The 53226-nt window shown below is 63.6% G+C and carries 63 protein-coding genes, 2 tRNA genes and 2 pseudogenes (2 of these 67 only partly in view); 25 read left to right on the forward strand and 42 right to left on the reverse strand.

Annotated features, from left to right (window positions below):
- The 3 genes and pseudogenes from JG746_RS23770 to JG746_RS23780 form a co-directional block, all read left to right on the forward strand.
- Positions 1-800, forward strand: partial view of an FAD-dependent monooxygenase gene (locus JG746_RS23770; protein WP_202354939.1) — the 3' portion only. The gene continues 439 nt to the left of window position 1, outside the view; the window shows 800 of its 1239 coding nt (coding positions 440-1239); its start codon lies beyond the left edge, outside the window; it ends in the stop codon at positions 798-800.
- Between the two features lie 63 nt (positions 801-863).
- Positions 864-1139 (forward strand): annotated as a pseudogene (locus tag JG746_RS23775) (BrnT family toxin); the annotation flags it as partial.
- Positions 1117-1440 (forward strand): BrnA antitoxin family protein, encoded by a 324-nt coding sequence (locus JG746_RS23780; RefSeq protein WP_202354940.1) that lies wholly within the window; start codon positions 1117-1119, stop codon positions 1438-1440. The pseudogene JG746_RS23775 and the gene JG746_RS23780, both read left to right, overlap by 23 nt.
- Here JG746_RS23780 and JG746_RS23785 read toward each other — a convergent pair whose 3' ends face one another.
- The 7 genes from JG746_RS23785 to JG746_RS23815 all read right to left on the reverse strand — a co-directional run bounded on the left by JG746_RS23785 (position 1441) and on the right by JG746_RS23815 (position 8452).
- On the reverse strand, positions 1441-2106 hold the full coding sequence (locus tag JG746_RS23785; protein ID WP_202354941.1) for a TIGR02117 family protein: 666 nt from the start codon (positions 2104-2106) through the stop codon (positions 1441-1443).
- A 100-nt stretch (positions 2107-2206) separates the two neighbouring features.
- A complete protein-coding gene (locus tag JG746_RS23790) occupies positions 2207-2956 on the reverse strand; it encodes an amino acid ABC transporter ATP-binding protein (RefSeq protein WP_031240865.1) in 750 nt (249 codons plus the stop codon).
- Positions 2957-3093: 137 nt separating this feature from the next.
- Positions 3094-4251 (reverse strand): amino acid ABC transporter permease, encoded by a 1158-nt coding sequence (locus JG746_RS23795; RefSeq protein ID WP_202354942.1) that lies wholly within the window; start codon positions 4249-4251, stop codon positions 3094-3096.
- Positions 4252-4255: 4 nt separating this feature from the next.
- Complete coding sequence (locus JG746_RS23800) at positions 4256-5443, reverse strand: amino acid ABC transporter permease (protein WP_202354943.1); 1188 nt, start codon at positions 5441-5443, stop codon at positions 4256-4258.
- Between the two features lie 62 nt (positions 5444-5505).
- A complete protein-coding gene (locus JG746_RS23805; RefSeq protein ID WP_202354944.1) occupies positions 5506-6534 on the reverse strand; it encodes an amino acid ABC transporter substrate-binding protein in 1029 nt (342 codons plus the stop codon).
- 382 nt (positions 6535-6916) lie between these two features.
- Positions 6917-7807, reverse strand: a complete 891-nt coding sequence (locus tag JG746_RS23810; RefSeq protein WP_202354945.1) for a DUF2182 domain-containing protein — start codon at positions 7805-7807, stop codon at positions 6917-6919.
- Between the two features lie 9 nt (positions 7808-7816).
- Positions 7817-8452, reverse strand: coding sequence for a DUF1326 domain-containing protein (locus JG746_RS23815; protein WP_202354946.1), 636 nt, complete (start codon positions 8450-8452; stop codon positions 7817-7819).
- Between the two features lie 337 nt (positions 8453-8789).
- Here JG746_RS23815 and JG746_RS23820 point away from each other — a divergent pair, with 337 nt between their 5' ends.
- The 5 genes from JG746_RS23820 (at position 8790) to JG746_RS23840 (ending at position 13132) form a co-directional block, all read left to right on the forward strand.
- Positions 8790-9968: a cystathionine beta-lyase gene (locus JG746_RS23820; RefSeq protein ID WP_202354947.1), complete on the forward strand. Its 1179-nt coding sequence runs from the start codon at positions 8790-8792 to the stop codon at positions 9966-9968.
- A 225-nt stretch (positions 9969-10193) separates the two neighbouring features.
- A complete protein-coding gene (locus JG746_RS23825) occupies positions 10194-11270 on the forward strand; it encodes an HPP family protein (protein ID WP_202354948.1) in 1077 nt (358 codons plus the stop codon).
- 230 nt (positions 11271-11500) lie between these two features.
- The gene (locus tag JG746_RS23830; RefSeq protein WP_202354949.1) at positions 11501-12187 is read left to right on the forward strand and encodes an RNA polymerase sigma factor; all 687 of its coding nucleotides are present in this window, start codon (positions 11501-11503) and stop codon (positions 12185-12187) included.
- 106 nt (positions 12188-12293) lie between these two features.
- A complete protein-coding gene (locus JG746_RS23835; protein ID WP_202354950.1) occupies positions 12294-12818 on the forward strand; it encodes a DUF4142 domain-containing protein in 525 nt (174 codons plus the stop codon).
- The gene (locus JG746_RS23840) at positions 12815-13132 is read left to right on the forward strand and encodes a cupredoxin domain-containing protein (protein ID WP_202354951.1); all 318 of its coding nucleotides are present in this window, start codon (positions 12815-12817) and stop codon (positions 13130-13132) included. The genes JG746_RS23835 and JG746_RS23840 overlap by 4 nt, the downstream gene beginning before the upstream one ends.
- Positions 13133-13225: 93 nt before the next feature.
- Here the strand turns inward: JG746_RS23840 and JG746_RS23845 are convergent, their stop codons facing one another.
- Entirely contained in the window at positions 13226-14002 is a 777-nt protein-coding gene (locus tag JG746_RS23845; RefSeq protein WP_202354952.1) for a class I SAM-dependent DNA methyltransferase, read from the reverse strand.
- A 135-nt stretch (positions 14003-14137) separates the two neighbouring features.
- Here JG746_RS23845 and JG746_RS23850 point away from each other — a divergent pair.
- Positions 14138-14353: pseudogene (locus JG746_RS23850) on the forward strand (alpha/beta hydrolase); the annotation flags it as partial.
- 76 nt (positions 14354-14429) lie between these two features.
- On the opposite strand, the gene JG746_RS23855 reads toward JG746_RS23850, so the two are convergent.
- A complete protein-coding gene (locus JG746_RS23855; protein ID WP_202354953.1) occupies positions 14430-15305 on the reverse strand; it encodes a crotonase/enoyl-CoA hydratase family protein in 876 nt (291 codons plus the stop codon).
- 79 nt (positions 15306-15384) lie between these two features.
- Between JG746_RS23855 and JG746_RS23860 the strand changes: the two genes are divergently transcribed.
- Together JG746_RS23860 and JG746_RS23865 are read left to right on the forward strand one after the other, a co-directional pair.
- Positions 15385-15969, forward strand: a complete 585-nt coding sequence (locus tag JG746_RS23860; protein ID WP_202354954.1) for a TetR/AcrR family transcriptional regulator — start codon at positions 15385-15387, stop codon at positions 15967-15969.
- A 58-nt stretch (positions 15970-16027) separates the two neighbouring features.
- Entirely contained in the window at positions 16028-16744 is a 717-nt protein-coding gene (locus tag JG746_RS23865; protein ID WP_202354955.1) for a hypothetical protein, read from the forward strand.
- On the opposite strand, the gene JG746_RS23870 is transcribed toward JG746_RS23865, so the two are convergent.
- The 6 genes from JG746_RS23870 to JG746_RS23895 all read right to left on the reverse strand — a co-directional run bounded on the left by JG746_RS23870 (position 16682) and on the right by JG746_RS23895 (position 23099).
- The gene (locus JG746_RS23870; RefSeq protein ID WP_202354956.1) at positions 16682-17551 is read right to left on the reverse strand and encodes a tetratricopeptide repeat protein; all 870 of its coding nucleotides are present in this window, start codon (positions 17549-17551) and stop codon (positions 16682-16684) included. The genes JG746_RS23865 and JG746_RS23870 overlap by 63 nt on opposite strands.
- A 16-nt stretch (positions 17552-17567) precedes the next feature.
- Entirely contained in the window at positions 17568-18794 is a 1227-nt protein-coding gene (locus JG746_RS23875) for an anion transporter (protein WP_202354957.1), read from the reverse strand.
- 130 nt (positions 18795-18924) lie between these two features.
- Complete coding sequence (locus JG746_RS23880; protein ID WP_202354958.1) at positions 18925-19887, reverse strand: glycosyltransferase family 4 protein; 963 nt, start codon at positions 19885-19887, stop codon at positions 18925-18927.
- Between the two features lie 218 nt (positions 19888-20105).
- Positions 20106-20894, reverse strand: a complete 789-nt coding sequence (locus JG746_RS23885; protein WP_202354959.1) for a GGDEF domain-containing protein — start codon at positions 20892-20894, stop codon at positions 20106-20108.
- A 124-nt stretch (positions 20895-21018) separates the two neighbouring features.
- Positions 21019-22437: a sensor histidine kinase gene (locus tag JG746_RS23890; protein ID WP_202354960.1), complete on the reverse strand. Its 1419-nt coding sequence runs from the start codon at positions 22435-22437 to the stop codon at positions 21019-21021.
- The gene (locus tag JG746_RS23895; RefSeq protein ID WP_202354961.1) at positions 22434-23099 is read right to left on the reverse strand and encodes a response regulator transcription factor; all 666 of its coding nucleotides are present in this window, start codon (positions 23097-23099) and stop codon (positions 22434-22436) included. Before JG746_RS23895 ends, JG746_RS23890 begins: the two co-directional genes overlap by 4 nt.
- Before the next feature lie 105 nt (positions 23100-23204).
- Here JG746_RS23895 and JG746_RS23900 point away from each other — a divergent pair, with 105 nt between their 5' ends.
- Positions 23205-23705 carry a hypothetical protein gene (locus JG746_RS23900; RefSeq protein ID WP_244730423.1) on the forward strand — a complete coding sequence of 167 codons (501 nt, stop codon included), beginning with the start codon at positions 23205-23207 and terminating at the stop codon, positions 23703-23705.
- Between the two features lie 31 nt (positions 23706-23736).
- The gene (locus JG746_RS23905) at positions 23737-24087 is read left to right on the forward strand and encodes a hypothetical protein (protein WP_202354962.1); all 351 of its coding nucleotides are present in this window, start codon (positions 23737-23739) and stop codon (positions 24085-24087) included.
- Positions 24088-24185: 98 nt separating this feature from the next.
- Here JG746_RS23905 and JG746_RS23910 read toward each other — a convergent pair whose 3' ends face one another.
- From JG746_RS23910 to JG746_RS23925, 4 genes are all read right to left on the reverse strand, one after another.
- Complete coding sequence (locus JG746_RS23910; protein WP_202354963.1) at positions 24186-24401, reverse strand: hypothetical protein; 216 nt, start codon at positions 24399-24401, stop codon at positions 24186-24188.
- 173 nt (positions 24402-24574) lie between these two features.
- A complete protein-coding gene (locus JG746_RS23915; RefSeq protein WP_202354964.1) occupies positions 24575-24820 on the reverse strand; it encodes a hypothetical protein in 246 nt (81 codons plus the stop codon).
- A gap of 136 nt (positions 24821-24956) precedes the next feature.
- Positions 24957-25033: transfer RNA gene (locus JG746_RS23920), tRNA-Arg, on the reverse strand.
- Positions 25034-25079: 46 nt separating this feature from the next.
- Positions 25080-25385, reverse strand: a complete 306-nt coding sequence (locus JG746_RS23925; protein WP_202354965.1) for an ETC complex I subunit — start codon at positions 25383-25385, stop codon at positions 25080-25082.
- Positions 25386-25510: 125 nt separating this feature from the next.
- Here JG746_RS23925 and JG746_RS23930 point away from each other — a divergent pair.
- A tRNA-Pro gene (locus JG746_RS23930) sits at positions 25511-25587 on the forward strand.
- A gap of 22 nt (positions 25588-25609) precedes the next feature.
- Here JG746_RS23930 and JG746_RS23935 read toward each other — a convergent pair.
- Positions 25610-26476, reverse strand: a complete 867-nt coding sequence (locus tag JG746_RS23935; RefSeq protein WP_202354966.1) for an NmrA family NAD(P)-binding protein — start codon at positions 26474-26476, stop codon at positions 25610-25612.
- 129 nt (positions 26477-26605) lie between these two features.
- Between JG746_RS23935 and JG746_RS23940 the strand changes: the two genes are divergently transcribed.
- Both JG746_RS23940 and JG746_RS23945 read left to right on the forward strand, forming a co-directional pair.
- Positions 26606-27508: a LysR family transcriptional regulator gene (locus tag JG746_RS23940; RefSeq protein ID WP_202354967.1), complete on the forward strand. Its 903-nt coding sequence runs from the start codon at positions 26606-26608 to the stop codon at positions 27506-27508.
- 147 nt (positions 27509-27655) lie between these two features.
- Entirely contained in the window at positions 27656-27937 is a 282-nt protein-coding gene (locus tag JG746_RS23945; RefSeq protein WP_202354968.1) for a hypothetical protein, read from the forward strand.
- 33 nt (positions 27938-27970) lie between these two features.
- Here the strand turns inward: JG746_RS23945 and JG746_RS23950 are convergent, their stop codons facing one another.
- From JG746_RS23950 to JG746_RS23970, 5 genes are all read right to left on the reverse strand, one after another.
- Positions 27971-28354, reverse strand: a complete 384-nt coding sequence (locus tag JG746_RS23950) for a type II toxin-antitoxin system VapC family toxin (RefSeq protein WP_202354969.1) — start codon at positions 28352-28354, stop codon at positions 27971-27973.
- Complete coding sequence (locus tag JG746_RS23955; protein WP_202354970.1) at positions 28351-28608, reverse strand: type II toxin-antitoxin system Phd/YefM family antitoxin; 258 nt, start codon at positions 28606-28608, stop codon at positions 28351-28353. Before JG746_RS23955 ends, JG746_RS23950 begins: the two co-directional genes overlap by 4 nt.
- 294 nt (positions 28609-28902) lie before the next feature.
- A complete protein-coding gene (gene hdaA, locus JG746_RS23960; protein WP_202354971.1) occupies positions 28903-29607 on the reverse strand; it encodes a DnaA regulatory inactivator HdaA in 705 nt (234 codons plus the stop codon).
- Positions 29604-30812, reverse strand: coding sequence for an AI-2E family transporter (locus tag JG746_RS23965; RefSeq protein ID WP_202354972.1), 1209 nt, complete (start codon positions 30810-30812; stop codon positions 29604-29606). Before JG746_RS23965 ends, hdaA begins: the two co-directional genes overlap by 4 nt.
- Positions 30784-31341, reverse strand: a complete 558-nt coding sequence (locus JG746_RS23970) for a CDP-alcohol phosphatidyltransferase family protein (RefSeq protein ID WP_202354973.1) — start codon at positions 31339-31341, stop codon at positions 30784-30786. The genes JG746_RS23965 and JG746_RS23970 overlap by 29 nt, the downstream gene beginning before the upstream one ends.
- Positions 31342-31546: 205 nt before the next feature.
- Here JG746_RS23970 and purM point away from each other — a divergent pair, with 205 nt between their 5' ends.
- From purM to JG746_RS23990, 4 genes are read left to right on the forward strand one after another with little or no spacing between them, the layout of a single operon-like run.
- Positions 31547-32671, forward strand: coding sequence for a phosphoribosylformylglycinamidine cyclo-ligase (gene purM, locus JG746_RS23975; protein ID WP_202354974.1), 1125 nt, complete (start codon positions 31547-31549; stop codon positions 32669-32671).
- Positions 32668-33375 (forward strand): phosphoribosylglycinamide formyltransferase, encoded by a 708-nt coding sequence (purN, locus tag JG746_RS23980; protein ID WP_202354975.1) that lies wholly within the window; start codon positions 32668-32670, stop codon positions 33373-33375. The genes purM and purN overlap by 4 nt, the downstream gene beginning before the upstream one ends.
- A gap of 12 nt (positions 33376-33387) precedes the next feature.
- Positions 33388-33732, forward strand: a complete 345-nt coding sequence (locus tag JG746_RS23985) for a hypothetical protein (RefSeq protein WP_202354976.1) — start codon at positions 33388-33390, stop codon at positions 33730-33732.
- On the forward strand, positions 33729-34238 hold the full coding sequence (locus JG746_RS23990; protein ID WP_202354977.1) for a SixA phosphatase family protein: 510 nt from the start codon (positions 33729-33731) through the stop codon (positions 34236-34238). The genes JG746_RS23985 and JG746_RS23990 overlap by 4 nt, the downstream gene beginning before the upstream one ends.
- A gap of 46 nt (positions 34239-34284) precedes the next feature.
- Here JG746_RS23990 and JG746_RS23995 read toward each other — a convergent pair whose 3' ends face one another.
- The 5 genes from JG746_RS23995 to JG746_RS24015 form a co-directional block, all read right to left on the reverse strand.
- On the reverse strand, positions 34285-34524 hold the full coding sequence (locus JG746_RS23995) for a DUF680 domain-containing protein (protein WP_202354978.1): 240 nt from the start codon (positions 34522-34524) through the stop codon (positions 34285-34287).
- Between the two features lie 228 nt (positions 34525-34752).
- Positions 34753-34986, reverse strand: coding sequence for a DUF680 domain-containing protein (locus JG746_RS24000; protein WP_202354979.1), 234 nt, complete (start codon positions 34984-34986; stop codon positions 34753-34755).
- A gap of 387 nt (positions 34987-35373) precedes the next feature.
- On the reverse strand, positions 35374-35601 hold the full coding sequence (locus JG746_RS24005) for a DUF680 domain-containing protein (RefSeq protein WP_202354980.1): 228 nt from the start codon (positions 35599-35601) through the stop codon (positions 35374-35376).
- A gap of 48 nt (positions 35602-35649) precedes the next feature.
- The gene (locus JG746_RS24010) at positions 35650-35853 is read right to left on the reverse strand and encodes a DUF680 domain-containing protein (protein WP_202354981.1); all 204 of its coding nucleotides are present in this window, start codon (positions 35851-35853) and stop codon (positions 35650-35652) included.
- Positions 35854-35901: 48 nt separating this feature from the next.
- Positions 35902-36105 (reverse strand): DUF680 domain-containing protein, encoded by a 204-nt coding sequence (locus JG746_RS24015; protein ID WP_202354982.1) that lies wholly within the window; start codon positions 36103-36105, stop codon positions 35902-35904.
- Between the two features lie 478 nt (positions 36106-36583).
- Between JG746_RS24015 and JG746_RS24020 the strand changes: the two genes are divergently transcribed.
- Both JG746_RS24020 and JG746_RS24025 read left to right on the forward strand, forming a co-directional pair.
- Entirely contained in the window at positions 36584-37261 is a 678-nt protein-coding gene (locus tag JG746_RS24020; RefSeq protein ID WP_202354983.1) for a response regulator, read from the forward strand.
- Positions 37258-38616, forward strand: coding sequence for a sensor histidine kinase (locus tag JG746_RS24025; RefSeq protein ID WP_202354984.1), 1359 nt, complete (start codon positions 37258-37260; stop codon positions 38614-38616). Before JG746_RS24020 ends, JG746_RS24025 begins: the two co-directional genes overlap by 4 nt.
- A 13-nt stretch (positions 38617-38629) precedes the next feature.
- Here JG746_RS24025 and JG746_RS24030 read toward each other — a convergent pair whose 3' ends face one another.
- The 6 genes from JG746_RS24030 to JG746_RS24055 all read right to left on the reverse strand — a co-directional run bounded on the left by JG746_RS24030 (position 38630) and on the right by JG746_RS24055 (position 44759).
- Positions 38630-39508, reverse strand: a complete 879-nt coding sequence (locus tag JG746_RS24030) for an ABC transporter permease (RefSeq protein WP_202354985.1) — start codon at positions 39506-39508, stop codon at positions 38630-38632.
- 11 nt (positions 39509-39519) lie between these two features.
- On the reverse strand, positions 39520-40329 hold the full coding sequence (locus JG746_RS24035) for an ABC transporter ATP-binding protein (RefSeq protein WP_202354986.1): 810 nt from the start codon (positions 40327-40329) through the stop codon (positions 39520-39522).
- 105 nt (positions 40330-40434) lie between these two features.
- A complete protein-coding gene (locus JG746_RS24040) occupies positions 40435-41391 on the reverse strand; it encodes an ABC transporter substrate-binding protein (RefSeq protein WP_446721217.1) in 957 nt (318 codons plus the stop codon).
- 261 nt (positions 41392-41652) lie between these two features.
- Positions 41653-42429, reverse strand: a complete 777-nt coding sequence (gene dapB / locus JG746_RS24045; RefSeq protein ID WP_202354988.1) for a 4-hydroxy-tetrahydrodipicolinate reductase — start codon at positions 42427-42429, stop codon at positions 41653-41655.
- An 8-nt stretch (positions 42430-42437) separates the two neighbouring features.
- Positions 42438-44531: an ATP-dependent helicase gene (locus tag JG746_RS24050; protein ID WP_202354989.1), complete on the reverse strand. Its 2094-nt coding sequence runs from the start codon at positions 44529-44531 to the stop codon at positions 42438-42440.
- A gap of 54 nt (positions 44532-44585) precedes the next feature.
- The gene (locus JG746_RS24055; RefSeq protein WP_202354990.1) at positions 44586-44759 is read right to left on the reverse strand and encodes a hypothetical protein; all 174 of its coding nucleotides are present in this window, start codon (positions 44757-44759) and stop codon (positions 44586-44588) included.
- Between the two features lie 131 nt (positions 44760-44890).
- Between JG746_RS24055 and JG746_RS24060 the strand changes: the two genes are divergently transcribed.
- On the forward strand, positions 44891-45040 hold the full coding sequence (locus tag JG746_RS24060; RefSeq protein WP_202354991.1) for a hypothetical protein: 150 nt from the start codon (positions 44891-44893) through the stop codon (positions 45038-45040).
- A 28-nt stretch (positions 45041-45068) separates the two neighbouring features.
- Here JG746_RS24060 and JG746_RS24065 read toward each other — a convergent pair whose 3' ends face one another.
- The 4 genes from JG746_RS24065 to JG746_RS24080 all read right to left on the reverse strand — a co-directional run bounded on the left by JG746_RS24065 (position 45069) and on the right by JG746_RS24080 (position 49164).
- A complete protein-coding gene (locus JG746_RS24065; RefSeq protein WP_202354992.1) occupies positions 45069-45269 on the reverse strand; it encodes a hypothetical protein in 201 nt (66 codons plus the stop codon).
- Positions 45270-45561: 292 nt separating this feature from the next.
- Positions 45562-46722, reverse strand: a complete 1161-nt coding sequence (locus JG746_RS24070; RefSeq protein ID WP_202354993.1) for an amidohydrolase — start codon at positions 46720-46722, stop codon at positions 45562-45564.
- Between the two features lie 4 nt (positions 46723-46726).
- Positions 46727-47959 (reverse strand): Zn-dependent hydrolase, encoded by a 1233-nt coding sequence (locus JG746_RS24075; protein WP_202354994.1) that lies wholly within the window; start codon positions 47957-47959, stop codon positions 46727-46729.
- Positions 47956-49164, reverse strand: a complete 1209-nt coding sequence (locus JG746_RS24080; protein WP_202354995.1) for a diaminopropionate ammonia-lyase — start codon at positions 49162-49164, stop codon at positions 47956-47958. Before JG746_RS24080 ends, JG746_RS24075 begins: the two co-directional genes overlap by 4 nt.
- Before the next feature lie 104 nt (positions 49165-49268).
- Between JG746_RS24080 and JG746_RS24085 the strand changes: the two genes are divergently transcribed.
- A complete protein-coding gene (locus JG746_RS24085) occupies positions 49269-49748 on the forward strand; it encodes an Lrp/AsnC family transcriptional regulator (protein ID WP_202354996.1) in 480 nt (159 codons plus the stop codon).
- 35 nt (positions 49749-49783) lie between these two features.
- Complete coding sequence (locus JG746_RS24090) at positions 49784-50971, forward strand: flavin-containing monooxygenase (protein ID WP_202359454.1); 1188 nt, start codon at positions 49784-49786, stop codon at positions 50969-50971.
- A 14-nt stretch (positions 50972-50985) separates the two neighbouring features.
- On the opposite strand, the gene speB is transcribed toward JG746_RS24090, so the two are convergent.
- Both speB and JG746_RS24100 read right to left on the reverse strand, forming a co-directional pair.
- Positions 50986-51789 carry an agmatinase gene (speB, locus tag JG746_RS24095; protein ID WP_202354997.1) on the reverse strand — a complete coding sequence of 268 codons (804 nt, stop codon included), beginning with the start codon at positions 51787-51789 and terminating at the stop codon, positions 50986-50988.
- A gap of 101 nt (positions 51790-51890) precedes the next feature.
- Positions 51891-53226, reverse strand: the 3' portion of a protein-coding gene (locus JG746_RS24100; RefSeq protein WP_202354998.1) for a molybdopterin-containing oxidoreductase family protein. 785 nt of this gene lie beyond the right edge of the window; only the last 1336 of its 2121 coding nucleotides appear in the window; the start codon falls outside the window, past its right edge; it ends in the stop codon at positions 51891-51893.

The following is a 53226-nucleotide window of genomic DNA, read 5'->3' on the forward strand; positions in this document are numbered from 1 at the left end:
CGACCGTCGAGCTCGGCGGCAAGACGGCAGAGGAACAAGGCTCCTTGCTGGTCGGCGCCGATGGCGTCTGGTCGTCGGTGCGCGGGCTTGTCGATGCGAAAAGGATGGCGTCGCCAAGAAGCCGTTTTTCGGGAGAGTTGGCCTGGCGCACCACCGTCGCGGCCGACAGCAGCGCCGGGCAAGCCTTTGTCGCGATCGGCGCGGCCGATTGCGTCACGACTTTCCTGCATCCAGGTTTCCACATGGTCGCCTATCCCGTCAGCAAGGGCGACGCCTTCAACCTCGTCGCCTTCACCAAAGGCGAGCGGATCGCCGAGGGCTGGTCCGGCCATGCCGATCCCGGCATCCTCGCAGCCGCTATGCGCGGCACCGCGCCAGGACTCGTGAGGCTGGTGGAAATGGCCGGCCCTTGGCTGACATGGCCGCTGCATACCGTCGAACAGAAACAGCCCTGGACAACGCCAGCCGGCATCGCGCTGATCGGCGATGCCGCCCATGCGATGACGCCATTCGCGGCGCAGGGCGCGGCGATGGCGATCGAGGATGCGGCGACGCTTGCCACTCTGGTCGCCGACTTCCCCGGCGATCCGCGGCAGAGCCTCAGCATCTGGGAAAATCTGCGACGGCCCCGCGTGGAAAAGGTGCTTAAGCGCGGTGCGCTCAACCGGCTTGCCTGGCACGCCCGAGGCCCGGTGGCGCTGGCCCGCAACCTGGTGCTGGCGACACGACCGGCGGAGAAGCTCGCGGCCGACCTCGACTGGCTCTATGGCTGGCAGCTGCAGAAGATCGTTCGGCGGTAGGGCATCGAGGCCAGCTACCTTGACGTAATGGTTACATCATATGGAAGAATTGCGATTTGAACGGATCCGGAAAAGGCCAAATCGAATCTGCGAAAACATGGGGTGAGTTTCGAGACCGCAGTTCGCGTTTTCTCCGACCCCTTCGCGCTGGTGGAACAGGACAGAGTTGAGGACGGTGAGTACCGCTGGCAAACGACACGCATGGTTGACGGCGCGCTTGTATTGCTGGTTGCCCATGCCGACCGCGAAGAAGACGGCATAGAGGTGATCCGGATCATTTCAGCGCGGCGGGCCGCGCCGATAGAAAGAAAACGTTATGCGCAAAGTCATTCGATATAAGTTTGACCCGGCAAATCCACCTCCGCTGACGGAAGCCCAGAAGGCGGAAATTGCGGCTTTGAAGGCGCGCCCCGAAGATGATGTCGATACCAGTGATATCCCTGAATTGACTGAAGATTTCTGGCAGAACGCTGTTCGAAATCCGTATTTCAGACCGATTAAGCAGCAGCTGACCCTTCGTCTCGATTCTGACCTCGTCGCGTGGTTCAAGGGGCGTACGCCCGACGGTCGCGGTTATCAAAGCGCGATCAACAAGGCATTGCGCGAATACGTGACGAAGCAGGACCGCAAAGCCGGTTAGCTAATTATACAGCCGCAACGACCATCCCAGCGACACAGGCAACGGGTTCCACCAGCCGGTGCGCAGGCCGGCGGTGCGCAACGCCGCCGCCGTCCAGGTGTTGCAGCCGACCAGCGCGTTGAAATGGCCGTTGGCTTCGTAGAAGCGGTCGTAGCTGGAGTAAGCCGCATTCTCGACGACGATCGGGCCACCAGGCCCCCGCTGAAAACTGGCCTCGATGAAATCGAGCAGGGCCGCGAATTGGTCATCCCCAATGTCGAAGCCGGCGACATCGGGATGCGGTTCGACGATATCGCCGGCGACATCGACATGCATGACCGACGCGTCGAGGGTCAGCGCCTTCATGACCGGTACGGCCTTGAGCTCAGACCAGGTCGGTGTTTCCAGATAGAAGGCGCGGCCGCCCCAACCGACGACGATGTAGCGCACTTCCGGAGCATCGGCAGGCAGCCCGGCGTCCACCAGGAAGTGGAAGCGCTTGCGTACGGCATCGTCCACCGGAATGGCGATGTCGGTATGGATCGGGTTCTTCAGCACCAGTATGTGCCGCGTGCCCTCGCTCGCGGACGCCGCCGGCCAGAGCGGGCGCGGCACCAGCGTGCCGAGGACCGCCGCAAGCACGATCGCGGCCAGTACCATAGTGAGGAAACGCAGGACTTTTCTCATCGATGCCCCCTGCTGCCCTGCCGCCAATCGCATGAGGCCATCCATAAGCAAAGAGCCCGGCCGCATTGCGGCCGGGCTCTTGCGCTTGATGTGGAGCCGCTCAGTGCAGGATCTGGCTGAGGAACAGTTTGGTGCGCTCATGGCGCGGGTGGTCGAAGAACTCGGCCGGCGTGTTCTGCTCGACGATCTGGCCCTGATCCATGAAGATCACCCGGTTGGCGACCTTGCGGGCAAAGCCCATTTCGTGGGTGACGCACAGCATGGTCATGCCTTCTTCGGCGAGACCCACCATGGTCTCCAGCACTTCCTTGATCATTTCAGGGTCGAGCGCCGAGGTCGGCTCATCGAACAGCATGATGCGCGGGTTCATGCACAGCGAGCGCGCGATCGCCACGCGCTGCTGCTGGCCGCCGGACAGCTGGCCCGGATATTTGTTGGCCTGCTCCGGGATTTTCACGCGCTTGAGGAAATGCATGGCGATTTCCTCGGCCTGCTTCTTCGGCGTCTTGCGCACCCAGATCGGCGCCAGCGTGCAGTTCTCCAGGATGGTCAGGTGCGGGAACAGGTTGAAGTGCTGGAACACCATGCCGACCTCGCGGCGCACCTCGTCGATCTTCTTCAGATCGTTGGTCAGTTCCTTGCCGTCGACGATGATCTTGCCCTTCTGGTGCTCTTCCAGCCGGTTGATGCAGCGGATCATCGTCGATTTGCCCGAGCCGGACGGCCCGCAGATGACGATGCGTTCGCCGCGCATCACCTTCAGGTTGATGTCCTTCAGCACATGGAACTCGCCGTACCATTTGTGCATGGCGATGATGTCGATGGCGACATCGGTGGTCGAGATGTGCATCTTGGCGGCGTTGACCTTGATCTCTTCCGCGCTGACGGCGTTTTCGGTGGCCATGACAGGGTCCCCTTGTTCTTTTATCTTTGGTTATGATGCATGTCGTCGTCCCAAAACCGCAACACAGTTTTGGGCGACATGCATCAGCGTTTGTGGCCGGTGTCGAGCCGGCGTTCGGTGTACATTGAATAGCGCGACATGCCGAAGCAGAACAGCCAAAAGACGAAGGCGGCGAACACCAGGCCGGACCTGGCCGTCTGCGGCGTCGCCCAATTGGCGTCCGAGAAGTTCTGCTTGACGACGCCGAGCAGGTCGAACATTGAGATGATGAGGACCAGGCTGGTGTCCTTGAACATGCCGATGAACGTGTTGACGATGCCGGGAATGACCAGCTTCAGCGCCTGTGGCAGCACGATCAGCCCCATCTTCTGCCAATAGCCGAGCCCGAGCGAATCGGCGCCTTCATATTGGCCTTTGGGGATCGCCTGCAGGCCGCCGCGTACGACTTCAGCCATATAGGCGGCGGCAAACAGCGACACGCCGATCAGCGCCCGCAGGAACTTGTCGAAGGTGACGCCGGCGGGCAGGAACAGCGGCAGCATGACGCTGACGAAGAACAGGACGGTGATCAGTGGGATGCCACGCACCGTTTCGATGAAGATCACGCACAGCGTCTTGACGATCGGCATTTTCGAGCGCCGGCCGAGCGCCAGCACGGTGCCCAGCGGCAGCGACACGGCAATGCCGACGAAGGACAGGCTGAGCGTGACCAGCAGGCCGCCCCAGCGCGATGTCTCGACATGCGGCAGGCCGAGCACGCCGCCGATCAGCAGGAAGAACGAGACGATCGGCAACACCAGGAAGAGCAGGATGGCGTTCAGGCCCTTGCGCGGCACACGGGGGATCAGCATCGGCACCAAAAGCGCCACGAACAGGATGGCGACCAGGATCGGCCGCCAGCGTTCCTCGATCGGATAGGTGCCGAACATGAACTGGCCAAACTTGGCATTGACGAAGGCCCAGCAGGCGCCGGTCCAGCCATCCGGCTGAATGCCGCCTTGTGCGACGGTCGCGCAGACCGTGCGGTCCGGCCCGGTCCACACGGCATTGATGAACGCCCAGTTGATGACCTGCGGCAGGACCCAGGCAACGATGGCGATGCCAAGGATGGTCATGATGACGTCGCCGACCGTGCCGACCAGGTTCTTGCGCACCCAGGCGACAGGGCCGCTGACGCTGGCTGGCGCGGGCTGCGCCAGGGCCATTTCGGTGCGCACCCAGGACATATCGTGTTCCTGCATGGCTCTACCTTTCCACCAGCGCCATTCTGGCGTTGACCACGTTCATGACGGCCGAGGTCACCAGGCTGAGTATGAGATAGGCGATCATCATGATCAGCACGCCTTCGACCGCCTGTCCGGTCTGGTTCAGCACCGTGCCGGCCGTCGCCGTCAGGTCCGGATAGCCGATGGCGATCGCCAGCGACGAGTTCTTGGTCAGGTTGAGATACTGGCTGGTCAGCGGCGGGATGACGATGCGCATGGCCTGCGGCACGACAACCAGCCGCAAGATCGACCCGGATCGCAGGCCAAGGGCCGCTGCCGCCTCGGTCTGGCCCTTGCTGACCCCCCGGATGCCGGCGCGCACGATCTCGGCGATGAAGGCCGCGGTGTAGCAGGACAGCGCCAGATAGAGCGACAGGAACTCCGGCTTGACCTGAAAACCGCCGGTCAGGTTGAAGGTCGATTGTTTGGGAAGATCGAAGCTCAGCGGAAAGCCGCTCAGCACATAAGCGAGCAATGGCAGTCCGGCGATCAGCGCCACGGCTGTCCAAAACACCGGAAATTGCTGGCCCGTCGCCATCTGCCGCTGGCGCGCCGTGCGGGCGACGAACCACGCCATGGCGATGCCGACAAGCAAGGCGACGAAGATCAGCCAGGAGCCCTCGCCCCAGACCGGGCGGGGAAAGTAGAAGCCACGCTGGTTGAGGAAGGAGCCGAAGGGCAGATGATAGCTGTCACGCGGCGCCGGCAGAACGGCCAGCACGCCGGAATACCAGAAGAAGATGACCAGCAGCGGCGGGATGTTGCGGAAGACCTCGACATACACCGTGCAGATCTTCTGGATCAGCCAGTTCTGCGACAGGCGGCCGATGCCGATGACGAAACCGATGATCGTGGCGGTGATGATGCCGGCCACGGCGACGATGACGGTGTTGATCAGGCCGACGACGATGGCGCGGCCATAGGTCGAGTCCGACGTATAGGCGATCGGCGTGTCCGAAATGTCGAAACCGGCGCGTCCCCTGAGGAAACCGAAGCCCGACGCTATGTGCAGGCGCTGCAGATTGTCGATGACGTTCTGCACGATCCACCAGACGGAGCCGAACAGGACGATGACGACCAGCGTCTGGAAGAAGAGACTGCGGACTTTCGGATCATTGATGAAGGAAGCCCTGCTGGACTCCTCGCGAAGAACTTCCTGCGATGCCATGCGACCGTCCCCTGGAAAGAGAAACCGGAAGGCAGATGTCTGCCTTCCGGATCACATTTCGGTCAGCGGATCGGCGGAGCGTATTGCAGGCCGCCCTTGGTCCACAGCGCATTGATGCCGCGCGCGATCTTGAGCGGGCTGCCCGAACCGACATTGCGATCGAACATTTCGCCGTAGTTGCCGACGGCCTTGACGATGTTGACGACCCAGTCATTGGAGACGCCGAGATCGGTGCCGATCTTGGTGTCGGCTTCCTGGCCGAGAACACGCTTGATCTCCGGGCTGGCCGAGTTCTTCATCTCATCGACATTGGCCTTGGTGATGCCGAGCTCCTCGGCGTCAAGCAGCGCGAAATAGGTCCACTTGACGATATGGTACCACTGGTCGTCGCCCTGGCGCACGGCCGGTCCGAGCGGCTCCTTGGAGATGATCTCGGGCAGCACGACGTGATCGGCCGGCGCGCCCAGCGTCAGGCGGATGCCGTAAAGGCCCGACTGGTCGGTGGTGTAGACGTCGCAGCGGCCGGCATCATAGGCGGCGTTGACCTCTTCGAGCTTTTCGAAGACGACCGGATTGTATTCCATCTTGTTCGCCTTGAAGTAGTCGGCGAGGTTGAGCTCGGTGGTGGTGCCGCTCTGCACGCAGACGGCGGCGCCGGAGAGCTGGAGCGCCGAATTAACGCCCGGCAGCTTCTTGGCGTTGATCATGAAGCCCTGGCCGTCATAGTAGGTGGTGCCGACGAAATTCAGGCCAAGTGCGGTGTCGCGATTGATCGTCCAGGTGGTGTTGCGCGACAGGATGTCGACCTCGCCGGACTGCAGCGCGGTGAAACGCTCCTTGGCGCTGAGCGGCGTGAACTTGACCTTGGTGCCGTCACCGAAGACGGCGGCCGCGACAGCGCGGCAGAAATCCGCGTCGATGCCTTGCCAGTCGCCCTTGTCGTCCGGCGCCGAGAACCCGGCCAGACCCGTCGAGACACCGCACTGGATGAAGCCCTTCGCCTTGACGGTGTCGAGCGTCGTCGCCGACGCGGCCGACGCCATAAATCCGAGCGTAGCGGCCCCAAGGATGCCGATAGCAATATGTTTCATGACCCACAGACCCTTTTCTGTTTTCAGGCAAAACCTGATCTTTTTTCCCGTGTGAACGCAGCTTCCCATTCCAGCCCATTCCCGGAATCCCGCATCGTAACCGACGCGCCGCCTCCCATTCACGAACAGCATCGAAGGCGATAATTCCCGTGAGGTCAAGGGAAATGACCGAATCCGAACGTCTTTGAAAATCGATTGCCCGAAATGCCCGAATTGCAGACAAACGCGCCCGCATTTTAGTCACGGCGCGAATAAAGTCGGCAAAGCGCATTCAACGCAAAGGCGGGCCAGCGGCGTAATCCATCCCTGGCACCAGCCTGACGTCGCTGATCTGGACACCGGATGTATTGGCACGTCCGAAGACTGTCATCGGACCTGGGAGTCAAAGCGCACGAGACATCAACCACACGCCGGCCGCCACCATCAGCGCACCCGAAATGCGCGAGATCAACGGCCCGCTCGTGGCCGTCTTTTCCAGGAGAACGAGGATGGCGATACCGGCAATCCACAGGATATTCATGACGCCGCCGACGAACAGCAGGGCCATCAGCGCCCAGCAGCAGCCCAGACAATAGAGGCCGTGATCGATGCCCAGCCGAATCGCGCCTGATGGCGCGGAACGGAAGCCGCCATGGCTCATCAGGAACCCGATCGGCCCCTGGCATTGGCGCAGGCACGCGCCCTTGATCGGGGTCCATTGATAGAGGCCGGCGGCGATCAGGACGAGGCCTCCGAGGATCGTGCTGTCGGTCGCCATCGAGGGATCGAGCAGGGCCAGGCGGACGAGCAGCCATTGCGCGCCGGTCGCGGCGATGCTGAAGACGATCCAGACGGTGAGATAGCCGGTGAAAAACCATCCGGTCGACGCGATGGGGCGGCCATCCGCCTGCGCCTTGCGGCCGATGCCGGCATAGAGCAGCAACAGCGGCGCGACCGAAGGCGTCATCATGCCGACCATCATCACCGCCCACATGGTGAAGATGAAAGCGAAGTCGGCGGGTGCCCAGGCCCGGAAGCCTGGCGCCACGGCGCCGCCCACATCCATGCCGCTCATGTCCGTGCCACCCATGTCCGTGCCACCCATGTCCGTGGTCGACATGTTCATTCCGGCCATATTGCCGCTCGCTCCGGCCGTCATCGGGGACGCGGGCATGGCCATGTCGATGGCGAGCCACAACACATAGGCCCAGGCGAACACCGCAATCACGACAAGCGCGGCCATCACGACCATACGGTCGCGCCGCAGCACCGCCTCCAGCGCCGTGTCGCCCATCGGATCAGGTCAATGCACGACGCCGCTCTGCGTGAGATGCAGATTGGCGAAATGGCTGTGGGTGTCGGCCAGCTCGAACTTGATCGGGCCGGTCGCCTTGGTCCAGCCGCGACCGATCTCGGCCATTGCGTATTCGAAGCCGTGCGGCAGGTCGATGCGAGCCCGATGCTCCGCGCCGGTGACCGGATTCTTGATCGGCTCGCCGCGACCGTCGGTCACGCCCTTGACATGCAGCCGTCCGGTTCGCGCGTCGACGTCGACCTCGAATTCGATCGGGGCAAAGATCGGGTCATGGAATTTCTCCAGCGTGGTCGAAAACACCTGGAATATCGTCGCGCCGGGTTCGGTGTCCTGTCCGCCCAGTATGCGAAGCAGCGCTTCACGCTGGGCCTCGCTTGCCCTTTCATCGACCACCACCGCTGCTTCGCCCCTGCCCTCATGGATGGCGCCGGGCCAGCGGAAAATCCCGACGAACCGCAATCCATCGAGTTTGGTGGCCCCGTGATGGCCGCTCTCGATTTCCATGCCGGCAACCGCCTGGCAGAAGCCGTGCGTGGGCGCGGCATTGAACTGGCATGGACAGCCATAGGCACAATTGCAGTTGATGAATTCGCGCGCCTTCATCGTCCATTTGACGTCGGGCATGGCATTCCTCCCCTTGCCGCGCTCCTTGAGCGCGATGGCCGGATCGGGGGATCAGGAGGTAACCGGCCAAAAACCATCCGGCAGCATCTGAGGCAACCCGGCGATTAATATTAGGAATTGATTATATATGTTTCACAGCCGCCCACAATAGGTTGACCGGGGGACGGATCGGCTGCGCCGACGATCACTGCCGCACCTTGGGGGGGCTCCCGCCGCAAAGCCGTTCAGGTGGAGAATTGGCATATTCGAAGTCCATCGCTGGCGGACGGCGAGCTGTTGCGCCGCCCATGGCACCGCACTATGGCTAGCGCCTTGTCAAACAAGGCGAAGACGAAGCATGGCTAAGGACGGCAACGAGGTTTCCGGCAAGATGGGCATCAACACGCGATTGGCCCATTCGGGCAACAACCCGCACGACTATTTCGGCTTCGTCAATCCGCCTGTCGTGCACGCCTCGACCGTGCTGTTCCGCAACGCCGCCGCAATGGCGGGCCGCAACCAGAAATACACCTACGGCACGCGCGGCACGCCGACGACGGACGCCCTTGCCCAGGCCATCGACGAGTTGGAGGGATCCGCGGGCACGATCGTGGTGCCGTCGGGCCTCGCGGCGGTGACCATTCCCCTGCTCGCCTTCGTATCGGCCGGCGATCATCTGCTGATCGTCGATAGCGTCTATCATCCGACCCGTAATTTCGCCGACACGATGCTGAAGCGGCTCGGCGTCGAGGTGGAGTACTACGCCCCGGATGTCGGTGCCGGCATCGCGGCGCTGATCAAGCCCAACACCAAAGTGGTGTTCACGGAATCGCCAGCCTCCAATACATTCGAGGTGCAGGACATCCCGGCGATCGCCAAGGCAGCGCATGCGGCTGGCGCCATCGTGATGATGGACAACACCTGGGCGACGCCGCTCTATTTCCGGCCGCTCGACCACGGCGTGGACATTTCCATCCACGCGGCGACGAAGTATCCGGCCGGTCATTCCGACGTGCTGCTCGGCACGGTCTCGGCCAATGAGAGCCACTGGAAGCAGCTCTATGAGAGTTTTTGCACGCTTGGCTGCTGCGCAGGACCCGACGATGTCTACCAGGTGCTGCGCGGCCTGCGCACGATGGGCGTGCGCCTGGAGCATCACCAGCGCAGCGCGCTCGCCATCGCGTCGTGGCTCGAAGGCCAGAAGGGCGTGGCGCGCGTGCTCCACCCTGCCCTTCCCAGCCATCGGGACCACGATTTGTGGAAGCGCGACTTCTGCGGCTCGAGCGGCATCTTTTCCATCGTGCTCGCCGGCGGCGGCCAGAAGGAGCAGCACGCTTTCCTCGACGCGCTGCGGATTTTCGGCCTCGGCTATTCCTGGGGCGGCTATGAAAGCCTTGCGGTGCCGGTCTGGCTCGGCGACCGCGTCGTTGCAAAAGCCCCCTATGAAGGTCCGCTGATCCGCCTGCAGATCGGCCTCGAGGATGTCGACGACCTGAAAGCCGACATTTTGCGCGGGCTGGCCGCGGCGACGGCCTAACCGGCGCGCGCGGGCTGACGGCCGGACAGAATCAGCGGCAGCCGCAAGGCCTTGGCGCTGATGACAAAGCGCGAGCCGCTCACGGCATCCCATCGGGGTGTGGCGCGCAATATTATTCTCCCGAGCCATGACTTCGCGGATTTGTTTGACTTTCAAATCCGCGGGTTCGGCCGCATTGCCTGCTGCACGGCATTTCCGACCAATCCATTTCCAACAAAGCTTGCCATGGCCTTTCGTCTTTTTGTCCCCATCCTTGCCGGCGCAACGCTGCGCGAGCGGCTGCTGGCCTGCATCGGCGCCACGATCGGCATCGCGCTGACCGGCGTGATCAGCGGACTGGCGATGGGCGGCGGCCCGCATGTGGCCCTGCTGGTGGCGCCGATGGGCGCGTCCGCCGTGCTTCTGTTCGCCGTACCAGCGAGCCCGTTGGCGCAGCCCTGGTCGATCATCGGCGGCAATTCCATATCGGCGCTGGTGGGTGTGACCGTGGCGCATTTCATCCATGATCCGGTCATGGCCTCTGGCCTCGCCGTGGCGCTCGCCATCGCTGCCATGTCGTTCACACGCTGCCTGCATCCGCCGGGCGGCGCGGCGGCGCTGACGGCGGTGCTCGGCGGACCGGCCGTGGTCAGCGCCGGATTCCTGTTTCCATTCGTGCCGGTGGCCCTGAATTCGATTATCCTGGTCACGCTCGGCTTGCTTTTCCACAAGCTGGCGCGGCGCAACTACCCGCATGTCGCCGCACCCATAGCCAACAGCCATGGGACCGCCGATCCGCCGGCGCGGCAGCGCGTCGGTTTTCGGCCCGAGGACATCGACGCGGCGCTGACCACGCTCGACGAAACTTTCGACATCGGCCGCGAAGACCTCGAACGGCTTTTGAGACAAGTCGAACTGCAAGCCATGGTGCGCTCGCACCGGACGCTGCTTTGCCAGGACATCATGTCCCGCGACGTGGTTTCGGTGCCCGAGCAGGCCACCGCCGACGAGGCGCGCCGGCAACTGCTCGATCACAACATCCGCACCTTGCCGGTGGTCGACGCGGATGCCAGGCTGGTCGGGGCCGTCGGCCTGCGCGAACTGACCAGGGCCACCGACACGGTGAAGGGCGTGATGTCGAGGGCCGGCACCGCTTCGCCCGACACCCCGGCGATGAGCCTGCTTCCGGTACTGACCGACGGCCGCAGCCACGCCGTGGTCATCGTCGACGGCGAACGGCGTATTCTCGGCCTGATCACCCAGACCGACCTTCTGGCGGCGGCCGCACGCGTGCAGGCCGCAGACAAGGGATTGGCGGCTTAGAGCGTTTCGCCGTTTCACGGAAACAGCGAACCGCTCTAACTGTTTGTTTTGACGCAATTCCCAAGGGAAGCGCTACGCGCTTTTCCCGGGAAACCCGCCCACACTTTTCCTGGAATTGCTTTAATATAGCTGCGCCAGGTTGCCGAAATCCGGGAACCTTTTTCCGGCGGGCGCATCCAACGTGCAGTCAAGCGTCTATTCGGGCGTCTGTTCGGGGAGATCCGATCGCGATGAGCAAGCTCGTAATGCCCGCCACGATGCCCGGAGTGGCCGAGGCCTTCTCCAGCGACCTGCTGCTCGTGCAGCGATCCCTGGCGCGCGACGCGGGCGCCTTCCGCACGATCATCAAGACATACAACCAGCGGCTCTACCGCATCGCGCGCGGCATATTGCGCAATGACGCCGAAGCCGAGGACGTCGTCCAGGAGGCCTATGTCCGCGCCTTCGCCAGCCTGGCGGCATTTCGCGGCGATGCCTCGCTCGCCACCTGGCTGTCGCGCATCGTCATCAACGAGGCGCTCGGCCGCCTGCGCAAGAGGCGCCGCATTGTGGCGATGGCCGAAAACCCGGAAGCGCAAGTCATCCGCTTTCCCCTCAACCCCAGCGACGATCCGGAGCGGACAATGGCGCAGCGGCAGATTCTCGCACTTGTCGAACGGGCGACCGACAGCCTGCCCGACATCTACCGCATGGTCTTCGTGGCGCGCGTCATCGAGGGGCTGAGCATGGAGGAAACCGCCGATCTGCTCGGCGTGCGGCCGGAGACCATCAAGACGAGGCTGCACCGGGCACGTAGCCTGTTGCGCAAGGCGCTGGATGACGAGATCGGCCCGGTGCTGCTCGACGCCTTCCCCTTCGCCGGCCGCCGCTGCGAACGGCTGACCAAGGCCGTGATGGGTCGGCTGGGCTTCGAATGATCCCCTCGCGATTTCCCGGGAACGTTTCTCCCGGCAGCGCATCCAATCAGCGTCAACTGGAAATGTAAGCCCGGCGCTTCCTCGCGGCCGGGCGAAGGAGGATGCCATGTTCACCCGATATACCGCCGCCCTTGCCGCCCTGCTCCTCGTCAGCGCTGCCCCGTTCGCGCAAGCCGCCGACAAGCCGACCGACCCGCAGATCGCCCATATCGCCTACACAGCCGGCGTCCTCGACATCGAGGCGGCCAAGCAGGCGATCAAGACATCGAAGAACAAGGAGGTCGTCGCCTTCGCCAAGGACATGGAGCGCGACCACGAGGCGGTGAACAAACAGGCGCTCGACCTGGTCAAGAAGCTCAAGGTGAAGCCCGAGGACAACGCCACCAGCCAGGCGCTGACCAAGGCGGCGGAAGAAGAACGCGCCAAGCTCGCCAAGCTGAAGGGCGCGGCTTTCGACAAGGCCTATATCGAGAATGAAGTCGCCTACCACAAGCAGGTCAACGGCGCGCTCGAAACGCTGCTCATTCCTTCGGCCAGCAATACCGAGTTGAAGAGCCTGCTCGAGACCGGCCTCAAGATCTTCCAGGGGCATGAGCAGCACGCCGAACATGTCGCCGGCATGCTGAAATGAAATCGGGCGCCTTGATCCGCCTGTCCTGGCTGGCCGTGCTGGCGCTTACCGCGGCGCCGGCGCAGGCCGCAACCATAGAGGTCACCATCGACAAGCTCGTCTTCTCGCCGGCGACCATCGAGGCGAAGGTCGGCGACACGATAGAGTGGGTGAACAAGGACGTGATTGCCCACACGGCCACCGTGAAAGGCGGCTGGGAGGTGATGATCCCGCCGAAGAAGTCGGCAAGCCTGACGTTGAAGACGGCGGGGGCGGTCGACTATTTCTGCCGCTTCCATCCCAACATGAAGGGTCGCGTGAACGTCGCGCCGTGATGCGCGCGGGGTAGCTGCCATAAGCCGGCATCACAAAAAGCCCCTTCCATTGAGGGTCTTTGCGTTACCGCTCTGGTTGGAGCGGATCTGCGTCTATCGCTTTCTGGCGACCACTAAGAAATTCTGAGCAAAGCGCGCTGGGACACCAGCGCGCCTGCATATCGTCTCAACAGGCCCGACCAACATCTCGCAAAGCCTCGGTAGCAGCCACCCGGGTCGCGGCAAAAACCCATAGCCGATGACCCGTTCGACCACAAACCCGTTGGAAACGAGCATCTGGCGATATGCGTGGATGCTTAACGTACTGCGCACGACGCGCCCCTGCAATCGGTTGAGAAAGCGGTAGACCAGACCCATTGGCGAGGTTGCGTTCATGTGGATGTTCGAAACCAGCAACCCACCATCGTTCAAGTGCTCATGAATGGCCGACAGTGCGTCCCGCCTAAGAGTGTCTTCAGCGTTCAGGAAGAACCGAAAAGCTGTGACCACGTCGAATCTTCTGGAAAGGGGGGCAACCGTCAGATCGGCTTCCACCAGTTGGACGTTGCCCGGAACCCGCGCGCAAGCGAGCATGGATTGAGAGACGTCGACGCCGACGACCTCACCAAACAATGGGCCTGCAACAGTTGTGACGCGGCCTGTGCCGCAGGCGAAGTCAAGGCAGCTGCGACCCGGCCCGCCAAGAGGCCTAAGAATGTTTTCAACCAGGGAGCGTTCGATACGCAACCACAAGGCAGCATAGTAGCCGGAACGGTAGGTTTTCGTGTAGTCGGCGCCGTAGCCTGGAGTCTGATGGCTCGATCGGTAATCGCTATAAGCGCTCGCCTCGAATGACCGCTCGGTCAATACATCACCACGAGAACCGTCCATCACAACCACCTCCATTCTGGGGCCGCTAATAGATTTCACTCGTCCTGCTCAATCGTCATGCGTTCACATGACGCGGACCTTACAAAGATGTAAGGAAGGGAGCAGAATTCCGTCTATGTCGGGAGGCCGGGATCCGAGGCGATTGCCTGGCAGTACACGCATGGCGCGCCGGCGTATCCGGTCTCGCCCGACGGCTACTCGCTGGACAGCTTCTATTTCGGACGACCGGGCGCAGAGAAAGTGCAGATCGACCTGCTCGGCGACTACAAGAGCAATGTCGCCCCCTATCCTGCCTTCCACGCCTATTTCCGCACCCACAAGCCGCCGTTCCTTGCGGTGTGCGGTGAAAGTGCTGGGGCAATTGGGGTTCACCGTCGGGGCGAAGTGACGGTGGCCGGCCGGCGGTCTCCCGCCCCGGTATGACGCATCACCTCAACGCTTTGCCCTGACCGGCCGCCTGGTCGAGTCGCAGCGAGGCGCGCCTTGCCTCGTCCGGCCTGGTGACGTGCGTCCAGGAGCCGTCATAGCTGGGCTTGCGCCGCTCGATCCAGGCGGCAAGCCCTTCCCTGAGATCGGCGGTCGGGGCCATGCGGGCGAATTGTTCGGCCTCGACAAGCAGTCCTTCCGCGATGCCGAGGTTGATACCGCGCGCCACCGCGGTGAGAATGCTGGCGAGCGCTGCCGGCGAATGCGTGATGATGCGGCGGGCAAGATCGTGCGCCGCCGGCATAAGCTCGGCATGCGGCACGACCTGATTGACCAGCCCAAGTTCGAGTGCCCGCGGCGGCGGAAACCAGTCGCCCGTCAACAGCAATTCCAGTGCGCGCTTGCGCCCGGCAAGCCGCGGCAGGCGCTGCGTGCCGCCGAAGGTCGGCGGCATTGCAAGGTTGATCTCCGGTTTGGAGAACAGGGCGCGGTCGCTGGCGATCGCCAGCGGCACGGCCTCGGTGATCTCGCAGCCACCGCCGAAGGCAATCCCGTTGACGGCGGCGATGATGGGTTTGCGGAAGGCTTCAAGCCTTGCCGTCAGCCTCTGGCCGCGCAGGACGAAATCGCGCAGCGCCACATCCGTGCCGGCCGCGACGCTCAGTGAGAATTCGTGGATATCGCCACCCGCCGAAAACGCCCGGTCCCCTGCTCCAGTGAGGATGACAGCCCGGATGCTGCCATTGACTTCAATGTCGTCGAGGATCGCGAGCAGGCGATCGATGAGGGCGTAGTTCAGCGCATTGAGCTTTTCCGGACGGTTGAGGGTGAGGATGCTCACCCCGTCGCGGGTCTCGTTCAGGACAAGATCTGCCATTGCTCTTCCTTTCCAGATACGACGGAAAGGGATCACGCTTTCGATTGCGTGTATATTCACTAGTCGGTATACATGACCGATGCCTGAAGCCGCCAGCCCAACCCGCAAACGCATCGTCGATGCCGCGACGAGGCTGTTCTATGCCGAGGGAATCGGCCGGGTCAGCGTCGACGCCATTGCCGAAAAGGCGGGCCTCACCAAGCGCACGCTCTACTACCACTTCAAGAGCAAGGACGACCTGATCGCCGCCTATCTCGACGGGCGCGACCAGCCCAATTTGCGGCAGATGGCCGGCTGGTTCGATGCCGCGGAAGGCGGTGCGGACCGCAAGGTCGAGGCGATCTTCAGCAATCTGGCGCGGGCTGCGCGCCACCCGAAGTGGAAGGGATGCGGTTTCCTGCGCACGGCAGCGGAACTCGCTTCGATGCCCGGCCATCCGGCGGTGAAGGTCGGATCACGCCACAAGTCGAATTTCGAGGCATGGCTGGCCGGCGCGTTGTCCCACCGCGGCGTCAAGGAACCGCAGGCGGTGGCACGCGAGATCGTGCTTTTGATCGATGGTTCGTTTTCGATCATGCTGGTCCACCGCAATCCCGAATATATCGAGGCGGCAGGACGAGCCGCGGCGGCGCTTGTCCGGGCGAGATCGCAGAACAAGGAATGACCAACCGTGGCTTGGAACGCGGCCGGCAAGCATGGTATCGCAATGCCAGGAGGCGTTGATGCGTATCATCTTCCGATGTGATCCGACGTTGATTGAGCATTTGCCGCGCCCGATCCCGGCGCGGGGCGCTCTGCCGGAATGGCTGCGCGCGATGCCCGCCACCGCCTATTCGGCGATCCACGGCCGTGACATTCGGACGCTCAAGCAGTGTCCGCCCGTTGTCGATGCGATGACCTATGGCTTCATGGTCCTGCTGCCATGCGACGTCGTCGTCGACAAGGGCACCTTTTCCTGGGACTGGCAAATTCCAGAACCGCTCACGCAGAACCACCCCAGAGCGCCATTGAGCTTCCACACGCCGGGGCAGCTCGCCGGCAGCCCGTTTGCTACGCCTGGCCAAGCCGCCCTCAAATTCAACAGCTTCTGGACCATCGAGCTCGAGAATGGCTGGTCGCTGTTCGCGACGCATCCGGTCAATCGCGAGGATCTTCCGTTCCGGCTGGTGACCGGCTTGGTGGATTCCGACCGGTTCAGCGATGGCGGCATCAATTTCCCGGCGGTCTGGACGGAACCTGGGTTCTCCGGCGTGCTCCCGAAAGGAACTCCCGTCGCACAATGCTTTGCGGTTCCGCGCGCCGCGCCGCAGCTGGAATACGAGGTGTTCGACGAAGAACGGCAGGCGTCTTATGCGCAGACGGTCGCTAGTGTCCTGTCAACGCCCGGCGTCTACCGCAAGCGGTTTCGCGCCAGGCGGGGGCGCGCCGCCGGCGAGTGAGCGACGCAGCGCTTCCTCATCGAGCCATAACCTGCCGCTCGGCGCCGATGTGAGCGCCATGGCGATGACGCCGAACGTGGATGGGCGCAGACGATAGGCCATCGAATACGCCGCCATGGCCCCGTCGAGGTCGCCGGTTTCCTGCAAGACGACGCCCAGATTGACGGCAGCCTCCGGTGCGTCCGGGTTCATCTCAAGCACACGTCGGTAGGCTTCGGCGGCGCTGCCGAACTTGCGCATGTCCTGACGCACCAGTCCGAGATCGAACCAGGCAGCCGGATGCCCACCGCCGGCGACGGCGCGTTCGAGGAGGGCTTCCGCCTCCAGGGACTCGCCGCGTTCCCACGCAAGGTGCCCCAGGCGTGCCATTGCCTCCTTTGATTTCGGATCCCGTTGCAAGACAAGCGTCCAGCATTCGCGCGCGGCCGAAGCATTGCCTGCCTGGTCGAGGGTACGTGCCCGCTCGACCAGTATCTCCGCCTGTGATGACAGCTTTGCCGCGCGATCCAGCTGTTGCAACGCCGCGTCAAACCGGCCATCGGCCCTGGCAATCCTGCATGCGAGAATCAAGGCGGGCACATTATCCGCACGAGCGGCCAGACTCGTCTCGATGCGCGTGCGGGCCCCCGACAAATCGGCCCTGGCGAACAGGACCGCCGCCAGAAGATGGCAAAGTGCTGGATCGTCCGGGTGCTGCTTCAGGCCCAACTCGCACAGCTGCATTGCCTGGCCGTGATTGCCGGAATTGAAAGCGGCCACCGCACGTCGGATCAGATCGCCGCTTTCGACTTGATTCGTATTCGTCACCGCTTTGCGGCTCCCTCTAGAATCCGAATGCCAGCCATGCCGTGCCGGCGACGAGCGTGATCAGCGTCAGCGGCAGGCCGACCTTGAAGAAGGCACCGAACGACAAGGGTGTGCCGGCGGCCTTGGACTGCTCGGCGACGATCAGGTTGGCGACCGAGCCGAGCAGCGTGAAATTGCCGGCGAGCGTGGAACTCATTGCCACCACCAGCCAGGCCCGCTCCGGGTTTTCCAGCCCGGGTATGAACGGCCGCAGCGCCAGCACCGCCGGCACATTGCTCATGATGTTGGAGAGCACCGCGGTGAAGCCGGACAGGCGCCAGACATCGTCCAGGCCGAGATTCTTGGCCGAGGCGATGAGATCGGGCGTCAGCAGCGTCCTTTCGGCGCCGGCAACCACCACGAACAGGCCGGCGAACATGAACAGCAGCGGGCCGTCGATCTCGCGGTAGATGCGTTCGGGCTTGATGGCGCGGGTGAGCAGGAGAATGGCGCCGCCGATCAAGGCTGCCTTGGCAACGGGGACGCCGGCGAAGAAGGCGAAGGCCAGCCCGATGCAGACGATCACCGCCTTCAGCACCTGGCCGCGATGCATGCGGCCGCGCGAAACATGCGGCGTCAATTCAGCGGTGCGGGTGAATTCGGCGCGATAGACGATGCGCACGATAACGATGACCGCGACGAGGCCGAACAGGGCGACCGGCGCCAGCGCCGCCGAAAAGGCGGGGTAGGAAATGCCTGACAGCGCACCGATGACCATGTTCTGCGGATTGCCGGTAATGGTGGCGACGCTGCCGCAGTTCGACGCGGTGGCGGTGGCGATCAGATAGGGGACCGGGTTGCGGTTGATGACGCGGGTGACGTGGACGACGATCGGCGCCATGACCAGGCAGATGGCGTCGTTGACCAGGAAGGCCGACAGCACGCCGGTGAGCAGCGTCACCATCACCAGCAACATGAACGGTGCGTGCGCGTGTTCGATGGCGATGGCGCCCAGGCCGCGAAAGGCGCCGGAGACCTTCAGATGCGCCACCACGATCATCATGCCGAGCAGAAGCGTGATCGTGTCGAAATTGATGGCGCGGTAGGCGTCCTCCATGCTGATCGCGCCAATGGCGATCATCGCGGCGCCGCCAAGCAGCGCGATGCCAGCCCGGTCGAGACGCAGGCCGGGGATGCGGCCGATGGCGACGCCGGCATAGGTCAGGACCAGGATCAGCAGTGCCGCCGCACCCATCGATGTCATTGGTAAGAAGCTCCGCGCGATCCGGTGGCGCCGATGCGGTCCGCCGATTGATTCTTTTGCATGTCAGCTTTGGCGATGTCGAGATTGATGACGAACGGAGTGGGCAAGCCGTGGTTCCTGCCCGGTATCGCTAACGCCGATAGAAATCCAGCCGCTGTTGCAATTCCTGCGGCGAAAACAGCCTCTCGACGGTCTGCCGCGCTTTCTGGCCCACGTCGGCCCGCAGCGCCGGATCGGCCTTGAGTTCGGTCAGGATTTGCGCCGCCTGCTGCGTCGTCTCGAAGAGAAAACCGTTTTTGCCGTGGCTGATATGGTCGGCATAACCGCCATACGAATGGCAGACCACGGGCAGGCCGCAAGCCATCGCCTCGAACACCACGCGGCCGAACGTCTCCACATGCGAGCCGGTGCGATAGTAGAACACGTCGAGCGTCGGCAGGAACTGTTCGGCGGCGAACTGGCCCTGCGGCAGGAGTTCGAGGTGCGGATGCGGCGCGAGCCTGTCCCTGAGCGGCATGCCGCCCTGGATCCGCACCGCAACGCCATCGGCCAGCAAGGCCTCGTAGAGCGCGACATCGTCGGCATGATGCTTGTCCGCCGTGTCGCGGCTGAGCCGCCCCACCGTGAACGGACCATCCGGCCTTGCCGGTCGTGGTGAAAAACGCCCGATATCGATCGGCGACGGATGCACGACGCCTTCGACCTGCAGCATGCGCTTCTGAAAGTCGGAGATCAGCACCAGCTCGGCGTCGGGCCAGCCCAGCAGGCGCGGCATGCCGGTCGTCAGGCCGATGATCTTCGGGTGAAAGGTGTTGAAGACATAGATCAGCCGGCGTGGCCGGCGGACCAGGTAAGGCCAGATCTTGTTGCGCCAATGCGCGCCGAGGAAGACATAGGTGCCGCCGTCCGGCACGTCGCGCCTAGCCGGCGAGACGCGGCGAATCGGAAATTGCCGCATCAGTTCGTCGGACACGCGCGAAGAGGTTGCCCAAAGGCGCACCTGCTGGTCGACACTCAGCAGCCGGTACAGGTCCATTGTTTCGCGTTCGCTGCCGCCAAACGGGTTCTGAAAGCCGTTGAACAAATGGATCATGATCGCAGCGCTTGCCTGGCCTTGCCCGGGGCCACCCCATCGCTCGTTCGCCGGCATCGAGAAGGTTGTGGCTGCACCGGCGGCCCTGATGATCGAGGAACTCAAGAAAGCAGAAATGTCCGTGGCGATGCCCATACATCACGTCAGCCGGAGGAAGCACACCGACAAGGAAGCGTCAAGGAAGTGGCTACGTCGGCCTCGCGCGCTAAAGGCCGCGGTCAATGCATCGTGGCGGCGCTGGGCTGGGACACCAGTGCGGCTTCCGCCGGGTCGAAACTGACCTGATCGCGGCCATTCGATTTGGCGGCATAGAGCCGTCTGTCGGCGGCGGAGAATATCGCCTCGTACGTCGTCGGGCCGCTGAAGCTGGTGCCGCCGATCGAGACGGAAAGCGGACAGGCGCGGCCGCCGGGCGAAAAGTCCATTTCGCGTATCCGCCGGCGGATGCTTTCGGCAACCAGCCAGGATTGCGAAGGGTCGACACCGGGAAGAAAAACGCCAAACTCCTCGCCGCCGATGCGGCCGACGATATCGCTGCCGCGCAATTGTCCCTTGATCGCCTGGGCGATCAGCTTGAGCGCCTGGTCGCCACAGTCATGGCCGAGGCGGTCGTTGATCGACTTGAAGTGGTCGGCGTCGATGATCAGCAGCGCGCCAGAACGGGTATCCTCCTGCCTGCGGGTCTGCTCGAGATAGGCCTCGACCAGCATCGAGAAGGCGCCGCGGTTCAGCACCGCCGTCAGGCTGTCGGTCGCGGCGATGACGCTGAGGTCGCGCTGCGCTATCGCCAACTGGCGGATCTTCCACATCAGGAAAAACAGGAACGACCCGCCCAGCACCAGGGGCAGCATCAGATCCGTCATTTGTGCCCGCCAGACGGCCTCGGGCGAGAGATAGGGGAAATTGAAGGAATCGACGAAAAACGCCACGGCAATGAAGAATGCCGTGCCGGCGGCGGTGACAGCGATCACCCTGCCCCAGCTGGTCGGCGACAGGTCAAGCTTCATCCATTCCACTCCGTTAGCCGTCGCTACTATGACGTACCAACGCAAACAAAATGATAAGACTTTCCGTTCAATTCGATATCGACAGGCCTCGCGCGAATACGCGAATAGAAGCATCGCCTCGGAGTCAGCGGCTTTGCGGCAAGACCACCCTTGCCCGCAGGCCGCCGCCGGGCGCGCGCGACAGACCGAGACTTCCGCCATAGAGTTCCACGAGTTCAGCGGCGATCGGTAAGCCGAAGCCATGGCCCGGCGTCGCCTCGTCGATGCGGCGTCCTGGCCGCATCACCTCCGGCATCGCCGTCGCGTCGAGACCAGGACCGTCATCATCGATGTCGATGATGACGCGGCTTTCATCAGTGTTTGCCGAAACGATGATGCGCGAACGTGCCCATTTGCAGGCATTGTCGAGCAGGTTGCCGAGGATCTCGTCAAAGTCCTGCATCTCGCTTGCGACCGCGACGTCGGAAGCCGCCGAGACTTCGAAGGTCAAGCCGCGCTCACGGTGGACATTGGCCATCATGCCAGTCAGGTCGGTGAGCCTTTCGGCGACGTTGGTGCTGGAACGGGCGGGGCCGGCCAGCGCCGCGGCCCGAGCGCGGGCCAGATGATGGCGGATCAGCCGCTCCATCAATTCCAGCTGGGCGCGCATTGCGGCGACATCCGCGCCGGGGACGGCCCGAGCCATAGCGCCTGCCGGCCGCTTCTCAAGCGCCAGGCCCAGCGCCGCGAGCGGTGTCTTCAGGCCATGCGCCAGATTGGCAACATGACGCCTGGCGCGCGCCAGACCCTCGGCATTGTTGGCCAGCAGGCTATTGACCTCCTCGACCAACGGCAGGATTTCACTGGGCTGGTCGGTGGAAAGCGCGCTGCGCCTGCCGGCGCGGATGTCGGCCAGCCCTGCGCGTAGGCTGGTGAGCGGACGCAGACCGAGCCGCACCTGTGCCAGCATGGCGCCGACCAGCAGAAGTCCCAGCAGCGCCAGCGCCAGCGCCAGCGGCAGCAGCGCATCACGTAGCGGCCCATAGATGGCGCGATAAGGCGCGGTCGCAGCCACGATCACCGTCTCCGCCCCGACCGGCACATCGAGGATGCGCCAATGCAAGGTCTGGCCATCGGCACCCGCACCATCGGCTGACCTTGGGCGGCCGAGCGAACGCAACGCCCCGAACAGGTCCGGAAGGCCGGGGATATTGTCAAAGCGACCGGGATGGACCGGCGGCAGCTTCATGGCGGCGTGGCCTGCAAGCGAGGCCGAGACAATTTCGACGTTAGGCCCGACCGCTTGCCAGGCCCAGCCAGAGCCCGGGCGGTCGAAAGGCGGTCCGTTCAACGCCGATTTGACCGTAAGCCTGCCGTCGCCATCGCGCTCCAGGGAACCCGCTATCGCAAAGACCTGGCCATCCAGCCGCTGGTCGATCTGGGAGATGACGAAGCGCTGCAGAATTAAGGCGATGGCGATGCCGGCAAGCAAAAGTGCCGCAACAATGGCGACAATTGCCGCCAGCCTCAGCCTGCCCGCCAGCGAGCGCGGGATCAGTCTCATCTCACGGCCGCGGTCAGCCGGTAGCCGAGACCGCGCACCGTCTCAATATGCTGGTGGCCGATCTTGCGGCGCAACCTGGCGACAATCACTTCCAGCGAATTGGAATCGACCTCGGCATCGCCGTCATAGACGCGGTCGAGCAGATCGGTACGCGTCACCACGACCTCCTTTCGCAGGATCAGGCTGGACAGCACGCGCCATTCGAGGCCGGTCAGCTTCAGCGGCAAGCCATCGATCTCGAAACTGCCAAGCTGCGCGTCGAAAGCGAGCGGGCCGCAGATAATTTTCGTCTGCGCGTGACCGGCTGCCCTGCGCACCAGCGCGCGCAGCCGCATGATCAGCTCCTCGGTCCGGAATGGCTTGGTCAGATAATCGTCTGCACCTGCCTTGAAGCCTTCGACCTTTTCCGACCAGCCGTCGCGCGCCGTCAAAATCAACACCGGCAGGTTGCGCCCCGCCGCGCGCCATGCCTTGAGCACCGCCTTGCCTTCGACCCTTGGCAGGCCAAGATCGAGAACGGCGACGTCATAGGTGCCGGTGTCGCCGAGATGCTGACCATCCTCGCCGTTGCGGGCAATGTCGACAACGAAATTCTCGCCGCGAAGCGCCTCGCCCACCTGGCTGGCGATCGATCCGTCGTCCTCGACGAGCAGCACCTTCATTGCATCGATTTTCCCGTATGTGCCTTGACGCCGGCTCCTAAGCCCGCGGTTCCTGTCGGCCCGCTAGAACGATCGCCATTCCACCACAACAGAAAGGCGACCACGATGATCAACACTCCAGAAACCGCCGACACGGCGACAGCGGGGCCACCGGAACGCCGCCGACCTTACCTCACCGGCCTGTTTGCCGCCGGATTGATTGCATTCGGGCTGGTTGCCGGCGGCGCCGCCACGATGTTGGCGGCACCACGCGACAGCGTCATGCTGATGCAGCCGACAAGCATCGCCGCGCTTTCGCCCTACAGCACCGTCGCCGTCAAAGGCAAAGTCGCCGAGATCTTCGGGAACAAGTTCGTCATCGATGACGGCAGCGGCCGTGCACTGGTCGAAACCGGACGGCGCGGCGAAGGCGGCAAGCTGGTCGCCGCAGGCGAGACGCTGACCGTGCAGGGCCATTTCGACGACGGCTTCATCCATGGTGACTTGCTCGTCCATGCCGACGGCCGTGCCGAAAGCCTGCGGCCGCCGAGGCCAGGTCCCCGTGGCCTGCTCGACCGGCTGCATGGACCTGATGTCGAAACTGTCGCCCCTGGCGCGCCCGGCTGATCGCTTGACCCCACAAGATAAGGAAACAGACATGAAGAAAATTGTCCTGGCAGGCCTTGCCCTGACCTTGATGGCCTCGGCTGCCTTTGCTCAAGCCGACGCTCCGCCTCCGCCGCCTCAGACTGCAGTCGATTCCGCGGCTCCCGACAATGCGCCACCGCCTCCGCCACCACCTGGCCCGGACGGCATGCGCGACCGCCACGGACCGCCGCATGGCCGCGAAGCCGGCCCACCACCGCCGCCGCCATCAAAGGCAGCCCATTTTCGGCTGAGGCGCGGCGACGTGGAGATCGACGCCAAATGCGCTGACGACGAGACCATGAAGGCCTGTGCCGACACGGCCTCGCAATTGATCGACAAATTGGCGACGCTGCAGCGCTAGCGCTACGCGCATGTGCTAAAGGACGGCCGCCCAAAAGGCGGCCGTTCGGATTTCGCAGTTTTGAAAGCTTGGAAGGTTGGCTGATGGACCAGCCGCCATCAATTGGGCTCACCCAGCACGTTTACAACAAAGGACGCCGCGATCAGGTCGTCAGCATCAAGGCGTAGAGAGCCTTCGCCGCCCCCCATGATCGAAGCCACTTTCTGAAAGGTCTTCATCTCGTATTCGGTGATGCTGGCATCCTGCATTCTGGCCTTGAGTTCAGCGATGCGCCGCACCAATGCGGGGGAAGTTCCAATTTCACGTTTCGACATAGCCTCGTTTTCTCCTCCCCCAACCCGTGCTCGTTTGGCCCCGCCCCTTCGCCGGCCGCACATTGCCTTTTATGAGGCTCCGCGAATACAAGGCCCCGAACGCCTGATGTGGGCTAAGGTTCCCACCTCGGGGAATTACGAAATAATTCCTGGTCGCCCCACGCGGCGTTGCTCTATTGCCCCGCCGTCAGCACCAGTGTCGTAATGGAGTTGCGCGCCTCAACCCGCTCCAGACACCGATCCGGAATGTTCGGCCACGTCGCGGCGGCGCATTCCTTATCGGTGACGGCAACGGGTTCGCCGGGCTGGACGTCCGCCGCCTGAGTCGCCGTGGACGCGAAAAGAACGGTCTGCGTTATCAGAGCCGAGAAAACGGCAACCTGAAACAGCACGGCGGCGAAGGCGATCCTCTTGAGCATGCCAGGCAACGCGCAACCAGGCGCCAGGTTCCCGCGGGTCACGTCTGGCGGCGAGCGGCACCGTGCCGGCGCGGCAGAAGGTCAACCGACACGCCTGCAACAGGACGGAAACAACCTCGTAAAATCAGAGATTTATTGGCGATCCCGACAGGATTCGAACCTGTGACCATCGGCTTAGAAGGCCGGTGCTCTATCCAGCTGAGCTACGGGACCGCTGGCCGGCCAAAGGGGCCGGCTGGATATCTGGCGCTGGCGCCGATCAGTGCGTCCAGGGCGTCCTGCGGTCATAGCGGAAATTCTCCGCATAGGAAATCTGGCGGCGCTTGGTCTCTTTCGGCTCCTCGACACGGAAGGCAAGGCCTTCCTTTTCGGCGTAAGCCACGGCCTCTTCGCGCGTGTCGAAGGTAAGCCTGATCTGGCTTCTCATGTCTCCCGACGTCGTATAGCCCATCAAAGGATCGATCTTCTTGCGCATCGCGGGGTCGAATTCCAGCACCCAGTGGCCGGTCTTGGCCTTGCCCGACTGCATCGCGGTTTTGGCTGGGCTGAAAATGCGCGCGGACATGGCCACCTCATGGTTGTGCAAGGCGGCATCGCCGCCCCTTCGCCCGTCATTACTGCGCAATGGACATGGCGGCAAGGTTTTTGCACTTGCCATGTAACACCGAAATGAATAGGCAACAGACCGTTCGGAGTGTAGCGCAGGCTGGTAGCGCATCTGGTTTGGGACCAGAGGGTCGGGAGTTCGAATCTCTCCACTCCGACCATCCTCTTCATATCTGGCGCGACCTAGGCGCCCTCGCCCGCCACAAGCGCCGCAACCACGGCCGCCGCGGATATCGTGCCCTTGATCGTCCGCGTTTCGTCGGCGAATGCGATCCAGCCCTCGTTGAAGCCGTCCAGCATGCGCATGCGGGGCTGCGGGTTTCGCATGCCTTGCGAGCGGAAAAGCACCTCCCAGGTCTCGCGCGGCACCGGCGCGGCGCACACCGGTTTGCCGAGCACGGTCGTGAAAGCGGCGGCAAGGTCATCGGGCGATAGACGCTCCGGCCCCTCCAATTCGACGATGCGCGTGCCGCTCCAGTCCTGCCGGATAAGCGCCGCCGCCACCTGCCCGACATCCTGGGCGGCAACCATCGGCAGCGCCCTGTCCGTCGGCACGAGGAAGCTGTGGATGAGACCGGCCTCGCGCGCGGAGGTTACGTCCCAGGCGACATTGTCGAGGAACCAGGCTGGCCGGAGGATGGTGAGTGCCTGCGGGAGCGCTCTCAGCGCGGTCTCCATCATCGTGCGCTGCGACAGCAGATTGTCCTGAACCGCATCGGCGCCGACGGTCGACAGGCAGACGACCTTAACCGGCTTGGCGGCCCTCAGCGCCGTCACGACGCTGTCGATGACCGCCCGCGCTTCCGGATAGCCCGGCTCGGGATCGAACACCGGCGGCGGCAGGATGAACACGGCCGTTGCATCCTTGAAAGCCTGCGTCAACGCCTCTGCGTCCTCCATCGCGGCAATCGCGACTTCGCAGCCGAGTGCTGCCCATGGTTGGCCCTTCGTGGCGTCGCGCACAACAGCGCGAACGGGCTGGCCAGCGGCGAGCAGTGCGCGTGCCATGGCGCCGCCGACTTTGCCGGTAATGCCGGTGATTGCATACATGATCCGTCTCCATTTTTCTGGGTTCGCGCCTTTGCGGCACGGAATGGCGGATCTTTAGCTCGGCACCGACTGTTGCCGTGAGTGCTATTAAATCATATCATTGTTGATCTGAAATCAACGGATGAGCCAATGGCGTTCGACGGGCGTGTCATCTCCAATGTCGGCGTGCTGGCCGCGATCGCCGAAGGCGGCAGCTTTGCCCGGGCCGCCGACACGCTCGGCCTGTCACGCTCCGGCGTCAGCCGCGCGGTCTCGCGTCTGGAGGCCCGCGTCGGCGTGCGCCTGCTCGACCGGACGACGCGCGCCGTGTCGCTGACCGATGAGGGCCGCCGGCTTTACGCCGAGGTGGCGCCGTTGCTGACCGGCATAGAAGACGCGGTGACTGTCACCTCCGGCACGTCGGTCGCGGTGCGCGGCCGGCTACGCGTCAATGTCGACGCCTTCTTTTCGCGCCAGCTGTTCACGCCGCATATAGCCAAGTTCCTGTCGCTCTATCCGGATCTGTCGCTCGAGCTTGTCGCCAGGGATCAACTGGGGGATCTGGTGGCCGAAGGGTTCGACATCGCCATCCGCTTTGGGACGCCGCCCGTGTCATCGCTGGTGGCGAAAAAGCTCGTCGAGACCCGCACCGTCACGGTTGCCGCACCCGCCTATATCAAGGCACATGGCACTCCCACCGTCCCTGCCGATCTTGTCGGCCACGCCTGCATCCAGGTCCGCGATTCGCTGACCGGCCAGCCGATCGAGGAGTGGCGGTTTCGGCGCGGCGACGAGATCGTCGATGTCAGGACCACGGGCCGCCTGATGGTGACCGAGTTCGGCACCATGCTCGGCGCCTGCCTCGACGGCGTCGGCATCGCCAGGATCAAGGCGATTGGCGTGCAACACCTCATCCGGCAAGGCGCGCTGGTCGAGGTTCTGCCGGACTGGCACGGCGAGAGCTTCCCGCTCTACGCGCTCTACCCGTCGCGGCATTTGCCGCCGGCCAAGGTGCGGGCCTTCATCGACTTCGTGCAATCGCATCTCGGTTGACCAGGATCGCGGAACATTTTTTCGGCCGGCGCGCCGCCCCTGTTCACAGCTTGCCCTTGCACAGCGTGTGCTCGTCCACGTTTCACCATTTCAAGCTCGCATCCGCCGCTATCGCCGGCCTACACTCCCGTAAACTGGGGGGAGAAAATGCTTGGGATCGATGCCTGGGTATCGCTGTTCGGGCCAGCTTACTTCGCCTATGCAGGCGTGACGGTTCCCTTCATGGTGACTTGGGCGATCGCTTGCGCGGCGCTGGCGGCATGGAACAATCGCGAGAGCCGCAGACAGGCCAGGCTGGCCCCGGATACCGTCGCCGCTCGATCCTGGCCGGTCAGCATCGGGATTTTTGTGCTGATCGCAGCCTGCTATGTCGCCGCTCATTCGGCCGTCTACCTGCTGGTCCGACATTTCGTCAGGCTGTGGCTTTGAGCTTGGCCAAAGACATCTCCGGACGCGCGACGTTCAAAGCACGGCTTCGATGTCAGTCTGGGAAAAATCGCCTCCGACATAGAGCAGACGGCAAGCATGCTCATTCGCCACTTCATAGGAAAAGCAATCGCCGAAATTGAGTGCGGCCGGATGGATGCCCTTGCCCCATTGCGCATAGGCGTCGGCGATGCGCCGGGCTGAGGCCGGCGTCACTGCCACCACCTCGAAACCAAGCCCGTCAATCAGGCTGGCCAGCTCGGCGGCGATGCCACGATGGGCAGCAACGATCAGTGCCTCGGCCACAGTACCGGCAGAAATCAGCAAGTCGTTCTCGGCTTCGATCGCGGCCATGCAGGCGTCAGCCAGCGGTTCATCAAGCACGATCGCCATCAGCGCCGAGGTGTCGACCGCAATCATTCGGGCATGCCCTCATCGCCATAAAGGAAATCCTGGCTGCGGGCGGCGGATGGCCCGGCCTTCGCCTTAGCCACTCCCACCGCACGCGCCGCTTCCATGAGCGCCCGACGGCCTTTCCTGTCGGGCATTGCCTTGATGGGAACCAGCCGCACCGCGGCATGGCCGTGACGGGTCAGAATAACCTCGTCGCCTGCTTCCGCGCGGCGCACCAGTTCGGTCAATTGTCCCTTGGCGTCGGTGACGGATACCTGCATTGGGCACTCCGCATGGACCGTTTACCGGTCCAGGTTTCTATAAAATAGACCAGTTGATGGTCCATTTCAAGAGTCCGAGCAGAGGCAGAATGTCCGCGGCACGGGCGGTCACTCGATGCACTGAAGGTAAGCTCGCCGGGCGAGAACCCCAAACTCATTCCCGGCGAGCCTACAACCTGATTTGGAACGCAATCAGGACCGGGGTCAGCCGGCAAGCTGGTGAAGCAAGATAGATGCCAGCTTTTGTTTCCCGAAATGGGACACGCCCTGCGTTCACCTGTCGTTTGAGATTCCCTAAATCTCGAACTCGCGCTGTCCCTCATCCATGGCGTTGACGGTTTCGGCGGCAAGCGTGCGGGTGATCGGCATCTTGCGCTCGAGCGCGGTGCGGTCCAGCCGCTCCACCACGCGCATGGCTGTCGCCAGCGAGCGTTCGATGCGCCGCACCAGATACTGCACGACATGCGGTTCGACCTCGACCTGGCGGTCGGCGAACAGTTTGGTGATGACGCCGGCCAGCAGCAGGTCGTCGGGCTCGTGGATCTCGACGGTCGCCGCCGCCTTCAGCCGCGAGGCCAGATCGGGCAGCGACACGCCCCAGGCCGAAGGAAAACGCCGTGCGGTCAACAGCAGCGTCGAGCCGGCGCCGCGCACCGCGTTGATCAGATGGAACAGGCCCTGTTCGTCGACAGCGCCGGCATCGACATCGTCGATCAGCGCCGGCCGGGCGCCGAGACCGGCGATGCTGTCGCCGATACGCCGGGCGTCGACGGCAACCGCGTTGGCGCGCGCACGCCAGATGGCGGCCAGATGCGTCTTGCCAGAGCCGGCGGGACCTGCCAGCACCACCACCGGCGAAGGCCAGTCCGGCCAGCGGTCGACCAGTGCCGCCGCCTGGTTGTTGGTGCCGGAGACGACGAGTTCGTCGCGCGAATGGCCGGTGCCGTGGCCGAGATCGAGCGGCAGCTGGCGCGGCGGATCGGTTCGCTGGGCGGTCACTTCGAGCGACGCGGTTGCGTGCGGTGGCCGCCGCCACGATCGGCCGGCAGCGGCGGCGCGGGCTCGCTCGCGTGGCCCTTGTAGAGCGGCGATTCGAGATAGCGGGCGATGGCAAAGCGCACCAGAACGGCAACGGCGGCGGAAGCCGGAACAGCAATCAGCAAGCCGACGAAGCCGAACAGCGCGCCGAAAGCAAACAGCGCGAACATCAGCCATACCGGATGCAGGCCGACGCTTTTGCCGACCAGCCTGGGCTGCAGGATGTTGCCTTCGATGAACTGGCCGATGAAGAAGACCACGGCGACGGCGACGATCATCGTCCAGTCCGGCCAGAACTGGACTAAAGCGACGCCGACCGCCAGCACCAGCCCGGTCAGCGAGCCGACATAGGGGATGAAGGAGATCAAACCGGCGAAAAGGCCGATGAGGATGGCGAAGTTCAGCCCGGTCAGTGTCAAGCCGGTGGCATACATGGCGCCCAGCACCAGGCAGAGCGTGCCCTGTCCGCGCACGAAGCCGGCGGTCGCGGTGTTGATGTCACGCGCAATGGCGCGAACCGTCGCGACATTGTCGCGCGGCACCCAGCTGTCGATGACCGCCACCATGCGGTCCCAGTCGAGCAGCATGTAGAAGGCGACGACCGGCGTCACCACGAACAGGCTGATCACCGAGACCAGCGCCATGCCGGAACTCCACAGAGAGGTGAACACCGTTGTGATCAGGCCGAAGCCGGAGGTAAGCAGCGAATTCAGCCCGTCGCGCAAGCCATTGGCGTTGACGCCGAATTTCTGTTCCAGCCATTTCGGATCAAAGGAGGTGAGCAAGCTCTGCAACCGGGTCAGGTACTCCGGCAGCTTGCCCGCGAATTCCGACATTTGCGTTGCAAGCACCGGAACAAGGACGACGAAGGCCAGCACCAGCACGATGAGGAAGGTGATGAGGATGACCACAGTCGCCATGAAGCGCGACAGGCCGAGCCGCTGCAGCCGGTCGGCGACCGGATCGAGGAAATAGGCAAGCACCATGCCGGCGACGAAGGGCAGCAGGATGGCGCTGAATATATAGAGGAACAATGCAAGTCCGGCGACGCCAGCCACCCAGAACGAGATCTGCCGGCGGAACGCGGAGGCCGCGGCAAGATCGGCGGCCGCAGCCTCGATCACCGCCGCTTCCTTCTCAGATGTCCGGATTGGAGCCTTCGCCATAGCCGCTCATATGCCTTAGCCAAGCCACGAGATAGGCTGCGGCCGAAGCCACGGTCAAGACCCCGGACAGCAATATGAGGGCTGGCCGCAGAGGGTCGAGATGCACGGCAAAGGCAAGTTCGCCCAGCACGACCGCCGCCAGCACGATCTGGATGGCGGTATTGGCCTTCGACACCAGGAACGGTTTTATCTCGACCGGATGCGCCATCACCGTGGCCAACAGGACCGCGCAGACGATCAGCGCATCGCGTGACACCATGGTGACCACCAGCCACAGCGGCAACTGCCCGATGAAGCCCATGACGACGAACACCGAAACCAGAAGCAGCTTGTCGGCCATCGGATCGAGATAGGCACCGAGTTCGGACTGCTGGTGGAAACGGCGGGCGATGAAACCGTCGACGCCGTCCGAGACGCCGGCAATGACGAAGCCGGCAAAGGCCCAGTCCCAGCGGGCCTGCAGCATGGCCAGCACCACGGCAGGCACCAGGAGAAGGCGCAGGATGGTGATCAGGTTGGGGATGGTCAATGCATTGTCCCGCCGCGCGCTGTTGCGAAATAGATGAGGGAGACGGCAAGCCGAGACAAGGGACAGCCTGATCTGGACGCGAGCGCCAAACGCGGTGCCATTCTATCCACGCTTTTGTCAGGCCAAAAGACACTCGGCTCCGCCGTTATCCTTGCGGACCGAAACCGTTCATGCGAAGAGCCCGCAAACGAGCAGGAAAATTGCGATGAGCAAGCGTGACACCAGCCAGCGCAAAACGAGCCAGCCCAAAACGGGCCAGGACAAAACGGCCAAGCGCAGGAATGGGCTCACTTATGCCGAGGCCGGCGTCGATATCGATGCTGGCAATCTCATGGTCGAAAAGATCAAGCCGTTGGTGCGCGCCACGCGGCGGCCAGGTGCCGATGGCGAGATCGGCGGTTTCGGCGGCCTGTTCGACCTCAAGGCGGCCGGCTTCACCGATCCGGTGCTGGTTGCCGCCAATGACGGCGTCGGCACCAAGCTCAAGATTGCCATCGATGCCGGCAAGCATGACACGATCGGCATCGACCTCGTCGCCATGTGCGTCAACGACATCGTCGTGCAAGGGGCGGAACCGCTGTTCTTCCTCGACTATTTCGCCACCGGCAAGCTCGACCCCGACCAGGGCGCGGCAATTGTCGGCGGCATCGCGGAAGGCTGCCGGCAGGCCGGCTGCGCGCTGATCGGCGGCGAGACGGCGGAAATGCCCGGCATGTATCACGGCAAGGACTATGACCTCGCCGGCTTTGCCGTGGGCGCGGCCGAACGCGGCCAGCTTCTGCCCACCGACGATATCGTCGAGGGCGATGTGCTTTTGGGCCTCGCTTCCTCGGGCCTGCATTCGAACGGTTTTTCGCTGGTGCGCCGCATCGTCGCCGCCAGCGGCCTTTCGTGGAGCGATCCGGCGCCGTTCAACGACGAGGCGACGCTGGCCGAGGCGCTGCTCGAACCGACCCGCATCTACGTCAAGTCGATCCTCAAGGCCATCCGCAACACGCATGGCATCAAGGCGCTGGCGCACATCACCGGCGGCGGTTTCCCGGAAAACATTCCGCGCGTGCTGCCCAAGGATTTTTCGGCCGAACTCGATCTGGAAGCCATCGACGTGCCGGCGGTGTTCTCGTGGCTGGCCAAGACCGGCGGCGTGGCGCCGGAAGAGATGATGCGCACCTTCAATTGCGGCGTCGGCATGATCCTGGCGGTCGCTTCCGGCCAGGCGGCGCAGGTCGCCGCCGTGCTGCAGGAAGCCGGCGAGACGGTAACGCCGATCGGCCGCATCGTGCCGCGCCGCGACGCCGGCGTCATCTATCGGGGCTCGATCAGCCTATGAGCAGGAAACGCACGGTCGTCCTGATCTCGGGGCGCGGTTCCAACATGACCGCACTGATCGCCGCAGCCAGCGACCCGGCCTTCCCGGCCGAGATCGTCGGCGTGATTTCCGACAAGGCCGACGCCGCCGGCCTCGGCATCGCCAAGGCGCGCGGCATCGCCACCCAGGTCATTGCCCGAGCCGACCATGGCAGCAAGCAGGCGCATGACGCGGCGATCGACGCCGCGCTCACCGCCTTCAATGCCGAGATCGTGGCGCTGGCAGGCTACATGCGCATCCTCTCCCCTGGCTTCGTCCAGAAATGGCAGGGCCGCATGATCAACATCCACCCCGCCCTGCTGCCGGCATTCAAGGGTCTCGACACCCATGTGCGCGCGCTGGCCGCCGGTCTGCGCATCCATGGCTGCACCGTGCATTTCGTCACGTCCGAAATGGATGACGGACCGATCATCGCGCAAGCGGCCGTGCCGGTGATGGTCGGCGACAATGCCGATACGCTGGCTGCCCGGGTGCTGAAGGCCGAGCACCGGCTCTATCCGCTGGCGCTCGGGCTGGTTGCCGAAGGCAAAGCGCGCATGGAGGCCGGACGTACGGTGCTTGCCCACTTCGCCGACGACGCCGACAACGGCACCTCGGTGGTGATGGCGCCCGATCCGCTACGCGAGGAAGCCGACCTCGAGCATCTGGCGCGGATTACGCCCTGAGGGCCGAGGCCAATGGACGTTTTCGACAGTGCGATCCGGACGAAAGGCGACCTGGCCGGAGTCTTTGAGTATGACGAGGCCGGAGACCCGCGAAACGCCACTGCGTATTTTTACCTCTATCGAGCACAAGGCGACGAGTCAGGCTCCGTCGTTGATACAATTCACATACGATCGGGCGCCTGGGCCATCAGCGGATCGGATATCGTTGTCCGGTGGGATAAGGATGAGCGGCGTGTCGGGTTGTTCATCTTCGGTGCCCTTTCCGCAGCTTTCGACACGGAAGCCGGCACAAAGCACGGCGGCGGATATGGCAAAGACTTTCATGCCGACATCCCCTGGTCGGACTCAAATCGATGAAACAACTACTCCTTCTTCGCCACGCCAAGTCGAGTTGGGACGACCTTGCTCTCGATGATTTCGACCGGCCGCTCGCGCCGCGCGGATTGAAAGCGGCCAAATTGATGGGGCGCGAGCTTGCGGCGCGCGACTGGCTGCCGGATCAGGTGCTGGTGTCGTCGGCGCTGCGCACCCGCGACACCTGGCGGCTGGTCGCCCAAGAACTGCCGGCGCATCCCCGTCCCGTGTTTGCCGAGGCCCTCTACGAGGCTTCGGCGGCGGATATTCTGATCCAGATTCGTAAAGTCGACCCATCCAGCGGCTGCTTGGCGGTGGTCGGCCACAATCCGGGCCTGGAGGATCTTGCGAAACAGCTTGCCGGATCAGGCTCGGAGGCCAAGGCTCACAAGAGGCTGGAGGAAAAATTCCCGACGGCAGCCCTCGCGCGCTTTGTCTTCGACAGCGACTGGTCCGGCCTGTCGGTCGCAAGACTGACGCATTGCCTGCGCCCGAAGGATCTGAGCTAGCGGTCCTGCCGGGCATGCGGCGGGCAAGCCCGCCGCGCCCGAGACCTCAGTTGCCCCAGATACCCTGGCCGGATTCCGGCCAGTCGGTGTTGGTCTTCATCCTGGTGTCGGCTGCCGTGTGCCCGGCCACATCCGTGTTCTTGACCGCGCCGGTGACGGCATGATCCACGCCGGCGACCGAGGCTACCGGCTGATTGGCATTGTCGGAGCCATAATGGTCGCTGCCGGCAAAAGCGCCGCCGGTTGCAAGCAGGATGGCGGTGACAGCGATAGCAATCTTGTTCATTTCAATCTCCTGGTTCTTCCGTTGGGCGGCGTCTTGGGAGGACGGTTCCGCTGAAGATAAGACCCGAGGCCGTCCTGTTTTATTCCCGGAGGCGGAGCGCCCTCCTGCCGGTTGCGAAGACCGGCTGCTCAAACCGATGCCGGCCCATGCCTGCCCTGCGACGCAAAAAACAAGAGCGGCGGGTCAGACCCACCGCTCTTTGTCATCGAGGCCTGCTTGAGCGTTGGCTCAGTTACCCCAGATCCCCTGGCCGGAATCCGGCTGGACTGAATCGGGCGTCAGCTTGAAGCCGTGATGCTCTACCGGCTTGCGGATAGAAGCCGTATGGCTGTGGTCAATGTTGGCAGCGGGCGCTGTGACGGCCGGCTGGTTGACATTGTTGGAGCCATAATTGTCGCTGCCGGCGAAAGCGGTGCCCGTGGCAACGAGGATGGCAGCAGCGGTAAGTGCGATCTTGGTCATTTTCTTACTCCAGTATTCTTAAGTTCTGTCCGTCAAGTGGCGTGCCCTTGGGAGGAATTTCGCGTCGCTCGGACAGGCTGGAAATGGGTTTTTCGCTCGCCGACTTCCAATCACGAAGATGTTCCATCACGCGCCGGATCACGACCTTGAATTTCGGCAAATGGATCAAGTGTTTGAGACTTTATTTATAGATATCATATGGTTATCTGAAACCAACCATTGCACATTGTGGCGATTTGTGGAGCTCGCGTCGACCGTCCGCTCACGGGTCGTCAACATTATTTGAACCGATCGGTTCGATTTGCGATCGGTACGCCCGCATGCATAAAAAACAAGAGCGGCGGGCCAAGCCCACCGCTCTTTGTCGTCTTCCGGGGATTGAAGGAATTAACGGCCCCAGATGCCCTGGCCCGACTGAGCCGGCACGTTGGCATTGGCGTCGCCCTGTACCTTTACGGACTTCGCGATCGAACCGGTATGCGTGGTGTCGATGTCGGAGTACGACTGGCTGACAGCCGGCTGGTTGACATTGTTGGAGCCATAATTGTCGCTGCCAGCAAAAGCGGTGCCCGTGGCGACGAGGAGGGCGGCGGCGGTAAGAGCGATCTTGGTCATTTTAAGTACTCCTGAATTCAAGTTTGGGTTGGGTATCGGCAGTCGCGATCAGCGGCCGAAGAGGTTGCGGTCAGCGCCCTGCGGAGCCTGGGCCGGGACGGTCACGGTCGACTTCGAGGTCGAAGCGGTGACCGAATGGTCGACCGCAGCAGCGGGCTGATTGACGTTGGCCGAGCCATAATTGTCGCTGCCGGCGAAAGCGGTGCCCGTGGCAACGAGGATGGCGGCGGCGGTAAGAGCGATCTTGGTCATTTTAAGTACTCCTGAATTGAAGTTTGGATTGGGTATCGGCAGTCGCGATTAGCGGCCGAAGAGGTTGCGGTCAGCGCCCTGCGGAGCCTGGGCCTGGACGGTCGCGGTCGACTTCGAGGTCGAAGCAGTGACCGAATGGTCGACAGTGGCTGCGGGCTGGTTGACGTTGGCCGAGCCATAATTGTCGCTGCCGGCGAAAGCGGTGCCCGTGGCAACGAGGATGGCGGCGGCGGTAAGAGCGATCTTGGTCATTTTCTTTACTCCAGTATTTGTCTGTCTGTCCGTCTAGTGGCGTGCCCTTGGGAGGAATTTCGCGTCGCTCGGACCACCCCGAAGTAGGGAATGCCTTTTGCGATTACCAGTCGCGGCGGCTTTGCAGAATTTCCTTATATTATAGACAATGCATATTGCATTGCAGCAATTTCAACGCGATTTGTGCAATAATTTCAGCATATTAGGTTCGACGCCCCCAAAAAAACGGAAGGCTTTTGGAGGGCATTGTTCACTGTTTGCGATACAATCTGTCAATTAGAACCGAACCGTTCGGTTCGATTAATGCGTGAAAACAGATCGATTTGAAGACGCAACGGTACGCTGTTGTCCTCGGCCAAGACCGCATTTGTCTTGCGTTGGGATCGATACTGTCGCTCATTCAGGAGCGATCAGGGATGCCGTGGCCAATCAAGCTTCAGGTGTTCGGCTGGGAGATAGGGACCGGACCGCCAAAGAGATGCGACTGCTGCTTGTTGAAGACAATCGCGAACTGGCCGACTGGCTGGGCAAGACCCTGCGCCAGGCAAATTATGTGGTCGACATCGTCCATGACGGCGAGGATGTCGAGCATGCGCTGGCAGCGGGCGATCATGCGCTTGTCATCCTCGACCTGGCACTGCCGCGCATGGGCGGCCTGGAGGTGCTGCGCCGGCTGCGGGCGCGCGGCAACCGGGTGCCGGTGATCGTGCTGACCGCCAATGCCAGCCTCGACGGCCGGGTCAAGGGCCTCAATGAAGGCGCCGACGACTATCTGGCCAAGCCTTTCCAGATCGAGGAACTCGAGGCTCGTATCCGGGCACAGCTGCGACGCGCCAATGACCGGACCGCGCCTGTCGTTGCCTGCGGCGATCTCATCTTCGACACCAACACAAGGCTGTTTTCGCTCGCCGGTGAGCCACTGGCGCTCACCCCCCGCGAACACGCGGTGCTGGAGCAATTGATGGTGAAGGCCGGGCGCACGGTGAGCAAGGCAGCGCTTTCGGCGGCGATCTACGATTTCGAGACCGATGCCGACCCCAGCGCCATCGAGATCTATGTGCATCGCGTGCGCAAGAAGCTCGAAGGGTCGCGGGTCCAGATCGCCACCTTGCGGGGCCTCGGCTATCTCTTGCGCCACGACGATACGGCGCCATGAGGATTAACAGTCTCCGCTTGCAGCTGTTGGCCTGGGTTGTATTGCCGCTCGTTGGGCTCGTCACCATCAATCTGTGGACCAGCCATCGCAATGCGCTGGCGACCGCGGATCTCGTCACCGATCGCATGCTCATGGGCTCGGCGCGGGCCATCGCCGAACGTGTCGCCGTGAGCGAAGGCGTGCTCGACGCCACGATACCGCCGGCGGCGCTCGAGATGTTCGACACCGGTGACCGCGACAGCGTCTATTACCATGTCAAGGCTGCCGGAGGGCGGCTGCTGACCGGCTATCCCGACCTGCCGGAGGCGGTAAAGTATCCCGGCACCGAGGCCACCTATCGGGATCATCTGCTGAGATTGCTCACTTACAGCCATACTGTGGTCGGCGCCGGAGAGGACTCGCCGATATCCGTTACCGTTGGCGTCACGCTTGCCGGACACGATGCCATGGTCCGGCGTCTCTGGTTGGGCGCCTTTGCCCAGCAGCTGGCGCTGGTGGCGATTGCCGGCTTGTTCGTTCTGTTGGGCCTGCATCGTGGCCTTGCGCCTTTGATCCGGCTGCGCGACGCGGTGCGTTCGCCCAGCCGCAGCGATCTCGACCCGGTCGAGGTGCCGGGTGCTCAAAACGAGATCCGCCCGCTGATCGATGCCCTGAACGCCTATATGGCGCGGGTGCGGGCCCAGATGGCGGCGCAACGACGGTTCATCGCCAATGCCGCGCACCAACTTCGTACGCCCCTGGCGTTGCTGTCGACGCAAGCGAGCTATGCGCTTCGCGAAACTGTCCCCGATGCGCGCCAGGAGGCGCTGGTGGCGCTGCAAGCAAGCTCCGGCAGGCTGGCGCGGTTGGCCGAACAGTTGCTCACCCTGTCGCGGGCGGAACCGGGCAGCCGACGGCCGCGCGCCGACCGCATCGACCTGACCGTGGCCGCCCGAGACGTGCTGGAAACGCAAGCGCCGCTGGCAATCAGTCGCAACATCGATCTCGGCCTCGAGGAGACCGGCCCTGTGCCGGTCATCGGCGACGGCACCATGCTGCGCGAGATGATCGTCAATCTCGTCGACAATGCGGTGCGCTATTCCTCGTCAGGCGGCAGCGTCACGGTGAGGCTGGCGGCCGTCGACGGCGAAGCCCTGCTGACGGTCGCCGACGACGGACCCGGCATTCCCGTGGACGAGCGGGACCATGTATTCGAACGTTTCTACCGCATCGCCGGTTCGACCGAGGAAGGCAGCGGGTTGGGGCTCGCCATCGTGCGCGAGGTCGTCGAAAACGCCGGCGGCCGCGTCACCCTAGGGGATGGCGCGGCCGGCGGTCTGGTGGTTGAGGTCAGGCTGCCGCTGGCAAGCAGTTGAATTATGTCACCGCTCACTGCGTCTCGTGCAGCGGCTGGGGACGCCACTTCGCCAGGCGGTCCTCGACCATGGTCATCAGATATTCGGCACCGAGTGCCACCACCATGACGATGACGATCGCGGCGTACATGCCGGCGGCGTCGAAGGACCCCTTGGCGATGTTGATCAGCAGGCCGATGCCGAAGCGCGCACCAACGAACTCGCCGACGATCGCGCCAATGATGGCAAAGCCGAAACTGACATGCAGGCTGGCGAAGATCCAGCTCATCGCCGAAGGGACAATCACCGAGCGGGTCAATTGCCAGTTTGACGCGCCAAGGATGCGAGCGTTGGCGATCATGGCCCTGTCGGCTTCCCGCACGCCCTGGAAGGCATTGTGGAAGACGACGAAGAAAACCATCACGAAGGCAAGCGCCACTTTCGAGGCGAGGCCGAGGCCGAGGATCATGATGAAGATCGGCGCCAGAACCACGCGCGGAATGGAATTGATGACCTTGATGTAGATCGAGAAAATGTCGGCGGCCATCCGGTTGCGACCGAGCGCGACGCCGATGATGATACCAGCGACCGAACCCGTCACGAAGCCGATGACCGACTCCTCCATGGTGACATAGAGATGATACCAGAGAGGTCCCTCGGACGTTCCTTCGGTCGTCCATTCATAGAGCCGCTGCGCGATCGCGCTCGGCATTGCGTAGAAGAACGGATCGATCCAGGCCTTGCGCGCGGCGACTTCCCAAAGGCCGAGAAAGGCAAGGAGGATGGCGACCCGCCAGAACATCACGGTGTGGCGGCGATGCGTTGCCGCCTTCGCGGCGGCCGCTTCGATTTCGGCGTCTGAAGTGCCAGGCTTGAAAGCCCCTGCTCTGATGTCGATGGCGGCATCGGTCATGGCTTTCCTCCTCAGGCAGCGGCGCGCGCATAGCTGGTCTCGACCTCTTCCTTGAGGTCGGCCCAGATCGTGCGCGAATAGTTGATGAAGCTCTGCTCGTAGCGGATATCGGCGACGACGCGCGGGCGCGGCAGATCAATCGTGTAGACCGATTTTACCGTGGCCGGCCCGGCGGTCAGGACATAGACCTTGTCGGCGAGCGCAATCGCCTCTTCGAGATCATGCGTGACGAAGACCACGGAAGCCCTTGCCTGCGACCACAGGCGCAGCAGTTCCTCGTGCATCAGCACGCGCGTCTGTACGTCAAGCGCCGAAAATGGCTCGTCCATCAGGAGGATTTCCGGGCCGTTTATGAAGGTCTGGGCGAGCGCCACGCGCTTGCGCATACCGCCGGAAAGCTGGTGCGGATAATGGTGCTCGAAACGCGACAGGCCGACGCGCGCCAGCCAGTCGCGTGCCGCGGCCGTGGCATCCGACTTCGCCCTGCCGCGAAACAGCGGACCGGCCATCACATTCTCGATCACGGTTCGCCAGGGGAACAAGGCATCGCTCTGGAAGACAAAGCCGATGCGCGGGTCTATCCCCTTGACGGGGGCGCCCATGACCCGGACCTCGCCGGCACTTGGGCTTGCCAGTCCCGTTACGAGGTTGAGCGTGGTGGATTTGCCGCAACCGGTTGGACCGACAACGGCAACGAATTCGCCGCGCTCGACGGTCATGGTGAAATCGCGCAGCGCCGTCAGCGATTTGCCGGTGGGCGAGAGGAAGCGACGGCTGACATTGATCAGTTCGATCGCTGGTGTGGTCTTTTCAGGGGCCATGATGAAACTCCGGGTTCGAGCGAAAGCCCGCCGTCGGCCAAGGCCGTCGGACGTGAAAAATGACGGTTGCCGGCGCGATGTCGCGCATCGCGCCGGCATGGACCGCTACTTGGCGTTCTTGACGAATTCCGAGGTGTAGGTCTTTGAGAGGTCGATCTGCTTGCCCTGCAGTTCCTTCTTGAAGGCTGAAAGAACCGTCAGTACCGTCTCCGGGCCTCCTTCGGGCATGATCCCGTCGGGGGTGAACATCGCCTTACCGGCATCGAGGGCCTTCACGTAGCCCTCCTTGTCGCCGACATAGTAGTCCTTCGGCATTTTGTCGGCGATCTCGGCGCCGCTATGCGTGTTGATGAACTTCTGCGTCTTGACGAAGGCATTGGCCAGCTTCTGCACGATGTCCTTGTGCGCTTCGACCCAGTCGGTCTGCATATAGAGGGATGCGGCTGGGTAAGTGCCGCCGAGCGCGGCCTTGGTACCCTCCATTGTGCGCATATCGATAAGAACGGTCGCTTCGCCGGTTTTTAGCAGCCGGGTGATAGTCGGCTCGGTCGTCATGCCGGCCTGGATCTTGTCCTGCTGCATGGCGGCGATGAAGGTGGTGCCGGCGCCAACCGGTACCGAGGTGAAATCCCCGAGCTTCAAGCCATTCTTGATGGCAAGATATTCCGTAAGAAAATTCGTCGATGAGCCCAGGCCGGTCACGCCAAGGCTCTTGCCCTTGAAATCGGCGGGTGACTTGATCTCCGGATGTTTGGTCGAAACAAGCTCGACCTCGCCCGGCGCCTGGCTGAACTGGACAATGGATTCGACGAACTTGCCCTTCGCCTGCAGATCGATGCAGTGATCGTAGAAGCCGACAACCCCTTGCACGGCTCCGGCAAGCATCTCGTTTTCGGCGTCGACGCCGGCCGGTTCATTCAGCAACTCGACGTCGAGGCCCTCGTCCTTGAAGTAACCGAGCGCTTCGGTCAGTTTGGCGGGCAGATAGATCTGTTTTTCGTAGCCGCCAACCATGATGGAGATCTTTTCGTCGGCGCGTGCGGATGGCGCTGATAAGGCCATGATTGCGACGAGTGCGGTTGTGGCGGCAGAATCAAGCAGAATTCGCGCGAGCGACATGGCCTCTTCCCTTTGTTCGTTTCCCGCGCCCCTCTCTCTCCCATCGCTTTTGCGCGACAATATCGGGGCACCGGACAAGAGTTATGGCACCAACCTTTCATCCAGCTTTCAGGGTAAAGCCGAAAATGACGGCAAAGCCAACGGATCAGTAAGCCGCGGCCATCGGGCAGTCGGGGCGCCTTGAAAATGCACGCCGTGCCAAGTTCAGCGGTCAAACCCAAGCACGTCGCGCATATCGTATTCGCCGGGCGGGCGTCCCGACACCCAAAGTGCCGCGGCGATGGCGCCACGGGCGAACATGATGCGGTCGCCGGCAGTATGCGACAAGGTGACGAGCTCGCCTTCGGCACAGAAGCTGACGCTGTGTTCGCCGACGATGCTGCCACCGCGAACCACCGCAAAACCGATCTCGCCAGCCGGCCGCGCGCCGGTGACGCCGTCGCGGACGCGCCTGGCGACCGGCTCCAGTGCGACACCGCGTTCGCCGGCGACGGCCTGTCCCAGCATCAGCGCGGTGCCCGACGGCGCATCGATCTTGTGGCGATGATGCGCCTCGAAAATCTCGGCATCCCAATCCTGAGGATCAAATGCCCTCGCTGCCTGCTCGACCAACCCGACCAGCATGTTGAGGCCGAGCGAATAGCTGCCGGAGCGCACAATGGGAATCGTTTTCGCGGCGCCGGCGATGGCAGCCAGTTCGGCGGCATCGAAACCGGTGGACCCGATCACCAAGGCCGGTCCACCGCGCTTCGCGCAGAAGTTCGCCAGATCTGCCGAAGCGGCCGGCGTGGTGAAGTCGATCACCACATCGGCCATGGCAAGCGCCTCGTCGCGGCTCACCAGCCAGTCGCAGACACTGCCCGGACGATGGAAGCGGGCGGCAAGCGCCAGCCGCGGATCGGCCTGCACGGCCTCCGCCATCTGGCGGCCCATGCGGCCGAGCGCGCCGGCGATGGCAATCCGGATCGGCGGTTGCGCCATGGCGTCGGCTATTTCCACATGCCGCGCATGCGCGCGCCAATATCGACGCGCACCTCCGGCCGGGGCGTCCTGCCCTCAGCCGCTTGCGCGCCCGGCCACGACATCTGCTGGAACGCGCCAAGGATCGAGGCCGGAATGAAGCGGGTGCGCGAGGCGTAGAGATGGCGGTCGCCGCGCGCGGCCTGGCCGTGCGGAAAGAAGCGCTGCGGCATGACGAGATTGAGGCTGTCCTTGGCCCGCGTCATCGCCACGTAGAGCAGCCGGCGTTCCTCCTCGATGTCCTCCTTGGTGCCGACGCCGAGATCGGCTGGAATGCAGCCATCGACGGTGTTGAGCACGAAGACGTTCTTCCACTCCTGGCCCTTGGCCGAATGGATGGTCGACAGGATCAGATAGTCCTCGTCGCGATGCGGCGGTCCGGCCTGGTCGCTGGTCGCATCCGGCGGATCGAGCGTCAATTCCGTCAGGAACCGCTCGCGCGAGGCGTAGCCCGAGCCGATCTGCTCGAGCTGCAAGAGGTCGGCGCGGCGCGTGATGGCGTCCTCATGGATACGTTCCAGATGCGGCTCGTACCAGAGCCTGACCTGTTCAAGATCGGCCGGCCATTTGGCGCCGGCCCGCAGGCCGGAGTAAAGCGAGACAAAGGCCGGCCAGTCATCGGCGGCACGTTGCGGCGGGCGCCAGCCGGCCAGCCCCATCGCCTCGTCCAGCGCCGTGGTCATCGTCTCGACAATCTGCGCGGCGGCCGAAGGGCCGATCCCCGGCATCAGCTGCAGCACGCGGAAACCGGCGACGCGGTCGCGCGGATTTTCGGCAAAGCGCAACACCGCCAGCACATCCTTGACATGGGCGGCATCGAGGAATTTCAGCCCGCCGAATTTGAGGAAGGGAATGTTGCGCCGCGTCAGCTCGATTTCCAGCGGCCCGCTGTGATGCGAAGCGCGAAACAGCACCGCCTGCGATTTGAGCGCCGTGCCGGCCTCGCGCTCGGCCAAGATCGTGTCGCAGACGAAGTTCGCCTGCTCGACCTCGTCGCGCACGGTGACCAGCCTTGGCTTGTCGGTGGATTTGCGCTCTGACCAGAGGTTCTTGGTGAAGCGTTCGGAGGCCTCGCCGATCACCGCATTGGCGGCGGCCAGAATGGTCTCTGTCGAGCGGTAGTTGCGCTCCAGCATCACCACATCGGCGGCCTGTGGGAATTGCTTTGGAAAATCGAGGATGTTGCGCACCTCGGCGGCGCGGAACGAATAGATCGACTGCGCATCGTCGCCAACCACCGTCAGCCCGGCGCCGTCGGGCTTCAGCGCCATCAGGATCGAGGCTTGCAGCCGGTTGGTGTCCTGGTATTCGTCAACCAGCACATGGTCGAATCGACCGCCCAGATGCGCCGCGATTTCCGGCTCGGCCGTCATCTGCGCCCAGTAGAGCAGCAGATCGTCGTAATCGAGCACGTTCTGCGCTTGCTTGGCCTCGACGTAACCGGCGAACAGCTGCTTCAATTGCTCGGCCCAGCCGGCGCACCAAGGGAAGGCGGATCCGAGCACCTCGCCAAGCGGCGCCTGCGCGTTGACGGCGCGCGAATAGATGGCAAGGCAAGTGCCCTTGGTCGGGAAGCGCGCCTCCGTCTTGGAGAAGCCGAGCTCGTGGCGCACGAGATTCATCAGGTCGGCGGAATCCTCACGGTCGTGGATGGTGAAGGCCGGGTCGAGGCCTATCTCCAGCGCGTAGTCGCGCAACAGCCGTGCGCCGATGCCGTGGAAGGTGCCGGCCCAGGCCAGCGCATCGGTGATGACGGCGGCGTCGCGGCCGAGCACCTCGCCGGCAATGCGCTCGACGCGCTTGGCCATTTCGGAGGCGGCGCGCCGCGAAAAGGTCATCAGCAGGATGCGGCGCGGATCGGCGCCCCTGACGATGAGATGGGCGACGCGATGCGCCAGCGTGTTCGTCTTGCCCGAGCCGGCGCCGGCAATGACCAGCAACGGCCCGGCGATCTTGCCGTCACCATGCTCGACCGCCTGGCGCTGGGCGTCGTTCAACCGCGCGAGATAGGCGGGCGCGACAGTCGATTCCAAAAAGGTCGAATCATGGGCGGCGAGGTTCATCGCCCATCAAGCATCGTTTCCGCTTTGTTCGCAACAAGGAAGCGGCACGACGAATTATCTTCCGGGATCGACACCCATGGCCGCCGATTGGCGGCGCAGAGCGTCGCGGTCACTTCTCGATGCGGGCAGCAACAGCGGATCGATGTCGCCTGGCACGTCATCGATCATCCTGCGTGCGAGGCGGTAGGCGAGGAAGGCAAAGGCGCCTGTCAGAAAGAAACGGATCATGCTGCGGTCCTCCTTTGGATGAGGGTCAACCGGAAACATGACGGTTTGTTCCATCACGCGAAGCTCGCAACCAAACCGAAATCGCCTCGTTTTGAGATTGGCGGCGCGTTGTCCGGTTGGAGACGATAGCGATGAAAAAGCTAGGATTTGGCCTCGTTCTGGTGGCTTTGGCTGTCTCGGCCTGCGACAACAAACTGCCGCCGACAAAGGCTCCCGGCGCCGAACAAAGCGCCTATGTCGTCAGCAATCCTGTCGTGACCGCAGGGACTTCAGGCAAATGAGAATGGTCCGTATGGCGCAATTCGAACCTCAGCACATCGACGCGATGCACTCCTCAAGCCGCTCGAGGCGGAACTTTGCGTTGCGCAGTTCGTGCCCGGCCTCGTGCCGCTGCTGCCGGCCCTGGGACGGAGACGCCGCCGTGAGGTTTCTTTCGAGTTCGGCGATGCGCACGCGCATCTGCCGCGCCTCATCCTGACGCAACGCCTTTATCCAGCCCCGCCCGCGCATCCGTCTTCCCGCAAACACCCCAAAAGACCGGCGGCTTCTATGCCAGAAAGACCCTAACTTCCGGCAAGTGCGAACATTCTAACTTTAATGAATACTAAATTAGAAAAGCAGGTGCCAAGGGAAGAAGGCCGGCGCCGCTTGGGAGGAGAAGGCGCCGGCCAAGCGGATAAATCAGGTCCGCCGCAGGACGAAAGTTAGCTGAGTCTTGCCGCGACGTCATGCGGGATCGCGGATTTCGGCCTTTTCCGGGCGTTTTTCCCGCCAAAAGCGCATGGAGTGGATCAGTCGCCTGTCAAATTCCGAGCCGCTGCCTGGCGACGGCCGCATGGAAACTGGCGCCGAAGACCAGCCCGTCATCATTGAAATCATAGCTGGAATTGTGCAGCGGCGCGGAGGCCTCGCCATTGCCGAGGAAGACGAAGCAGCCCGGCACGTGGTCGAGGAAGCGGGCAAAATCCTCCGACGCCGTCATCGGCTCGCGGGCGACAGTGATATTGCCGGGCTCGAAAACGTTCCTGGCTGCCGCGAAGGCCGCTTCGACCAGTTCGGCATCGTTGCGCAAAGGCACGAACTCTCTGCTGTAGGTGACCTCGGCGGCGACGTTGTAGGCGGCAGCGCTACCCTCGGCGATGACGCGCATCTGCCGCTCGATCGCCGCGCTGACCTCGGGGCGGAAGCTGCGCGCATCGCCAAGGATGCGGGCAAGACCGGGCAGCGCATTGCGCGTGCCGTCGGTGATCAGTTCGGTCACCGAAACCACCGCTATGTCGGCCGGGCTCAGGCGGCGTGAGACGATAGTCTGCAGATTGGTGACCAGCGCGCAGGCGGCGACCAGCGTTTCGTTGCCCGCATGCGGCCGCGCCGCTTGACCGCCGAGACCCTTGAGGACGATCTCGAAATTATCCTCGGCCGACATTATGGGGCCGGCGCGGGTCTCGAAGTGGCCAATGGGAAGGCCGGGCATGTTGTGCAGGCCAAATATCTCGTCGAAGGGGAAGCGCTGCATCAGGCCATCGTCAAGCATGGCCAGCGCGCCCCTGCCCCACTCCTCGGCCGGCTGGAAGATGAAGCGCACGGTGCCGTCGAAACCACCCTCGGCGGCCAGCAGCTTTGCCGCGCCAAGCAGCATGGCGGTGTGGCCGTCATGGCCGCAGGCGTGCATGATTCCGGGATTGCCGGAGCGGTAAGGCGCGCTCGATTGCTCCGCTATGCGCAGCGCGTCCATGTCCGCCCGAAGCGCGATCGCCCGATTGCCGGTGCCGCGCTTCAGCGTGCCGACGACGCCGGTGCCACCGACACCCTCGGCAACATCGTCCAGGCCGAATTCGCGCAGCTTGGCGGCAACGAAGGCAGCGGTGCGTTTCTCCTCGAAGCCGAATTCGGGGTGCGCGTGCAAGTCGCGCCGCCAAGCAGTCATCTCCCGCTTCAGCGTTTCGGAATCGAGTTCAGCCATGTCTTCAGTCCTCGAGCTCGGCAAGTTCGGTGACGACATCAAGCAGGATGTTGGCGCCGGCAACAAGCTCGACATCCCCGGTGTGCTCATGCGGGCTGTGACTGATGCCGCCGGCGCTCGGCACGAAGATCATCGCCGCCGGCGCGATGCGCGCGATCATCTGCGCGTCGTGGCCGGCGCCCGAGGTCATCCGCCGCGAGGCAAGCCCGCGTTTCCTGGCGGCGGCCTCGATCAGCTCGACGACCCGCCCGTCGAAGATGACCGGCTCGAAGCGCGCCAGCCTTTCGACCGTCACGGTGATGCCTTCGGCGGCGAGCTGGTCCAGAAAGACAGCCAGCGCCGCCTCTTGGTCCTGCAAGCGCTGCTCGTCGGGATCGCGCAGGTCGACGGTGAAGACGGCGCGCGATGGGATGACGTTGATGGCGTTCGGCTCAAGGCGCATCGTGCCCACGGTGACAACCGTTGGCGAATTGGCCGCCGTCGCCCGGTCATGCAGGAAGGTGACGACACGTGCCGCGGCATATCCTGCGTCGCAGCGCATCGACATCGGCGTAGTGCCGGCATGGTTGGCGACGCCGTCGAGGGTGATGCGCTGCCAGGAGATGCCTTGCAGGGTTTCCACCGCGCCGATCGGAATGCCTTCGCGCTCCAGAACCGGCCCCTGCTCGATGTGCAGTTCGACATAGATGTGCGGTTTGAGGGAGCCGGGTTCGCGCTCGCCCGCATAGCCGATGCGAGCGAGTTCCTGCCCGAGCGTGCTGCCGTCCGTGCCGACAGCGGCGAGTGCCGCCTCGACATCGACGCCACCGGCATGGACCAGCGACCCCATCATGTCGGGAGAGAAGCGCACGCCTTCTTCATTGGTGAAGGCCGCGACGGCGAGCGGGCGCGACGGCGAGACGCCCGAGGCCTTCAGCGTCTCGATCACTTCCAGCCCGGCAAGCACGCCGTAGCAGCCGTCATAGATGCCGGCGTCGATGACCGTGTCGATATGCGAACCGATGAGCAGCGGTGCCTCGCCTGCATTGTCCGTGGTTTGCCAGATACCGAAAATGTTGCCGATGCGGTCGATGACGACATCGAGCCCGGCCTGCCGCAGCCAGCCGACGAAGAGGTCGCGGCCCTGCCTGTCCGTGTCGGAGGCGGCCAGCCGGGTCAGCCTGCCCTCGCCGTCGCGGCCAACGGCGCCGAGTTCGCGGATGCGGCCAAGCAGGCGCCGTGCATCGATCGCGATCATGGTGTCGCCTCGGCGGCGAGTTTGCCGGCCAGCACATCGGCCGAGCTCATGCCGACGAGTTCCGCATAGCGATGCGGGTCCGTGGCGCCTTCGGTGTTGATCACCAGCACGCGGGATTTGCCGTCGATGGCAAGATCGGCCTTGTTTTCGGCCACCGCCCGGATCAGGCCGGCAAGGCCGACGCCGCCGCTCTCGCCGGCGATGATCACCGGATCGCGGCCGGCCGGCCGGGCCAGCCGCCGCATCACGGCGATGGCGTCCTCCTCGTCCACGGTCATGAAGGCATCGGCGGCGCGCGCCAGCACGCGCCAGGCGACCTGCGAGGCTTCGTAGCATTCGAGCATGGCCATGACCGTCGGCTGGTCGTGCGCCACCTTGACCACACGCCCTTCCACAGCGGCTGCGACAATGCATGCGGCACGCGCGGGCTCGACGACGATGAAGGTTGGCCTGGCGTCGCCAAGCACGATGGCGAGATGGCCGGCCACCGCGGCGGCAATGCCGCCGACGCCGGCCTGGACGAAGACGTGGGTCGGCGGTTCGCTGAGCTGACGCAGCGCTTCGCGCACGATCGCCGTATAGCCCTGCATCACCAGGCCCGGGATGCGCTCATAACCCGGCCATGACGTATCCGACACCACGGTCCAACCCTTCTCGGCCGCGACCTGCGCAGCTTGCCTGACCGAATCGTCATAATTGCCGTCGACGCGAACCATCTCGGCGCCGTAGCGGGCGATTGCCGCGATGCGCTCGGCGCTGACGCCGGCATGGACGAAGATCACGGCCTTGGCGCCGGCAAGCTCGGCGCCTTGCGCGACGGAGCGGCCGTGATTGCCGTCGGTGGCGCAGGCAAAGGTCATCTTTGCGGCGACCGAGCGGACATCTGGCCGATCGAGATCCTCGACATCGACGGGGCGGCCAAGGCGCTTGCCTGCCTCTTCCAGGACAAGGCGGAAGACGGCATAGGCGCCGCCCAGCGCCTTGAAGCTGCCGAGGCCGAGACGAAAGCCCTCATCCTTGACGTGGATGGCGCCAACTCCGAATTCCCTCGCCAGCGCCGACAGCGCGTGCAGCGGCGTCATCGCATGATTGTCGCGATGGGCAAGGAAGCGTTCGACCGTGTCGGCGCCGGCAATCCCAAGGGTTTCGGCATCGGCCGCATCAAGCGGCTTGCCGTGCAAGGCATTGCGATTGGGCAGGAACATTCGTGGCCCCCTTGGCAGTCAGCGAGACCATATTGCAGGACAGACGCAAAGAGCGCTGTAATTGGCCCTGCGAAATGCAAGTTTGTTTCTCCGGGATATCGCCATTGCCTCCATCATCGGCTCCGCTCGACAGTTTCGATCTCGCCATCCTTGCCATACTGCAGCGCGACAACACGACGCCGCAGCGGCTGATCGGCGAGGCGGTGAACCTCTCGGCGCCGGCGGTGCAGCGCCGCATCAAGCGCATGGAGCAGACCGGCGTCATCGCCAGCAATGTCGCGATCGTCGAACCCGCGGCGGTCGGCCAGCCCATCACCATCTTCGTCGAGGTGGAGCTGGAGAGCGAACGCACCGAGCTGATCGACGCGGCCAAGCGGCAGTTCTCGCAAACGCCTGAAGTACAGCAATGCTATTACGTCACCGGCGAGGCCGACTTCATCCTCGTCATCACCGTGGCCGACATGGGCGCCTACGAGGCGCTGACGCGAAAACTGTTCTTCGGCAGCAACAATGTGAGGAAATTCCGCACCTTCGTCGCCATGGACCGCGTCAAGGTCGGGCTGACGGTGCCGTTGCCGGATTGAGGCTTGCCGGCAGGCAGGCTCTAGCCCGTCAAGCCATGCTTTTGACATCCTCAGCACGCGAATTGAGTTGGGAGGCGCATTTGGATGATATCATTCCAGTAGCGATCATCGGTGCCGGGCCGGCGGGCCTGGCCGTCGCCGCATGCCTGCGGCAGGCCGGCGTCGATTTCATCCTCATCGAAAAAGAGCAGCAGGCCGCGCCCGCCTGGCGGCGCCATTACGAGCGCGTCCACTTGCATACGACTAAGCGCTATTCGTCGCTGCCCTTCGTGCCCTTTCCCAAACACTATCCGCGTTATGTGCCGCGCGCGCTCTTCGTCGACTATCTCGATGCCTATGCGCAACGATTCGACCTCAAGCCTCGCTTCGGAGAAACGATCAACGCGGTCAGCCGGGAGGGTCGTGGCTGGCGTGTGGACGCGAGCTCCGGGTCGTTGCGCGCCAAGCATGTGGTGATCGCCTCAGGCTACAATGCCGAGCCCTTGCGGCCCGGATTTGCCGGCATCGACACCTTCACCGGCAAGACGCTGCACAGCGCCGACTATCGCAATGCCACGCCTTTCGCCGGTCAGTCGGTGCTGGTCGTCGGCATGGGCAACACCGGCGCGGAAATTGCGCTCGATCTGGCCGAAAACGGCGCGCAGCCAACCATTTCCGTGCGCGGCGGCGTTCATATCGTGCCGCGCGAAATGTTCGGCGTGCCCATCCAGATGGTCGGCATGGCGGCGCGCCTCGGTCCGCAACGCCTCAACGATCTGCTTTTCCCGGTCATTCTCGACCTGGTGCTGGGCCGGTTGGAAAAATACGGGCTCAGACGGCCGGGACAGGGGCTGCTGGAACAGATTGCAATTGCATCGCGCATTCCGGTGATCGACGTCGGCACCATCGGCAAGATCCGTGAAGGCGCGATCAAAGTCGCGCCTGATATCTCCGAGATCTCCGAGAGCGGCGCCCGTTTTGCCGACGGCAAGCACGTCGAGTTCGACGCGATCATCTTCGCCACCGGCTACCGGCCGGGCTATGCCAAATTTCTTGAGCCCGGCATCCAGCCGGACCGCAGCGGCGTTACCCCCAAAGCTTCGGATCTCGGCCTCTACCTCATCGGCTTCCACAATGCGGTCACCGGATTGCTGCGCGAAATCGGCATCGAGGCCCAGGCAATCGCCGATGACATCTGTCACCGGCTGAACCGGAAAAACGCGGCCGAAATCCTGCCGGTTTGATCTGCGACCTGCCTTTATCCCAGTGCGGTCTTCAGCATCATGCCGGCGATCTCCTTCGTCAGCTTGGCGGCGACGAGGGCCGTCATGTTGGAGAGATCCTGTCGCGGATTGTACTCGACGATATCGGCGGCGACGATCGGTTGGTCGATGCCTTGAATGAGGCTGATGACCTGCCGGGTCGACAGCCCGCCCGGTTCGCGGTGAGAGACGCCGGGTGCAAAGGCGGGGTCGAGCCCGTCGAGATCCATCGAGATATAGACTGGTGTCGTGAGGTCGAGCCGCAGACCCTCGCTGACATGACGCGCCTCGACCACCTCGATGCCGAAGCGCCTGATCTGGTCGCGAAGGTCGTCGTTGAGGGTGCGCAGGCCAATCTGGATCAACCGGTCGGCCAACCGCTCCTCCATGATGCGGGCGAAGGACGAGGTGTGCGAGCGCAAATTGCCCTGATAGGCAGGATAGATATCGGGGTGTGCATCGATTTGGACGATCGTCAGGCTGGGGTGGCGCCGCCGCACGGCACGCAGGACCGGCCAGGCAATGGCATGATCGCCACCCAGGCTGATCAGCGGATGGCCGGCATTCAGCGCGCGGCCGACCTCGCTTTCGATCCGTTCCCAGGGATCACCCGCCCTCGCAAAGTCGATGTCGCCATGGTCGAGGAAGCGATCCGCCAGATCGAAGCCGGTTTCGCTCCACGAGCTGTGGGCATCGGAATGCAGCTCGCGCCGGATCAGCGCCGGCGCCTCGGCCGGGCCGCGCAGATAGGACGAGTTCTCGTCGTGCGGTATTCCCAGAAGCGAGATCGCGCCTGCCATCGACATCCTCCCCGATGCGGAGAACGCCCTCTATAACGGCCTGAGTTGGCCGTTGCGATGACAGCTGTTTGGGCCAGCCACGCCCCAGGAATGGAGATCGTCTAGGCCGTCAGCTCGTCCGCCTTGCGCAGCCAGACCTTGTTGTCGTGGAAAGCGGCGCCGCCATAGGGCGCGGGTGCATCGGCGCCGGTCAGCACGTTGATACCCTCGCCGCGTTCATGCGCGCTGTTTGGCCAGATGCCCTCGGCGATCACCACGCCGCGCTTGATGCCTTCGAAGAATTTCGCGTGCAGCACCAGGTCGCCGCGCCGGTTGCCGACCTCGACACGGTCGCCGTCGGCAAGCCCGAGGTCGGCTGCATCGTCGGGATGCAAGAGCAGCGCCGGCCTGCCTTCCTTTTCCTTCGACACCGGCGTCTCGGCAAAGGTCGAATTGAGGAAGTTGCGCGCCGGCGAGGTCGTCAGCCGGAAGGGATGCGCCTCATCGGCCACCTCGATCAGGTCGACATGGTCGGGAAACTCAGGCAGCCGTTCCACCGGCCCGAACAGGCCCATGCTCTTCGGCGGCCGGTTGGGAGCCGCCTGGCCGGTCCAGTCGGCGCGGAAGCGGAATTTTCCATCCGCGTGGCCAAACCCCTTGATGAAATGCGCAGCCTCGAAATCCGGCTGCAGATCGATCCATTTCTGCTCCTTCAGGCTGTCGAAGCTGCCCAGCCCGCGCTTGCCGAGAATGATGTCGATATGCTGCTGTTCGGTCAGGCCGAAGCCCGGACGATCGGCCACCCCCAGGCGCTCGGCCAGCTGTTCGATGACGAAATGGTTGGTGCGCGGCCCTTCCGGCGGCTCGATCAGCTTCGGCCCCAGCGTAATGTGCTGGTTGCCGCCGCCCTTGTAGACGTCGTCATGCTCGAGAAACATCGTCGCCGGCAGCACGACATCGGCAAGCCTGGCCGTGTCGGTCATGAACTGCTCGTGCACGCAAGTGAACAGGTCCTCGCGCAAAAAACCCTGCTTCACCAGCCGCTGCTCGGGCGCGACGTTCACCGGATTGGTGTTCTGGATCAGCATCGCCGTCACCGGCGGCCCGCCATAAAGCGCGTCGCTGGCGCCGGTCAGCACCGGGCCGATGCGCGAATGGTCGAGATGGCGGATCGACGGATCGCGCATCCTGGTGCCTTCCAGCACCTCCTGGTTGAGCTTGAAGATGCCGGAATTCGAATGGAAGGCGCCACCGCCTTCATATTGCCAGCTGCCGGTGACCGCGGCGATGCAAGAGGCGGCATGCATGTTGACGGCGCCGTTGCGCTGGCGGGCAAAGCCATAGCCGAGGCGGAAATAGGTTTTCCTGGTCGTGCCAATCAATCGCGCGAAGGCCTCGATTTCGGCGACGCCAAGGCCGGTAATTGCGGCGGCCCATTCCGGTGTACGTGTCTTCAGA

Source organism: Mesorhizobium sp. 113-3-3 (assembly GCF_016756495.1).
GTDB lineage: Bacteria > Pseudomonadota > Alphaproteobacteria > Rhizobiales > Rhizobiaceae > Mesorhizobium.

Bases quoted from the DNA above. Each gene is read 5' to 3' on its own strand.
- JG746_RS24090 (WP_202359454.1), top strand. From the start codon at position 49,784: ATGCTTTTGACATCCTCAGCACGCGAATTGAGTTGGGAGGCGCATTTG.
- JG746_RS23915 (WP_202354964.1), bottom strand. From the start codon at position 24,820: ATGCTCAAGAGGATCGCCTTCGCCGCCGTGCTGTTTCAGGTTGCCGTT.
- speB (WP_202354997.1), bottom strand. From the start codon at position 51,789: ATGGCAGGCGCGATCTCGCTTCTGGGAATACCGCACGACGAGAACTCG.
- JG746_RS24050 (WP_202354989.1), bottom strand. From the start codon at position 44,531: ATGAACCTCGCCGCCCATGATTCGACCTTTTTGGAATCGACTGTCGCG.
- JG746_RS24040 (WP_446721217.1), bottom strand. From the start codon at position 41,391: ATGGCCTTATCAGCGCCATCCGCACGCGCCGACGAAAAGATCTCCATC.
- JG746_RS23895 (WP_202354961.1), bottom strand. From the start codon at position 23,099: ATGAAGGTGCTGCTCGTCGAGGACGACGGATCGATCGCCAGCCAGGTG.
- JG746_RS24060 (WP_202354991.1), top strand. From the start codon at position 44,891: ATGAAAAAGCTAGGATTTGGCCTCGTTCTGGTGGCTTTGGCTGTCTCG.
- JG746_RS24030 (WP_202354985.1), bottom strand. From the start codon at position 39,508: ATGACCGATGCCGCCATCGACATCAGAGCAGGGGCTTTCAAGCCTGGC.
- JG746_RS23875 (WP_202354957.1), bottom strand. From the start codon at position 18,794: ATGACATCGATGGGTGCGGCGGCACTGCTGATCCTGGTCCTGACCTAT.
- purM (WP_202354974.1), top strand. From the start codon at position 31,547: ATGAGCAAGCGTGACACCAGCCAGCGCAAAACGAGCCAGCCCAAAACG.
- JG746_RS23940 (WP_202354967.1), top strand. From the start codon at position 26,606: ATGGCGTTCGACGGGCGTGTCATCTCCAATGTCGGCGTGCTGGCCGCG.
- purN (WP_202354975.1), top strand. From the start codon at position 32,668: ATGAGCAGGAAACGCACGGTCGTCCTGATCTCGGGGCGCGGTTCCAAC.
- JG746_RS23820 (WP_202354947.1), top strand. From the start codon at position 8,790: ATGGCTAAGGACGGCAACGAGGTTTCCGGCAAGATGGGCATCAACACG.
- JG746_RS23950 (WP_202354969.1), bottom strand. From the start codon at position 28,354: ATGATTGCGGTCGACACCTCGGCGCTGATGGCGATCGTGCTTGATGAA.
- JG746_RS23925 (WP_202354965.1), bottom strand. From the start codon at position 25,385: ATGTCCGCGCGCATTTTCAGCCCAGCCAAAACCGCGATGCAGTCGGGC.
- JG746_RS24015 (WP_202354982.1), bottom strand. From the start codon at position 36,105: ATGACCAAGATCGCTCTTACCGCCGCCGCCATCCTCGTTGCCACGGGC.
- JG746_RS24070 (WP_202354993.1), bottom strand. From the start codon at position 46,722: ATGGCTGAACTCGATTCCGAAACGCTGAAGCGGGAGATGACTGCTTGG.
- JG746_RS23785 (WP_202354941.1), bottom strand. From the start codon at position 2,106: ATGAGAAAAGTCCTGCGTTTCCTCACTATGGTACTGGCCGCGATCGTG.
- JG746_RS23985 (WP_202354976.1), top strand. From the start codon at position 33,388: ATGGACGTTTTCGACAGTGCGATCCGGACGAAAGGCGACCTGGCCGGA.
- JG746_RS23905 (WP_202354962.1), top strand. From the start codon at position 23,737: ATGAAGAAAATTGTCCTGGCAGGCCTTGCCCTGACCTTGATGGCCTCG.
- JG746_RS23815 (WP_202354946.1), bottom strand. From the start codon at position 8,452: ATGCCCGACGTCAAATGGACGATGAAGGCGCGCGAATTCATCAACTGC.
- dapB (WP_202354988.1), bottom strand. From the start codon at position 42,429: ATGGCGCAACCGCCGATCCGGATTGCCATCGCCGGCGCGCTCGGCCGC.
- JG746_RS24020 (WP_202354983.1), top strand. From the start codon at position 36,584: ATGCGACTGCTGCTTGTTGAAGACAATCGCGAACTGGCCGACTGGCTG.
- JG746_RS23835 (WP_202354950.1), top strand. From the start codon at position 12,294: ATGTTCACCCGATATACCGCCGCCCTTGCCGCCCTGCTCCTCGTCAGC.
- JG746_RS23805 (WP_202354944.1), bottom strand. From the start codon at position 6,534: ATGAAACATATTGCTATCGGCATCCTTGGGGCCGCTACGCTCGGATTT.
- JG746_RS24000 (WP_202354979.1), bottom strand. From the start codon at position 34,986: ATGACCAAGATCGCACTTACCGCTGCTGCCATCCTCGTTGCCACGGGC.
- JG746_RS23935 (WP_202354966.1), bottom strand. From the start codon at position 26,476: ATGTATGCAATCACCGGCATTACCGGCAAAGTCGGCGGCGCCATGGCA.
- JG746_RS23845 (WP_202354952.1), bottom strand. From the start codon at position 14,002: ATGGACGGTTCTCGTGGTGATGTATTGACCGAGCGGTCATTCGAGGCG.
- JG746_RS23885 (WP_202354959.1), bottom strand. From the start codon at position 20,894: ATGAAGCTTGACCTGTCGCCGACCAGCTGGGGCAGGGTGATCGCTGTC.
- JG746_RS23890 (WP_202354960.1), bottom strand. From the start codon at position 22,437: ATGAGACTGATCCCGCGCTCGCTGGCGGGCAGGCTGAGGCTGGCGGCA.
- JG746_RS24055 (WP_202354990.1), bottom strand. From the start codon at position 44,759: ATGATCCGTTTCTTTCTGACAGGCGCCTTTGCCTTCCTCGCCTACCGC.
- JG746_RS23795 (WP_202354942.1), bottom strand. From the start codon at position 4,251: ATGCAGGAACACGATATGTCCTGGGTGCGCACCGAAATGGCCCTGGCG.
- JG746_RS23790 (WP_031240865.1), bottom strand. From the start codon at position 2,956: ATGCACATCTCGACCACCGATGTCGCCATCGACATCATCGCCATGCAC.
- JG746_RS23865 (WP_202354955.1), top strand. From the start codon at position 16,028: ATGCGTATCATCTTCCGATGTGATCCGACGTTGATTGAGCATTTGCCG.
- JG746_RS24065 (WP_202354992.1), bottom strand. From the start codon at position 45,269: ATGCGCGGGCGGGGCTGGATAAAGGCGTTGCGTCAGGATGAGGCGCGG.
- JG746_RS23860 (WP_202354954.1), top strand. From the start codon at position 15,385: ATGCCTGAAGCCGCCAGCCCAACCCGCAAACGCATCGTCGATGCCGCG.
- JG746_RS23945 (WP_202354968.1), top strand. From the start codon at position 27,656: ATGCTTGGGATCGATGCCTGGGTATCGCTGTTCGGGCCAGCTTACTTC.
- JG746_RS24075 (WP_202354994.1), bottom strand. From the start codon at position 47,959: ATGATCGCGATCGATGCACGGCGCCTGCTTGGCCGCATCCGCGAACTC.
- JG746_RS23880 (WP_202354958.1), bottom strand. From the start codon at position 19,887: ATGATCCATTTGTTCAACGGCTTTCAGAACCCGTTTGGCGGCAGCGAA.
- JG746_RS23910 (WP_202354963.1), bottom strand. From the start codon at position 24,401: ATGTCGAAACGTGAAATTGGAACTTCCCCCGCATTGGTGCGGCGCATC.
- JG746_RS24035 (WP_202354986.1), bottom strand. From the start codon at position 40,329: ATGGCCCCTGAAAAGACCACACCAGCGATCGAACTGATCAATGTCAGC.
- JG746_RS23990 (WP_202354977.1), top strand. From the start codon at position 33,729: ATGAAACAACTACTCCTTCTTCGCCACGCCAAGTCGAGTTGGGACGAC.
- JG746_RS23825 (WP_202354948.1), top strand. From the start codon at position 10,194: ATGGCCTTTCGTCTTTTTGTCCCCATCCTTGCCGGCGCAACGCTGCGC.
- JG746_RS24010 (WP_202354981.1), bottom strand. From the start codon at position 35,853: ATGACCAAGATCGCTCTTACCGCCGCCGCCATCCTCGTTGCCACGGGC.
- JG746_RS24005 (WP_202354980.1), bottom strand. From the start codon at position 35,601: ATGACCAAGATCGCTCTTACCGCCGCCGCCCTCCTCGTCGCCACGGGC.
- JG746_RS23955 (WP_202354970.1), bottom strand. From the start codon at position 28,608: ATGCAGGTATCCGTCACCGACGCCAAGGGACAATTGACCGAACTGGTG.
- JG746_RS23830 (WP_202354949.1), top strand. From the start codon at position 11,501: ATGAGCAAGCTCGTAATGCCCGCCACGATGCCCGGAGTGGCCGAGGCC.
- JG746_RS23995 (WP_202354978.1), bottom strand. From the start codon at position 34,524: ATGAACAAGATTGCTATCGCTGTCACCGCCATCCTGCTTGCAACCGGC.
- JG746_RS23965 (WP_202354972.1), bottom strand. From the start codon at position 30,812: ATGGCGAAGGCTCCAATCCGGACATCTGAGAAGGAAGCGGCGGTGATC.
- JG746_RS23800 (WP_202354943.1), bottom strand. From the start codon at position 5,443: ATGGCATCGCAGGAAGTTCTTCGCGAGGAGTCCAGCAGGGCTTCCTTC.
- JG746_RS23780 (WP_202354940.1), top strand. From the start codon at position 1,117: ATGCGCAAAGTCATTCGATATAAGTTTGACCCGGCAAATCCACCTCCG.
- JG746_RS23855 (WP_202354953.1), bottom strand. From the start codon at position 15,305: ATGGCAGATCTTGTCCTGAACGAGACCCGCGACGGGGTGAGCATCCTC.
- JG746_RS23840 (WP_202354951.1), top strand. From the start codon at position 12,815: ATGAAATCGGGCGCCTTGATCCGCCTGTCCTGGCTGGCCGTGCTGGCG.
- JG746_RS24080 (WP_202354995.1), bottom strand. From the start codon at position 49,164: ATGTTCCTGCCCAATCGCAATGCCTTGCACGGCAAGCCGCTTGATGCG.
- JG746_RS23900 (WP_244730423.1), top strand. From the start codon at position 23,205: ATGATCAACACTCCAGAAACCGCCGACACGGCGACAGCGGGGCCACCG.
- JG746_RS23810 (WP_202354945.1), bottom strand. From the start codon at position 7,807: ATGGGCGACACGGCGCTGGAGGCGGTGCTGCGGCGCGACCGTATGGTC.
- JG746_RS24025 (WP_202354984.1), top strand. From the start codon at position 37,258: ATGAGGATTAACAGTCTCCGCTTGCAGCTGTTGGCCTGGGTTGTATTG.